42 protein-coding genes and 1 pseudogene (1 of these 43 running past the window's edge) are annotated in these 57671 nt (G+C 70.6%); 28 read left to right on the top strand and 15 right to left on the bottom strand.

From position 1 onward, the window contains the following. A protein-coding gene (locus H5411_RS20605) for a polysaccharide lyase 8 family protein (protein WP_183124702.1) crosses the window boundary here: on the top strand, nucleotides 1-1067 show its 3' end. Its footprint begins 1252 nt before the window's first position; 1067 of the gene's 2319 nt are visible here — the last part of the coding sequence; its start codon lies off the left edge, out of view; it ends in the stop codon at nucleotides 1065-1067. 106 nt (nucleotides 1068-1173) lie between these two features. Beyond that, nucleotides 1174-2643: a flavin-containing monooxygenase gene (locus tag H5411_RS20600; protein ID WP_183124736.1), complete on the top strand. Its 1470-nt coding sequence runs from the start codon at nucleotides 1174-1176 to the stop codon at nucleotides 2641-2643. Between the two features lie 215 nt (nucleotides 2644-2858). On the opposite strand, the gene H5411_RS20595 is transcribed toward H5411_RS20600, so the two are convergent. From H5411_RS20595 to H5411_RS20570, 6 genes are all read right to left on the bottom strand, one after another. Further along, nucleotides 2859-4019, bottom strand: coding sequence for a VWA domain-containing protein (locus H5411_RS20595; RefSeq protein WP_183124701.1), 1161 nt, complete (start codon nucleotides 4017-4019; stop codon nucleotides 2859-2861). Next, a complete protein-coding gene (locus tag H5411_RS20590; protein ID WP_183124700.1) occupies nucleotides 4016-6196 on the bottom strand; it encodes a DUF5682 family protein in 2181 nt (726 codons plus the stop codon). Before H5411_RS20590 ends, H5411_RS20595 begins: the two co-directional genes overlap by 4 nt. Next, nucleotides 6193-7278, bottom strand: a complete 1086-nt coding sequence (locus H5411_RS20585; RefSeq protein ID WP_101439432.1) for an ATP-binding protein — start codon at nucleotides 7276-7278, stop codon at nucleotides 6193-6195. Before H5411_RS20585 ends, H5411_RS20590 begins: the two co-directional genes overlap by 4 nt. Then, nucleotides 7275-8717, bottom strand: a complete 1443-nt coding sequence (locus H5411_RS20580; protein WP_183124699.1) for a DUF5691 domain-containing protein — start codon at nucleotides 8715-8717, stop codon at nucleotides 7275-7277. The genes H5411_RS20585 and H5411_RS20580 overlap by 4 nt, the downstream gene beginning before the upstream one ends. 157 nt (nucleotides 8718-8874) lie before the next feature. After that, nucleotides 8875-10188: an SWIM zinc finger family protein gene (locus H5411_RS20575; protein WP_312878481.1), complete on the bottom strand. Its 1314-nt coding sequence runs from the start codon at nucleotides 10186-10188 to the stop codon at nucleotides 8875-8877. Between the two features lie 171 nt (nucleotides 10189-10359). Then, entirely contained in the window at nucleotides 10360-11517 is a 1158-nt protein-coding gene (locus H5411_RS20570) for an NAD-dependent epimerase/dehydratase family protein (RefSeq protein WP_101439434.1), read from the bottom strand. 186 nt (nucleotides 11518-11703) lie between these two features. Between H5411_RS20570 and H5411_RS20565 the strand changes: the two genes are divergently transcribed. Further along, nucleotides 11704-12210: a GtrA family protein gene (locus H5411_RS20565; protein WP_101439435.1), complete on the top strand. Its 507-nt coding sequence runs from the start codon at nucleotides 11704-11706 to the stop codon at nucleotides 12208-12210. Here H5411_RS20565 and H5411_RS20560 read toward each other — a convergent pair. Then, complete coding sequence (locus tag H5411_RS20560) at nucleotides 12140-14314, bottom strand: glycosyltransferase family 2 protein (RefSeq protein WP_183124698.1); 2175 nt, start codon at nucleotides 14312-14314, stop codon at nucleotides 12140-12142. The two genes, H5411_RS20565 and H5411_RS20560, sit on opposite strands and share 71 nt — an antisense overlap. Further along, nucleotides 14311-15255 (bottom strand): NAD-dependent epimerase/dehydratase family protein, encoded by a 945-nt coding sequence (locus H5411_RS20555; protein ID WP_101439437.1) that lies wholly within the window; start codon nucleotides 15253-15255, stop codon nucleotides 14311-14313. The genes H5411_RS20560 and H5411_RS20555 overlap by 4 nt, the downstream gene beginning before the upstream one ends. A 256-nt stretch (nucleotides 15256-15511) precedes the next feature. Between H5411_RS20555 and H5411_RS20550 the strand changes: the two genes are divergently transcribed. From H5411_RS20550 to H5411_RS20540, 3 genes are read left to right on the top strand one after another with little or no spacing between them, the layout of a single operon-like run. Next, nucleotides 15512-15955: an XRE family transcriptional regulator gene (locus H5411_RS20550; RefSeq protein ID WP_183124697.1), complete on the top strand. Its 444-nt coding sequence runs from the start codon at nucleotides 15512-15514 to the stop codon at nucleotides 15953-15955. 11 nt (nucleotides 15956-15966) lie between these two features. After that, complete coding sequence (locus tag H5411_RS20545) at nucleotides 15967-16560, top strand: hypothetical protein (RefSeq protein ID WP_246369099.1); 594 nt, start codon at nucleotides 15967-15969, stop codon at nucleotides 16558-16560. A 7-nt stretch (nucleotides 16561-16567) separates the two neighbouring features. Continuing rightward, entirely contained in the window at nucleotides 16568-17653 is a 1086-nt protein-coding gene (locus tag H5411_RS20540; RefSeq protein ID WP_183124696.1) for an MAB_1171c family putative transporter, read from the top strand. Here H5411_RS20540 and H5411_RS20535 read toward each other — a convergent pair. After that, nucleotides 17595-18116, bottom strand: coding sequence for a 2'-5' RNA ligase family protein (locus H5411_RS20535; RefSeq protein WP_183124695.1), 522 nt, complete (start codon nucleotides 18114-18116; stop codon nucleotides 17595-17597). The two genes, H5411_RS20540 and H5411_RS20535, sit on opposite strands and share 59 nt — an antisense overlap. 171 nt (nucleotides 18117-18287) lie before the next feature. On the opposite strand from H5411_RS20535, the gene H5411_RS20530 reads away from it, so the two are divergent. The 4 genes from H5411_RS20530 (at nucleotide 18288) to H5411_RS20515 (ending at nucleotide 22652) form a co-directional block, all read left to right on the top strand. Next, a complete protein-coding gene (locus H5411_RS20530) occupies nucleotides 18288-18449 on the top strand; it encodes a hypothetical protein (RefSeq protein ID WP_157905059.1) in 162 nt (53 codons plus the stop codon). A 122-nt stretch (nucleotides 18450-18571) separates the two neighbouring features. After that, nucleotides 18572-19372 carry an alpha/beta fold hydrolase gene (locus tag H5411_RS20525; protein WP_183124694.1) on the top strand — a complete coding sequence of 267 codons (801 nt, stop codon included), beginning with the start codon at nucleotides 18572-18574 and terminating at the stop codon, nucleotides 19370-19372. A gap of 843 nt (nucleotides 19373-20215) precedes the next feature. Continuing rightward, nucleotides 20216-21742: a CehA/McbA family metallohydrolase gene (locus H5411_RS20520; RefSeq protein WP_183124693.1), complete on the top strand. Its 1527-nt coding sequence runs from the start codon at nucleotides 20216-20218 to the stop codon at nucleotides 21740-21742. A 94-nt stretch (nucleotides 21743-21836) separates the two neighbouring features. Next, nucleotides 21837-22652, top strand: coding sequence for a hypothetical protein (locus tag H5411_RS20515; protein ID WP_183124692.1), 816 nt, complete (start codon nucleotides 21837-21839; stop codon nucleotides 22650-22652). Between the two features lie 127 nt (nucleotides 22653-22779). Here H5411_RS20515 and H5411_RS20510 read toward each other — a convergent pair whose 3' ends face one another. The 3 genes from H5411_RS20510 to H5411_RS20500 form a co-directional block, all read right to left on the bottom strand. After that, nucleotides 22780-23544, bottom strand: a complete 765-nt coding sequence (locus H5411_RS20510) for a class I SAM-dependent methyltransferase (RefSeq protein WP_183124691.1) — start codon at nucleotides 23542-23544, stop codon at nucleotides 22780-22782. Between the two features lie 121 nt (nucleotides 23545-23665). Then, nucleotides 23666-24487, bottom strand: coding sequence for a trypsin-like serine peptidase (locus tag H5411_RS20505; protein WP_312878478.1), 822 nt, complete (start codon nucleotides 24485-24487; stop codon nucleotides 23666-23668). A gap of 1075 nt (nucleotides 24488-25562) precedes the next feature. Next, a complete protein-coding gene (locus H5411_RS20500; protein WP_220817204.1) occupies nucleotides 25563-26027 on the bottom strand; it encodes a hypothetical protein in 465 nt (154 codons plus the stop codon). Between the two features lie 180 nt (nucleotides 26028-26207). Here H5411_RS20500 and H5411_RS20495 point away from each other — a divergent pair, with 180 nt between their 5' ends. The 3 genes from H5411_RS20495 to H5411_RS20485 all read left to right on the top strand — a co-directional run bounded on the left by H5411_RS20495 (nucleotide 26208) and on the right by H5411_RS20485 (nucleotide 29460). Continuing rightward, nucleotides 26208-26879: a GntR family transcriptional regulator gene (locus tag H5411_RS20495; protein WP_183124689.1), complete on the top strand. Its 672-nt coding sequence runs from the start codon at nucleotides 26208-26210 to the stop codon at nucleotides 26877-26879. A gap of 62 nt (nucleotides 26880-26941) precedes the next feature. After that, on the top strand, nucleotides 26942-28354 hold the full coding sequence (locus H5411_RS20490; RefSeq protein WP_183124688.1) for an aldehyde dehydrogenase family protein: 1413 nt from the start codon (nucleotides 26942-26944) through the stop codon (nucleotides 28352-28354). Between the two features lie 23 nt (nucleotides 28355-28377). Next, nucleotides 28378-29460, top strand: a complete 1083-nt coding sequence (locus tag H5411_RS20485) for an alcohol dehydrogenase catalytic domain-containing protein (protein WP_183124687.1) — start codon at nucleotides 28378-28380, stop codon at nucleotides 29458-29460. A 35-nt stretch (nucleotides 29461-29495) separates the two neighbouring features. Here the strand turns inward: H5411_RS20485 and H5411_RS20480 are convergent, their stop codons facing one another. Beyond that, a complete protein-coding gene (locus H5411_RS20480; RefSeq protein ID WP_183124686.1) occupies nucleotides 29496-31811 on the bottom strand; it encodes a transketolase-like TK C-terminal-containing protein in 2316 nt (771 codons plus the stop codon). 133 nt (nucleotides 31812-31944) lie between these two features. Between H5411_RS20480 and H5411_RS20475 the strand changes: the two genes are divergently transcribed. Further along, nucleotides 31945-32424, top strand: a complete 480-nt coding sequence (locus H5411_RS20475; RefSeq protein WP_101439450.1) for an Lrp/AsnC family transcriptional regulator — start codon at nucleotides 31945-31947, stop codon at nucleotides 32422-32424. 3 nt (nucleotides 32425-32427) lie between these two features. Here H5411_RS20475 and H5411_RS20470 read toward each other — a convergent pair whose 3' ends face one another. Continuing rightward, a complete protein-coding gene (locus tag H5411_RS20470) occupies nucleotides 32428-32721 on the bottom strand; it encodes a DUF3040 domain-containing protein (protein WP_101439451.1) in 294 nt (97 codons plus the stop codon). Between the two features lie 150 nt (nucleotides 32722-32871). Here H5411_RS20470 and H5411_RS20465 point away from each other — a divergent pair, with 150 nt between their 5' ends. The 12 genes and pseudogenes from H5411_RS20465 to H5411_RS20410 all read left to right on the top strand — a co-directional run bounded on the left by H5411_RS20465 (nucleotide 32872) and on the right by H5411_RS20410 (nucleotide 54962). Beyond that, on the top strand, nucleotides 32872-33726 hold the full coding sequence (locus tag H5411_RS20465) for an LLM class F420-dependent oxidoreductase (protein WP_101439452.1): 855 nt from the start codon (nucleotides 32872-32874) through the stop codon (nucleotides 33724-33726). Between the two features lie 265 nt (nucleotides 33727-33991). Further along, nucleotides 33992-35932 (top strand): 4-alpha-glucanotransferase, encoded by a 1941-nt coding sequence (gene malQ, locus H5411_RS20460; RefSeq protein ID WP_101439453.1) that lies wholly within the window; start codon nucleotides 33992-33994, stop codon nucleotides 35930-35932. Between the two features lie 53 nt (nucleotides 35933-35985). Then, complete coding sequence (glgX, locus tag H5411_RS20455) at nucleotides 35986-38112, top strand: glycogen debranching protein GlgX (RefSeq protein ID WP_183124685.1); 2127 nt, start codon at nucleotides 35986-35988, stop codon at nucleotides 38110-38112. Continuing rightward, nucleotides 38109-40385, top strand: coding sequence for a malto-oligosyltrehalose synthase (gene treY / locus H5411_RS20450; protein WP_183124684.1), 2277 nt, complete (start codon nucleotides 38109-38111; stop codon nucleotides 40383-40385). The genes glgX (H5411_RS20455) and treY overlap by 4 nt, the downstream gene beginning before the upstream one ends. Beyond that, nucleotides 40382-42091 (top strand): malto-oligosyltrehalose trehalohydrolase, encoded by a 1710-nt coding sequence (gene treZ / locus H5411_RS20445; protein WP_183124732.1) that lies wholly within the window; start codon nucleotides 40382-40384, stop codon nucleotides 42089-42091. The genes treY and treZ overlap by 4 nt, the downstream gene beginning before the upstream one ends. A 185-nt stretch (nucleotides 42092-42276) precedes the next feature. Beyond that, entirely contained in the window at nucleotides 42277-44421 is a 2145-nt protein-coding gene (glgX, locus tag H5411_RS20440) for a glycogen debranching protein GlgX (protein WP_183124683.1), read from the top strand. A 344-nt stretch (nucleotides 44422-44765) separates the two neighbouring features. Then, nucleotides 44766-46745 (top strand): alpha-1,4-glucan--maltose-1-phosphate maltosyltransferase, encoded by a 1980-nt coding sequence (locus H5411_RS20435; RefSeq protein ID WP_101439457.1) that lies wholly within the window; start codon nucleotides 44766-44768, stop codon nucleotides 46743-46745. An 85-nt stretch (nucleotides 46746-46830) separates the two neighbouring features. Next, nucleotides 46831-48624, top strand: a complete 1794-nt coding sequence (gene treS / locus H5411_RS20430) for a maltose alpha-D-glucosyltransferase (RefSeq protein ID WP_183124682.1) — start codon at nucleotides 46831-46833, stop codon at nucleotides 48622-48624. 10 nt (nucleotides 48625-48634) lie between these two features. Beyond that, on the top strand, nucleotides 48635-50020 hold the full coding sequence (locus H5411_RS20425; protein ID WP_460431771.1) for a maltokinase N-terminal cap-like domain-containing protein: 1386 nt from the start codon (nucleotides 48635-48637) through the stop codon (nucleotides 50018-50020). 5 nt (nucleotides 50021-50025) lie between these two features. Continuing rightward, on the top strand, nucleotides 50026-52224 hold the full coding sequence (gene glgB / locus H5411_RS20420) for a 1,4-alpha-glucan branching protein GlgB (protein WP_183124730.1): 2199 nt from the start codon (nucleotides 50026-50028) through the stop codon (nucleotides 52222-52224). Nucleotides 52225-52489: 265 nt separating this feature from the next. Further along, a pseudogene (locus tag H5411_RS20415) lies at nucleotides 52490-53314 on the top strand (glycoside hydrolase family 16 protein); the annotation flags it as partial. Between the two features lie 202 nt (nucleotides 53315-53516). Further along, complete coding sequence (locus H5411_RS20410) at nucleotides 53517-54962, top strand: S1C family serine protease (protein ID WP_183124680.1); 1446 nt, start codon at nucleotides 53517-53519, stop codon at nucleotides 54960-54962. A 29-nt stretch (nucleotides 54963-54991) separates the two neighbouring features. Here the strand turns inward: H5411_RS20410 and H5411_RS20405 are convergent, their stop codons facing one another. Further along, nucleotides 54992-55813 (bottom strand): oxidoreductase, encoded by an 822-nt coding sequence (locus H5411_RS20405; protein WP_183124679.1) that lies wholly within the window; start codon nucleotides 55811-55813, stop codon nucleotides 54992-54994. Nucleotides 55814-55892: 79 nt separating this feature from the next. On the opposite strand from H5411_RS20405, the gene H5411_RS20400 reads away from it, so the two are divergent. Continuing rightward, on the top strand, nucleotides 55893-56417 hold the full coding sequence (locus H5411_RS20400) for a MarR family winged helix-turn-helix transcriptional regulator (protein ID WP_312878488.1): 525 nt from the start codon (nucleotides 55893-55895) through the stop codon (nucleotides 56415-56417). Nucleotides 56418-56479: 62 nt separating this feature from the next. Continuing rightward, nucleotides 56480-57040, top strand: a complete 561-nt coding sequence (locus tag H5411_RS20395; protein WP_183124678.1) for a cysteine hydrolase family protein — start codon at nucleotides 56480-56482, stop codon at nucleotides 57038-57040. Nucleotides 57041-57671 lie beyond the last annotated feature (631 nt).

The following is a 57671-nucleotide window of genomic DNA, read 5'->3' as shown; positions in this document are numbered from 1 at the left end:
TCGCGACGCACCGGATCTTCGGCCAGCAGGACCGGATGGTGCACGTGACCGAGGGCTGGTCCGCGTCGCTCGGCGTCGGCTCCACGCGGATTTCGCGCTACGAGTCGATCAACGGGATGAACCTGCACGGCTGGCACGTCGGCGACGGAGTGCTGTATCTGTTCCTTCCCAACGCGAAAGGTCACTACTCCGACGCCTATTGGCCGACTGTCGATCCGGCTCTGCTGCCCGGCACCACCGCGAAGGCCGGTCCGCCCGGACCGCTGGCGGCGACGCCGTTGACGACGAAAGCGCACGTCGGCGGCGTGCGCTGGGACGCCCGGCATGGTGCGTACGCGATGGATTTCGTCTCGGAGGGCGGTTCTTTAGCCGCGAAGAAGTCGTGGTTCTTCACGCCGGCGGGCATCGTCTGCCTCGGCGCGGGAATCACCGACACGTCCGGGCAGGCGGTCCGGACGACGATCGAAAACCGCAACCTCGGCGAAAACGGACGCGGCACGCTGCTGGCCGACGCGCGCGTGGTCGGCGATTCGAGCACGCTGCACCGGCCGCGCTGGCTGCACCTCGACCAGGTCGGCGGGTACGTCCTGCTCGACAACGCCGAGGTCACCGCACTGCGCGAAGACCGGACCGGCGCGTGGCGCGACATCGACACCGGTGCCAACACGAAGGGCACGACGACGCCGAACACGCGGCGGTACCAGAAGCTCATTATCGAGCACGGCGCGAAGCCGGTGGACGCGACGTACGCGTACGCGGTCCTGCCGGCCGCGTCAGTGGTGGCGACGGTCGCGTCGGTGCTCGCGTGGCGCGTTCGGGCCAATACGCCCGTTGTCCAGGCCTTGCGACTGTGGGATAACACACTGCTCGCAAACTTCTACAGTGCGGGTACCGTAGACGAAGTATCAGTCTCAGGACCCGCTTCGGTGGCGCTCGGCCGGAACACTCTCGCTGTTTCCGACCCGACGCAGCTGCAGGACAGCGTCCGCGTGACGGTGCGGCGGCGCACGGTGGAAGTCCCGCTCAAGGACTCCTTCGGCGCCACCAAGGTGATTTCCCTGCGGTGAACCCGGTTTTCCCCGCCGGGCCGGTGGTTCCCGGCCCGGTCCGGCGGGGCCCCACCTGGAGCGGCCTCGGCCTTATGGTGGGCGGAGTCGTTTCGCGCGGGGAGGAATCGTGGCGCATTTCGATGTCCTGATCGTCGGAGCCGGGCTGTCCGGCGTCGGCGCGGCCTGTCGGCTGCAGCAGCAGACGCCGGACCGGACGTACGCCGTCCTCGAAGCACGAGACACGATCGGCGGAACCTGGGACCTCTTCCGGTACCCGGGCGTGCGCTCGGACTCGGACATGTTCACGCTCGGCTACCCGTTCCGGCCGTGGCCCAAGGAACAGGCGATCGCGTCCGGCCCCGAGATCCTGTCGTACATTCGCGAGACCGCCGCGCACTACGGGATTTCCCGGCACATCCGGTTCGGGCACCGGGTGATCCGGGCGAGCTGGTCCTCAGCCTCGGCCCGCTGGACAGTGGAAGCCGCGCGGGACGGCGAGACCGTCACCTTCACCTGTTCTTTCCTGTACTTGTGCAGCGGCTACTACAGCTACGAGAACGGCCACGTCGTCGATTTCCCCGGCTGCGACTCGTTCTCCGGCGAGATCGTGCACCCGCAGTTCTGGCCCGACGACCTGGACCTGTCCGGCAAACGAGTCGTCGTGATCGGCAGCGGCGCCACTGCGGTCACCCTGGTGCCGGAACTGGCTTCCGTCGCGGAGTCGGTGACCATGCTGCAACGCTCGCCGAGCTACGTCCTGTCCCGTCCGTGGACGGATTCGCTCGCCCGCCGGCTGCGCCGAATCCTGCCTTCCCGGCTCGCCTACCACGTGGTGCGGGCGAAGAACGTCCTGCTGACCACGCTGCTCTACCAGTTCTCGCGACGACAGCCCGACCGCGCGGCGGCGTTCCTGCGGGACGCGGCCGCGAAGCAATTGCCCGCCTCGATTCCGGTCGATCCGCATTTCTCGCCGCGGTACCGGCCGTGGGATCAGCGCCTGTGCCTGACGCCCGGGGCGGATTTCTTCCGGGCGCTCCGCAGCGGGAAAGCGGACATCGTCACCGACCGGATCGACCGCTTCACGCCCGACGGCATCACGCTGGAATCGGGCGAGCAGCTGCCCGCGGACGTGGTCGTCACCGCGACCGGCCTGCGGGTGATCGCGTTCGGCGGAATCGAGCTGAGCGTGGACGGCGAGGTGATCGAGCCGTCGGAACAACTGGTGTACAAGGGAATGATGCTCGGCGGGGTGCCGAACCTCGCGTGGTGCGTCGGGTACGTGAACGCTTCCTGGACTCTCCGGTCGGACCTCGTCTCCCGCTATGTCTGCCGGTTGCTGAACCATCTGTCCCGCAACGGTTTCGACCTGTGCGTGCCCCGCCCGGCCCCGATCCCGGCGGCCCGGCGCCGGCCGATCATGAACCTGACGTCGGGCTACCTGACCCGCGCCGCCTCAGTGCTCCCGAGGCAGGGAGACCGGCGGCCGTGGCTGATGCGGCAGAACTACCTGCTGGACGTGGCAGACCTGCGCCTGGGCCGAGTGGACGACGGAGTGCTGCGGTTCGGGAGAGCGGACTCGCGGCGCAGCGCTTGAGCTGCTGTCTTGTGCCTCGGCTCGGCTTCCGCAGCGGCAAGGAGGGAGCCGTCATGGTCCGGTTGACACTCGTCGGGCTAGCTTGATCGGCTTCCTCGCTCCCTGAAAGGGAACGCTGGAGAGTCGCCGAACGCCGCGCCGCTCCACTTCCGCGCGGCTCGCCCGGCCCGGTCCGAGCCGCGTTCTCCCGCCGGGCGGGGTTCAGCGGCGGGCAGTCACTGCGCCGTGGCCGAGGCGGCCCAGCGGCTCAAGTCCTCCCTTCGGAGCGCGGCGGCCATCAGGTCCGGGAAAAGGTCCGGCGTGCAGGCGAAAGCGGGCACCCCCAGTTCGCTCAGCGCGGCGGCGTTCTCGTGGTCGTAGAACGGCGCCCCGGAGTCGGACAGCGCCAGCAGCGTGACCACTTGCACCCCGGACCCCACCAAGTCCGCCACGCGGCGCAGGAGGTCGTCTCGCACTCCGCCTTCGTACAGATCGCTGATCAGCACCAAGAGGGTCTGCTCCGGGCGCTCCACCAGTCCTTGGCAGTAGGCCAATGCACGGTTGATGTCGGTGCCGCCGCCGAGTTGGGTGCCGAACAGGACGTCGACGGGGTCGTCCAGGTGGTCCGACAAATCAGCGACCGCGGTGTCGAACGCGACGAATTTCGTGCTCAGCGCGCGCATCGAGGCGAGGGCCGCACCGAAAACGCCCGAGTACACCACGGATTCTGCCATCGAGCCGGACTGGTCGACAGCCAGGATCACGTCCCTTCGGACGCTCTGTTCCCGGCGGCCGAAGCCGAATAGCTGTTCGGGCACAACGGTTTTCAGCTCGGGGGAGTAGTGCTTCAGATTCCGGCGGACCGTGCGGTTCCAGTCGATGTCCGCGCCCCGGGGACGTTGGGTGCGGGCCGCGCGGTCCAGTGCGCCGCGCACCGCCGCTCGGGTGCGTTCGGTCAGGCGTTCTTCCAGCTCGGTGACCACCTTGCGCACGACGGCGCGGGCGGTTTCCTTCGTCTCTTCGGGCAGGACGTTGTTGAGGGACAACAGGGTGCCGACCAGGTGGACATCCGGCTCCACGGCGCTGAGCAGCTCCGGTTCCAGCAGCATCCGGGTGATGCCCAGCCGGTCCACGGCGTCGCGCTGCATGACCTGGACGACCGAGCCGGGGAAGTACTTCCGGATGTCGCCCAGCCAGCGCGCGACCCTCGGCGCGGAGGCTTGCAGGCCGCCGCTGCGCTCACCGCTGCCGCGCGGGTTCTTGGGCCGCTCGTCGTAGAGGGCGGCCAGCACGTTGTCGACGCCGGCGTCCCCTTCGGACAGTGCGTGGCCGGTACCGTCGGAATCGCCGCCCAGCACGAGGCGCCAGCGGCGGAGGCGTTCGGGATCGGTGGTCACGGGGCGGCTCCGAGGAGGGTGGCGAAAACCGGCAAGGCGGCCGCGGCGCGGATCTCGTCCAGGTCTTCGGCGAGCGTCGGTTCGGCCCGGCGGGTGCCGGACAGGGTGGCGGCGCGTTCGCCGATGGCGCGTTTCTCGGGACCGGCGAAGGCACCGAAAGTACGGCGCAGCAAGGGAAGCACCTCGGTGAAGACTTCCGGCGGGATCGAGGCCAGCCAAGTGTCGACGACGCGCAGCATGCGTTCGTCGTGGACCAGGAGGAGGGCGCCGCCGGAGAAGAAGCCTTCGACGTAACTCGCGCCGTCCGTCGGTGCGATGCCGGGCGTGAGCGCGCGGCCCAGCCGCAGTTCGACCTCTGCGGCGTCGAGCAGGTCGGCATCGTGCAGGAGACGCACGATGCGGCCCGCGAGCAGCGGCGGAAGCGTGTCGCGGGTCGACAGGCGGGCCAGGGCGGTGAACCAGCGGTCGCGCGCGGCGTCGCCCAGCAGATCGGTGGCTTCGTGGACGTTGTCGATCAGTTCGCAGAACTGTGCGGCGGCTTCTTCGTCGATGCCGTGCACAGCGGGCGGCAGCCCGGCACAGACCCGGGTGAGGATCCGGTCGGCGACTTCCTGCAGCTGCGCGGTGTCGGTGCCGCGGACGTCGCCGTACCGGGTCGCCCGGGCCAGCGGAGGCAGAGCGGTCATGAGGTGCGCGATGTCCGCGTCGGCGGCGGCGCGGGTGTCCAGGGCGGCGAGGGTTTCCGGCAGGGCGTCGCCCAGGTCGGCCAGGAGACAGCGTTCTACCGCGGCGGTGATGTCGGCGAGCGGGGGAGAGCCGGCGACGGTTTCGCGCACGACCGCGGTGGCGGCGGCGGGCACGGTGGTTCCGCGTACCGAGGCCGCGACCAGGTCGACTTCGAAACCCGGTTCCCAGCACAGGGTCCAGGTTTCGCGGAAGGTGCCTTTGGTGCGCACCGAGGACAGTTCCGGCTCGCCCCAGGGGATGCCGAGGATCTGCAGGCGGTGCAGCAAACGGGATCGGTCCAGGCCGCTGGGGGTGCGCAGGTCCAGATCCAGTTCCCGCGCTTGCGGCTCGCGTTTGAGCCGGAGCCGCCGGGCGGTGGCGACCAGGTCGGCGGCCAGCGGCGCCTGCGGAACGGTGTCCGGGACCTCGCCGAGCAGTTCGCCGACCACCAGCCGTCGCGTGACCAGGTCGGCCTGCACGTCGTCGCCTCCGCACAGGACCGCGCGAGTGGCGGCGTCGACCTCGGCCAGCCCGGCGGACGACCGGCCGCGCAGCGCGGCGAGCGTGTCGGCCAGCCGTACTGCCTCGATCACGTGTGCAGTGGAAACCGGCAGGTCTTCCTCTCTCAGCACTCCCGCGACGGCGGTGAGCCAGCGCGTGGTGACGTCGCCGGAGGTGCTGAACAGGTGGTGGTACCAGCCGGGGGAGCGGACGCCCGCGCCGTAGCCGGTGACCGACGCGAGCCTGCCGTGCGTCCACGGCACCCACGTGCACACGACCTTCCGCTTCGGGAGTCCTTTGAGGACAGCCTGGTCCCGGGACGCGGGCGGCAGCGGATCGGCCAGCGCGGGCACGTGCCAGGCCCCGCACACCACGGCGATCCGCTCGTAGCCTTCCTTCCGCGTCTTGCGCAGCACGTTCCGCATGTACGCCTCGCGCCGCTGCTCGTGCGGATCGTCCGGCCGCTCGCCCTCGCGCAGCGCGGTCATCGCGTCGGCGATCACCTCGAACGGCGATTCCTCGCCGCGGCGGGACTCGACGAAGTCGTCCCACCAGCGTTCCGGATCGTCGTATCCGCCCGCCGCGGCCAGTTCCGCGAGCGGGTCGGCGCGGGGCGCGGTCCGTTCCTCGCCGAGCGCGAACTGGTGCGCTGCCGGGAGATCGCAGAACTTCACCGGAACGCCGGCCGCGGCGGCGTACCGCAGGGCCTGCCATTCCGGGCTGAACACCGCGAACGGCCAGAACGCCGCGCGCGACACGTCGTCGGACGCGTATGCCAGCAGCGCCACCGGCGGCCGCATGTCGTCGTCCGTGGCGAGGTCGACGAGCTGGTCCGCTTCCGGCGGTCCCTCGATCAGCACCACGTCCGGTTCCAGCTCGGCGAGCCGGGCGGCGACCGCCCGCGCCGAACCGGGACCGTGGTGCCGGATCCCGAGGAGATGAGTGGTCATCCGGCGATCTCCTGGCCTGCCCGGTAGAAGTCGGCCCAGCCTTCCCGCTCGCGCACCACGGTCTCCAGGTACTCGGTCCAGATCGCGCTGTCAGCCACCGGATCCTTCACGACCGCGCCGTGAATTCCGGCCGCGACGTCCTGCGCGCGCAAGACGCCGTCGCCGAAGTGCGCCGCCAGCGCGAGGCCGCCGGTGAGCACGCTGATCGCTTCGGCCGTGGACAGCGTCCCCGACGGGGTCTTCACCGCGGTGCGGCCGTCTTCGGTGCGGCCGGCCCGCAACTCGCGGAAAACCGTGACCACGCGGCGGATTTCGGCGAGATCAGCGGCTTCGGCCGGCAGCGAAAGCGCGGCGCCCAGCTGACCGACCCGCCGCCGGACGATGTCCACCTCGGCTTCGGCGGTGTCCGGCAGCGGCAGCACTACGGTGTTGAACCGCCGCCGCAGCGCGCTCGACAGCTCGTTGACGCCCTTGTCCCGGTTGTTCGCCGTGGCCACCATCGTGAACCCGGGCCGCGCTTGCACTTCGGTGCCCAGTTCGGGGATCGGCAGCGTCTTCTCGGACAGGATGGTGATCAGAGAATCCTGGACCTCCGCCGGGATGCGGGTGAGCTCCTCGAGCCGGGCGACCTTGCCGTCGCGCATCGCGCGCAGGATGGGGCTTTCGACCAGTGCCTGGTCGCTCGGCCCTTCGGCGATGAGGCGCGCGTAGTTCCAGCCGTAGCGGATCTGCTCCTCGGCGGTGCCCGCGGTGCCTTGGACGAGCAGCGTGGAGTCCCCGCTGATCGCCGCCGCGAGGTGCTCGGACACCCAGGTCTTCGCCGTGCCCGGGACGCCGAGCAGCAGCAGCGCGCGGTCGGTGGCGAGGGTGGCGACCGCGACTTCGATCAACCGGCGCGGTCCGACGTACTTCGGGCTGATCTCGGTGCCGTCGTCGAGTGTCCCGCCGAGCAGGTAGGTGACCACCGCCCACGGGGAAAGCCGCCACGACGGCGGTTTCGCCCGGTCGTCGGCCGCGGCGAGAGCGGCCAGTTCGCCGGCGTATTCCTGTTCGGCGTGCGGCCGGAGGACGGGGGACGTCATGCGAGCTCCTTGTGCATTTCACGGCGGAAGGACAGGGTTTCGGCGACTGCGCGCCGCCACGGGGCGGCTTCGCCGGGAAGCGGGATTTCGGCCAGCGGGTGGCCGAGGCAGGCGACGGGCACGGCTTTCGCGATCAGCGCGGCCGCGTGCGCGACCAGCCGGTGGTCGCGCTGCCCGGCGACCCAGTCGAGCAGCACCGTGCCGAGCTCGGCGGGCCACGGCTGCGGCAGGTCGAGGATGAGCCTGGTGAGGGCTTCGATCGGCAGCCCGCGAGTCAGCTTCGCGACCGTGGCGGCCTGCTGTTCGGGCGACAGCACACCGATGAGCGCCGCGGTACTGCGTCCGCCCGGTTCGGCTTCCACGAGTGCTTGGGCCCACTGTTCGTTGCCCTGCCGAAGCGCGGCGGTAGCCCAGCTTTCGCGCACCACGTTCAGCGGCGGGCCTTCGACGAGCATCCCGGCCAGCTCGCCCGGGGTGCCGAGTTCGGCCCAGAACCGCAGGGGAGTGGCGGCGATGATCGCCCGCAGCCGGGCCGTGCCCTGTCCGGGCCCGGGCGGGACGCGGATGCCGTCTCGGATCAGGCTGTCGTCCGGTTCCGGCGGGGTGAATTCGAGGACGTCGGCCCGGAGCGCGCGGCTGCGGACAGTGACGCAGGCGCGCAGCCGTTCGATCATCCGCTCGCCGGAGGCCGAATCGGGGTACCGGCCGATCAGCCGCAGGGCGACCTCGCGCACCCCGGCCGCCCGGTCGCCGAGCGCGGCTTCGACGAACGGCTCGTCCTCGGCGGTGAGATGCTCGCCGAGCAGGGCCAGGAACGTCGCGCGGACGTCGGCCGGCTCGGTGCTCCAGGCCGCGGCGAGCGCTTCCCGCGCTCGGGCGGGATCGGCGACGAGCACGCGTTCCAGCCAGGCCTGCCGACGCGCGGCGGTGCCGAACTGCCAGGCGTCGTCGCTGGTGTCGTCCGCGGCGGCGACCAGGAACGCCCAGTCCGGGTTCCGTTCGCCGAGCCAGGCCCCGACCGGCCCGGCGACGGCGGCGAGCGGCGCCCGCAGCGACACGCGGGTCCGTGCCGCGTCGGCCAGCGCGGGGAGCCGCTCGGCGGGGACGCGGAATCCCTTGTCCGCCACCGTGGCGAGCCATTCCTCGACCAGTTCCGGACGGTTGGCGGAGAGCAGGTGCACGAGCCGCGCCCGCGCCACGGCCGGGATGAGCGGCCGGTTGTCCTCCGCCGCGGCAGGTTCGGGATCGACGCCGGTGAGCGGTCGCTGCCCGGCGCGCCGGTAGCCGGTGTACGCTGCCGCGGCGACGAGCGCTTGTTCGGCGGGTTCGGCGCGTTGTTCGGCGATTTCCCTTACCCCCGGCGGTAAACCGGCGGGGTCGAGGGTCCTGCGGCGGGTGCCGAGCAGGACGGTGCTGACCAGGTCGTTCCAGGCGGTCACGGCCGCACCGTCCGGTCGTGGAGCAGTTCGGCACACACCGCTGGGGAAGCGAAGGGGTGAAGGTCTGCGGTGGCGAGGGTTGGCGAGGCGACTTTCCTTGCTTCAGAAAGGAAACCGGCGCTCCCTTGGCAGCCGTGGACGAAGTTGTTCAACGCAGTCACAGCCGCACCATCCCGTCGCGATGCCAGCAGCTCAGCGGACGCAACCCCGCCGTCGTCCACTCCGCGGCCACCGTCACCGGGCGCTCGGCCGCGAGAGCCAGCAGCGGCCACGGATCCACCGCCGGCACCAGCGGCAGCGCCGCACCGTCCACATCAGACAGTGCCCAGCCGTCCCCGTGCCGGGCCGGGCGGAGGCCGGACAGCAACACGGGCCATCGGTCCAGCCACGGATCGGCCGCGAGCGCGGCAGCATGGTCGGCGAGCGCCGAAGCGAACGTGCTGCCCACCGGTCCGCTTTCCGGGGCCACCGGTTCCTCGCGATGATCGAACACCGCGCGCAGCGGCACCGCTCCCGGGTAGAACACCAGCTCTCCCGCTACGACGAACCCCGGCGGCAGCGAACTGTCCAGCGGACGTCCGGGCGGTGCGAACGACAGCACCAGTGCGTCCCGGCCGCTGCGTTTGCCCCGCAGCCAGGTGCGCCTGCTGCGCAGCGAGTCCTGCTCCTCGTCGATCGCGCCGGTGACCAGCCATTGGTCCGGCACCCGCTCGCCGGACTCCAGCACCTGCGCGTTGCTCACCGAGAATCCGAGCCGAGTCCGGACGGTGTCCGCGAGCGCGGCCGGCAGCGACTCCAGCCTGTTCGCCGCGTCCGCGAGCACGTAGACCAGCGACAACTCGGCCAGCAGCCGATCCGGCCAGTCGCGGCCGCGGCCGACCAATGCCGCCGCTCGGCGGAGGCCGTTCGCCAACCCGGGAGCTTGCGCGTCGACCATGCGCGAGGCGACCGTGTACAGCTCGTCGGCACCGCCGCGCTCGAACGTCGCGAACCCGGCGGACACCCGGTCGGCGAGCCATCCGCGCAGCTCAGCAGCCCCGGCGGTGACGCGCGCGAGCCGTTCCTGCGCCCGCTTCGCCGCCGCTTCGAGATCCTTTGGCGCGTCCGTCTTCTTCTCGGCTCGCTCCGTCCGCGCGGCCCGCTCGTCCAGCCACGCCCGCACCCATCCGGGCTCCTCCTCGCGGGGGAGCTGCCCTTCCGACCAGAGCAGCAGCAATCCCAGCGCGTGCTTGCACGGGAACTTCCGGCTCGGGCAGGTGCACCGGAACGCGGGCCCGGCCGTTTCCACGGCCGTCTGGTACGGCCGCTTCCCGCTGCCCTGGCACGCACCCCAGACGGCACGGCCCGACGCGCCCGCGCCCGACCATTTGGCCGGTGCGGCCTGCCCGCGCCCGGCCTTCGCCGACGCGGCGTCCGGCGCGAGTTCGAGCACCCGTTCCGGGCTCCACCGCGCCGCTGCTTCGTCCCCCACGTTTCCCTTGCCGCTCTTCCAGTTCCGTCCCCTTCAGGGGCTGACTCGAAGAGCATCCCACCCGCCACCGACAATTTCCGCGACGGAGGCGGAACGGAGCGCTGCTTTCCGCGCCGCGCCGACGCGTGCCGCGCTGGTCCCGACGTGCCTTCGGCGGGCAGCGCAGCGGAATCAGGAGGTTTCGACCGCTCCGCGCCAGCGCACCGTCGGGCGCAGCCGCTCGTCGTTCACCCGGTGCTTGTTAGCGCCCACGATGTCGAACATCGACTCGATCAGCGTGTCCGACAGCAGGTGCGGCTTCAGCCCCAGCCCGACGAGCCCGGTGTGCTTGACGTTGTAGTAGTGCTCCGGCTGCTCGACCCGCGGATTGTCGAGGTTCTCGATCTGCACCGGCCCGGGGAAGCGGTCGGCGACGAGTTCGGCGATCTCCCGCACCGACATGCTCTCGGTCATCTGGTTGAACACCCGGAACTCGCCGCGCCCGGCCGGATTCTCCACGGCCAGCCGGATGCACTCGACGGTGTCGCGGATGTCGATCAGGCCGCGCGTCTGCCCGCCCTTGCCGTACACCGTGAGCGGCTGCCCCAGCACGGCCTGGATGACGAACCGGTTGAGCACCGTGCCGAACACCGCGTCGTAGTCGAACCGGGTGGCCAGGCGCGGGTCGAGCGCGGTCTGCGGCGTCTGCTGGCCGTACACGACGCCCTGGTTGAGGTCGGTCGCGCGCAGGTCCCAGATCCGGCAGGCGAACTCGATGTTGTGCGAATCGTGCACCTTCGACAGGTGGTAGAACGAGCCCGGCTTCTTCGGGTACAGCATCCGGTCGCGGCGGCCGTTGTGCTCGACCTCGAGCCAGCCTTCCTCGATGTCGATGTTCGGGGTCCCGTACTCGCCCATCGTGCCCAGTTTGACCAGGTGGATGTCGGGGTCGATCTCGGCGATCGCGTACAGCAGGTTGAGGTTGCCGACCACGTTGTTGTGCTGCGTGTAGACCGCGTGCTCGCGGTCGATCATTGAGTACGGCGCGGACCGCTGCTCGGCGAAGTGCACGATCGCCGACGGCCGGAAATCCCGCACCGCGCCGAACAGGAATTCCGCGTCGAGCAGGTCGCCTTCGTAGCGCGCGATGCGCTTTCCGGACACCTCGTGCCACGCGTCGGTCCGGGTGCTCAGGTCTTCGATCGGGACGAGGCTCTCGGCTCCGAGCTCGACGTCGTACTGCCGCCGCGCGAAGTTGTCCAGAACAGCCACTTCGTGGCCTTTGTCCGACAGGTGGAGCGCGGTGGGCCAGCCCAGGTAGCCGTCACCGCCGAGAACCAGCACTCGCATCCGAGCACCCTTTCCTTTCGTTTTCGCGACAGGCACGGCCTTTCGTTGTACACGACGCCCGGTGTCGCGGTGGCAGATCCGAACCTAATCGCCCGCCGCTGATGTTCGGCTGGCAGTCAGCTGTGAATCCGCTGTGGGCCGGGGGGTCGCGCGGCGGAGCCGGCGGCCCGAGGGGAGACTGGGGACATGACGACGGTAACCAACCCGGCGAACCCGCGCACGACGGAAGAATCGCCCAAGCCGCGCCGCCGCGGCCTGGTCCGGTTCGTCCGCGCGGCCGCCAGTTCGGTGGCCGCGACGCTGCTCAGCCAGGCCACGCTGATCGCGGTGCTCGCCGCGGACGGGGCTCCGTGGCTGGCCAGCACCTGCGCGTTCGCGGCCGGGGCGGTGCTGAACTTCTTCCTCACCCGGCGCTGGGTGTGGGGCCGCCGCGGCCGTCCCGAACTGGGCCGCGAGCTGCTGCCCTACGTGCTCGTCATCTCGCTCGGCGGCCTCGCCTCCGTCGGGCTGACCACGCTCGCCGGCCACCTGCTCGCGCCGCTGCACCTGCCGCACTTCTGGTGGGTCGTGCTGCTTGACGCGGCGTACGTGCTCAGCTACGCGCTGGTGTTCGTCGCCAAGTTCACGATGCTCGACCGGTTCGTTTTCGGCCGCGACGCAGCACGTACCCCCGCCACCACGTCCCCGTCATGACCCGCGCGTAGTTCGCGCCGTACACGACGCTGCCGCCCTTTTTGCTCTTGCCCGCCTTGCGCAGCCGCATGCTCATCGGCCGTTCGAGCACGCGCGCCCCTTGCGCGGTCGCGCCCAGCAGCAGTTCCGATGACTGGTACTGCGGTTCGTTCAGCGGGATCGCGCACGCGAGTTCCGCGCGCAGCGAACGGAATCCGAACGACGTGTCGGTGATCCGCCGCCAGGTGAGCACCGACGCGAGCCACGCGAACACGCGCACGCCGACCCAGCGCATCCGGCTGTCGGCCTCTTCGTGGCCCAACCGCCGCGAGCCGGTCACGAAATCCGCGGTGCCGTCCAGCAACGGCGCGACGAGTTCGGCCATTTCGCTGTTGTCGTACTGGCCGTCGCCGTCGGTCGTGACGATGTACTTCGCGCCGTTCTCGGCAGCGAGGTGATAACCGAGGCGCAGCGCGGCGCCCTGGCCGCGGTTAGTCGGCGCGACGCACACGTACGCGCCATGGTCCTCCGCGATGGCCGCAGTGTTGTCCGTACCGCCGTCTACGACCACCAGGACGTCCACTGGCAGCCCGAGACATTCGTCCGGCATCTTCTCCAGCACCTGGCCGATTCCGCCGGCTTCGTTGTACGCGGCGATCACCACGGTCAGCTCGGACAGCTTCGCGCCGGGATGCCGGTCGCGGAAGTCCGCGATCGCGCCTTCGTCGACAGCGTCCGGATAACTGCCGAGACGACGATGGCTGGCGACGGTGAGCGTGGTGAACCCGAGCGCTCCGGCGACCGGCAACAGCACGAGTGCGGGAAGCTGGTAGCGCCAGGAAAACTCGAACACCGCGGAGGCGAACAGCAGGAGCAATCCGGTGCCCGCGGCGAACAACGCGCCGCTTCGAGCCGGGTGGCGCGGTTTCTTGCGCCGCAGCACGGTGAGCAGGCCGAGCAGCGCGAAGAACCCGAGCACCGCGCCGGGCACGAACCCGCCGTTGATCTGGTAGTCGCGCAGGAACACCGCGATCGGCTCGTCGACCTGCGGATCCGTGCCGTCGTACTGCTGCGTGACCGCTTTGAGCGCGGCGGGCTCGGCGAACTCCGGATAGGTCAGCTGGAACTGCCACCGGTCGATCGGCACGTCGGTGGGCGCGGTGTAGCGGGTGAACTGGAAGCTCTTGCCGAAGTCGCCGAGGATCGCCGTCGCGACGTCCCACCACTGCGCTTTCAGCGCGGTCACCGCGAATTCGTGCGCCAGCGCGCCCTTGTCCGCGCCGGGCGGCAGCGGTCCGGGCCACGCCGGGTCGAGATCGGCGTGCGTGTAGTTGTCGACCAGCCGGTTATCGACCGGTTCGGTGGGGCAGAACTGCCGTACGACCGGGTCCAGCTGCAGTTTCGCGCAATCCGCGACCGCGGCGGTGCGGCCGTAGAGCATGCTGCCGGACGGCCCGCTCAGCCCCCAGTTTCCGGTCTCCGCCTTGACTTGCGCCGCGTACGGGACCACGACGACGAGGATCCCGAGCAGCCCGATCCCGGCGTCGCGCCAGCCGCGCCACGAACGCCACGCGCTGCCCGCGGCGAGCACGTACAGCAGGAACGGCGCGGCGATCGCTACGCCGATCAACCGCACCAGCACGCCGAACCCGACCACGAGCCCGGCCAGCGCGATCCGCCGCCAGTTCGGTTTTCCCTTGGCCAGCACCAGCCACAGCAGGCCGAACAGCAGCGCTTCGAACAGCACCTCGGCCATGATGTTCTGCTCGATCTGCACCTGGTAGGCGTCGAGCAGCAGCGGTGCGGCGGCCAGCGCGCCCACCCAATTTCGCGCGCCGAGCCGCCGGGCGAGCGCGTAGATCCCGACCGCGATCGCCAGTCCGCCCAGATGCTGCACCGCGGCGACGAACGACAGTCCGCCGACCGCGAGCAGCGGCCGCAGCAGCAGGTCGTAGCCGACCGGGTTGATCCCGTCGGCGCGCAGGCCGTGCAGATTGTCCAGGTACCGGAAGGAATCGATGTACAGCAGCGCGGGCCGGTAGGCGATCCACGACAGCACCCGCAGCGTGGTTCCCGCGGCGAGGAGCACCAGGAGGAACGCGTGGCGGCGGAGGAATCCGGTCACGGCGCCTCGGCCCGGTCCAGTCCGGAGAAGTACTTCCAGGCCGTGGCGAGTCCGTCGGCGAGGGCGATTTCCGGGCGGTAGCCGATGGTTTCCGCGCTCGCCGAGACGTCCACGACCACCGCGGGCATCTCGCCGGCCGGCGCGGGCACGTGCTCGACCGGCAGCTCGGCCCCGGTCACCGCGCGCACGGTCTCGACCATTTCCAGCACTGACACCGAATGTCCGGCACCGACGATCGCGCGGCCGGTGTAGCCGCTCTCGTACGCGAGCGCGATCGCGCGCACGACGTCGTCTACGTGCACGAGGTCGCGCCGCTGCTCGCCGGTGCCATAGACCCGCACGCCTTCATTATTCAACGCGGCGCGCATCATTCGCGGGACGAAGCTGTCTTTGTGCGACATGCCAGGCCCGTACACGTTGGTGAACCGCAGCGCGCACGTTGTGATGCCGTACGCGCCCGCGTAGCCCGACAGCAGCATCTCGCAAGCGGCTTTCGTGGCACCGTACGGCGTAAGCGGCTTCGTGGGCAGGTCGACGGTGATGGTGTTAGTGCCGACATCGCCGATCACTGCGTTCGTGGACGCGAGAATGAAGCGCGGCACCTCGCGTACGCGACACAGTTCGAGAAGTTCTTGTGTCACCGCCACGTTCTCCGCGTACGTGTCGCGCGGCAGCTCTACGGACTTCAACACAGACGTCAGCGCGGCGAGGTGCACGATCCCGCCGACACCTGCTTCGACAGCTGCTTCGCGGGTTTCGGCGTCGCGCAGATCGCCGACGACGACGCGCACTCCCTCGTCCGTCGTCTCGTAGCGCACGCGGTCCACGACAGTGACCGGATAACCGCGCTCACGGAACGCGCGCACGACAGCGCGGCCGATGAAGCCGCTGCCGCCGGTGACGACGACGGGTGTCCTTTCGGGACTATGGGGGAGCGTCATGGCGCACAACCTACCGTCGCAGTCTGTGCGCCACTTGTGCGTCCCTCGCTCGTCTCGGACGGGCACGTCTTTCGGACAGGCACCGACGAGCGCGGGACCGCGTGCGGGCACCCCCAGCGACCGCACGCGGATCCCGGTGTTTAGTTTTCTAAACGGTGCGCGGGGCGAGTGTATCCGGAACGGGACGGCTGGTGTCAAGTTTTCGGGACGGTTATGCTGGGCGCTGTTACGGAGACGGAACGGTGGTGGGGGCGGCATGGCCGAGCAGGAACAGGAGCGCAGCTTCGCGGAGAGGCTGGCGCACCTGATCGCGACCGTGCATCCGCCGGACCGCAAGCCCTACTCCTACCGCGAGATCGCCCAGGGCGTCGCCGACGTCACCGGCGTGAGCATGTCGGCCACGCATGTCCAGCAGCTGGCCGTCGGCGCGCGGCGCGACCCGAAGCGGTCGCACATCCAGGCTCTCGCGCGGTTCTTCGGCGTGCCGGTCACCTACTTCTTCGACGACGAGGTGGCCGGCCGGGTCGACGCGCAGGTCGCCGACGTCGTCGCCTGGCGCGACACCCAGGCCCGCGAGCTGGCGCAGCGCGCGATGCGGCTGTCCGAGCGCGACCGGCAGACCGTATCCGCGCTGATGGACCAGCTCGGCAGCTACGCCGAGGACCGGGATCGGACCCGGCGCGGGCGCAAGCCCGAGTGATCAGGGCGGCTATGCTGGCGACGGCCGGAGCGCCGGGGGCCCCCTGGTGCACCCGGCTGGTCCAGCCGCCGATCGCCTCGGGAGGGGACATCGACCCGACCGTGCGAGCGCGCGCCCGCGACCGGGTGCGCGACCTGCTGGCGCACGTGCCCGCCCCGCGGCCGTGGTCGATGAACGCGTGGATCGACCGGCTGGAACGGCACCGCGGCCGCGACATCGACCTGGTCGCGGTCGACTACGCGCCCGGCCAGCCCTCCGGCGCGTGGCAGCGGCACGACGACTTCGACCTCATCGCCTACGCGGCGGGCACGTCGTCGCTGCACCAGGACCACATCATCGCCCACGAAATCGCGCACCTGCTGTGCGAGCACCGCGGCGAGTGCGTGCTCAGCGACGCCGAAGCGGCGACGCTCGCGCCGGATCTCAGCGCGCACCTGCTGTCGCATCTGCTCACTCGCGTCACCACGAATTCCGACGAGTACGAAGCCGAGCTCATCGCCGTGTTCCTGATGAGCGCCGCCACGGCGGACAGCGCCCAGCTGCGGCCGGGCGCGTCCGGACGGGCAGCCGACCGCGCGCGGCGCTTCGCGTCACTGCTGGGGTAGCGCGCGGATGATCGACGCTCTTTTCTTCGGGGTCGGCCTGCTCGCACTCGCGGCCGGGATCTGGCGCGCGGTGCGAGCGCGGCGGACTGGCGCTGGGGCGGGGCTCGCGACCAGCCTGATCGCGCTCGGCGTCGCGTTGTGCTTGCTCGCCGACAGTGCGCAGGCGATCGAGAGCCAGCTGTACCCGAGCCTTGGGCGGCTGCTGTCGAACCTCGCGACCATGGTGGCTGCGTACGGCATCGAAGTGACTGTCGCGGAGATCGGTGGCGTGGCAGAGCGTCGACGGCGCGCGCGGCTCGGCGCGTTGATTGTCGCGCTGGTCGTGCTCACCGCGTCGTTCTTCGCGACGAGCGGGCTTCATACGGGCGTTGGACTCTTCGACGAGCTGTACCGGTCGAATCCGACACTGGTTGTGTACATCGCCGTCTACACGCTGTACCTGGGCTTGGCCGTGGTGGACATCGCCGTGGTGTCGGCCGGAGCGGTGCGCGCGGGCAAGGGTGCGCTGCGGGCCGGTCTCGGCATCATGCTCGTGGCCTGTGTCTTCGCTTTCGCTTATTTGATCGGCAAGATCGTCGATCTGCTCAGCGATCTGACCGCCGAGCATCCGGTCACGAAGCTGTGCCGCGGTGCGTTTTCGACGGTTCGGTGCACGCTCGCGGTCGGCTTCCCGGCGATTTCGGTGCTGCTGATCGTGGTGGGGCTGACGGTGCCGGCGTTGCCCGCGCTGGGACGGGCGGTGCGCGACGCGCGGACGCGGGCGGTGCTGCGGCCACTGCGGCAGCACCTGGCTTCGCGGTACCCGGACGTCGTCCGTCTCGACGACGCGTCGGGAACCGGACGGGAGCGGTTGCTGACGATGATGAGCGAGATCAATGACGGGCTGCTGCTGTCCGGCGTCGGTCCCGAGCTGTCGCCGAGCGCGGCGGCGCGGGTGCTGCGCAGCTCGGCCGCGACGGTGCCGGACGAGCCCGCGGAACCGTCGGCGCTGCCCCAAGAGACCGCCTTCGCGGCCGATGTGGCCCGGCTGCGGGCTATCGCGCAGGCGTTCCGAGCGGAGCCGACAGCCGGAGCCGCCAACCCTGCTCCGTGAGGACGACGAGGTGCAGCGTTTCCGCGCGGGCGGTGACCGGCAGCGCTGCCCTCGCTCGTTCGGCGACCTCGGCGCGCTGGTCGTCGGTGCCGCCGAGGGCGATCGTCAGGTGCGCTGGCGGGTGCGCCCCGAAGCGGCCGCCGTACGGGGGCGTGTCGGGCCAGTGATCGCACACGGCGTCGGCGAGGGGCTGGAGGGCGGGTGCGGCCGCGGCGACGAATCCGGGCGCGAGGACCAGGTCGGTCAGCTGCACTTCCGTCGTCGGGAAGTTCGCGGCGAGCTGGCTGACGTCGGCGTCGGTCCAATCGGTGAGCCGGTCGGCGGGCAGGAACGGGTACAGCGCCGTGACGTGCGGCGGAAGGCCGGGACGGACGAGTCCGGGGTCGACGGCCGCGGCGGCTTCGAGCAGGACGGCGGCGGACGGGAGCGTGACGACGAGCGCGCTGGTTCCGGGCGTGGGCACGGCCCCGATCCTGCCGGACCGCCCTCGCCGCCGCACCGGAAGGGGCCTCTCGCACCGGAAAGGAAAGGCAACCCTTTCCCTTCTGCTTCTTTCGGGGAATTCCGCCTGACCGAACCCTAAGTCTTCCCCAAGTCCGCCGACGGCGATTCTTCGCGGTCCTACACTCGGTGGATGAAGATCGTCCTATGGACCGCATTGTGCGGATTGTGCGCCGTCACCGGCCACGTGCTCCTGGGCGTCGTGGCGGGTTTCCTTCTGCTGGCTTGCGTTCCGCGCCGTCCCGCCGCGGGGCGGCCGGCGCCCGAAAGAGAATTGATCAGTTCCCGCGGCTGACTTTCCGGGAATTCTCCCGGAAATTGCCGCCCCTGCGCCCGGCTGCCCTCCTCCCGGCCGCCGGGTTCCGGAATTGTCGGCACCGTGCGGTACAACGGTGGCCGGCGAACAGGGAGGGAACGATGCATTACGTCGAGCACGGTTCGGGCACGCCGGTGCTGGCCGTCCACGGCTGGATGCCGGACCACCGCCTGATGACCGGCTGTCTCGAACCGGTCTTCGCGCGGCGGCCCGGATTCCGGCGGATCTATCCGGATCTGCCCGGAATGGGCGAGTCGCCGGCCGGGTCCGCGCGCGGGTCGGACGACCTCCTCGCGGCGCTGGAGGACCTGGTCGACGACCTGATCGGCGACGAGCCGTTCCTGCTGGTCGGCGAGTCGTACGGCGGTTATCTGGCGCGCGGGCTGACGCGCGCGCGACCCGCGCAGGTCGCCGGGCTGGCGCTGGTGTGCCCGGTCGGCCGTCCGGTGCCGGTGCTGGAGCGGGACGTGCCGGACCACCAGGTGCTGCGCGCCGACCCGGACCTGATGGCGGGTCTCGATCCGGCGGAGGCGGAGGAGTACGGGGAGGTGGCGGTGGTCCAGTCCGCGGAGACGCTGGCGCGTTTCCGGGCGGACGTCGCGCCGGGCCTGGCGGTCGCCGACCGGGCCGCGCTGCAGCGGATGCTGGCGGGGTGGACCCTTTCGGTCGATCCGGAAAGCGGTCCGGTGTACCGGAAACCGGCGCTGATCGTGTGCGGCCGGCAGGACGCGTCGACGGGATTCGCGGAGCTGTACGGATTGCTGGGGCACTATCCGCGGGCGAGCTACGCGGTGCTCGACCGGGCGGGGCACAACCTGCAGTTCGAACAGCCGGTGTTGTTCGAGGCGCTGATGGAGGAATGGCTGGACCGGGTCGCGGAGGCGAGTGATGCGGTGGGGTGAGGTTGCCGGGTGCCGGACGCTTTGTGCGGGCAGCGGGTGGACTCTTGGTTTATGTAGTGCCGTGCGCCGGTTGGTCTGGGCAGATCTTCGCGGCTCGGTGGTGCGAGAGCGATGGGGCTTCGGCGGTGAGTGCCTGATGCTGCTCGATCTGCGAGGCGGCGATAGGCCGTGCCCGGCGCTTGGCTCGTGCGCGGAGCCCGGGCTCGCAGGCGTCGGCGGTCGGGCTCTGGCGGTGGGCGATCGGTGAGCGGGTGAGATGCGATCGCAGGCGCCGGACCTGGGCAGCCGCGGTTCTCGACCGGAGTGTCGCGGCAGTTCGCTGGCGTTGCTTGCCTTGCGAGCCACGAGAATCCGCGCCCGGGAGCTGGACCCGCGCGGGCTGACTTCGGCCTGAGCGACTGGGTTCATGCTCGGTGAGCTGAGGCGTCGCGCGATCGGTGTGGCGGCGCGAGTTCGTGCCTGGCAGCCGATTCGCGTGCCTCGCGACCGGCCGGGGTCGGCGCGGGCGAGTGCCTGGCATCGCTGTCGTCCGCTCGGCGGCCAGGAGTCGCTGCATGGCACCCGATTGGCGGCGTCGTCCGACTGGAGCGTCGCAGCCGAGCATGCCCGCCGATCATGGCTCGCTGTCCGATGACGGCAGGGGGCTGGCTCCCATGCCGTGATTCCGTGCGGAGCAGGCGAGCGCGGTCTCGGGTGCCTGCTGAACCGCAGAGGGCCCGGTGCTGGGCAAGCAGAGGGCCCGGTGCTGGGCAAGGCGAGTCGCCGAGTGTTCACCGCAGCGTCGTTGAAGGGGGTGGGCCCGGCGGTTAGCGTCGGCGCGACTTCTTTGCTGCGGAGGTAGGCATGTCCACTGGGGAACTCAACCGGCGCAACCTGTTCCGGGCCGGAGGCGTCGTGGCGGCGGGGGCGGCGATGAGCATGCTGCCGGGCGTCTCGTTCGCGGAGTCCGCGCCCGGCACCGGGCAGCAGACGAAGACCGTCACCGGCACTTTCCGTCCGGACGTGCCCGACTGGTACTACCTCCCGGTCGATGTGCCGCCCGGCGTGAAGCAGATCGACGTCGTCTATTCCTACGACCGCCCGTCGGTGCCGTCCGGGACTCGCGGAAATGCTTGCGACATCGGGATGTTCGGCCCGGAAGGGCACGAACTGGGCACCCGGCGCGGCTTCCGCGGCTGGTCCGGCGGTTTCCGCGACCGGTTCTCGATCAGCGCTTCCGAAGCGACGCCCGGTTACCTCGCCGGACCGATCACGCCCGGCCGCTGGCACGTCATCCTCGGCCCGTACACGGTCGCGCCGCAGGGCTTGAACTACCGCGTCGACATCACGCTGACGTTCGGCCAGGACATCTTGAAGCCGTTCCGGCCGAACCCGGCCCCGGAGACCGCACCCGCGCGCGACCGCGGCCGGTCCTGGTACCGCGGCGACTCCCACCTGCACACCGTCCACTCCGACGGCAAGCGCACGCCAGAGCAGCTGGTGGCGGACGCCCGGGCAGCTGGTCTGGACTTCATCGTGTCCACCGACCACAACACGTCCAGTTCGCAGCTGGTGTGGGGCAACTACGCCACCGACGACCTGCTGATCCTGAACGGCGAGGAGGTCACCACGCGGTCCGGGCACTGGCCCGCGATCGGCGTCCCGGCCGGCACGTGGATCGACTGGCGCTACCGCGCTTCCGACCCGCGCGACTTCCGGCGGTTCACCGACCAGGTGCACCGCGCGGGCGGCTTGGTCACCGCGGCGCACCCGTTCGCGAACTGCTTCGGCTGCACCTATGAGTTCGCGTACGAGATCGCCGATCTCGTCGAGGTCTGGAACGGCCCGTGGACCGCCGACGACGAAGCGAGCGTCACGCACTGGGACGGCCTGCTGCGCGGCGGCCGGTGGATCCCGGCGATCGGCGATTCCGATGCGCACAACCCGGACCACACCGTGGCGCTCCCGCACACGGTCGTCCAAGCGGACCGGCTCGGCCGGGCGGAACTGCTCGCCGGGCTCAAAGCGGGCCGGTCGTGGCTCGCGGAATCGAAGGACGTGCAGCTCGACTTCTCCGTCTCCGGCGCGGGCCGCACCGCGGGCATCGGCGGACGGCTCGTCGCGGACACCGGCACGCCGATCGAGGTGCGCGCGGTCGTTCGCGGAGTGCCGGGCACGACAGTGACGTTCCTCGACCAGCTCGGCCCGGAGCACAGCGAAACCGTTCCGGAGTCCGGCACCGCGACCGTGACGTGGACGACCTACCCGCGATACAGCCGCTGGGTCCGGGTCGAGGTGCGGCGTCCGTCGGGCGGCCCGAAGACGACGACGCCGAACGCCATGGTCGCCATGTCGAACCCGATCTTCCTGGGCGCTCCGGACGCCGGCTGACCCGACCCGACCGTCTCGCGGCCGGGACGCCCGGGCAGACTGTGCACTTGAAGTGGGCAGTGGGGAAGGGCGGGCACGGGTGCGCGGGTGTGGCGTGCGGGCGGCGATCCTGGCGGTCGTCGTGGCCCTCGCGGCGGTGGTCGTCGTGGTGGTCATGTTCTCGAGCAACAACGAGGTGAAGACCCCCGGCTGCACGGTCGCGCTGCCGAAAGGCCCGAACGACGCCTCCGCGCCGCAGTACACGCTGCAGCCGGAACCCATGAACAACGCCGCGATCATCGCTGCCGTCGGCGTCAAGCAGGGCCTGCCCTCGCACGCCGTCACGGTCGCCCTCGCGACCGCCCTGCAGGAGTCGAAACTCCGCAACCTGAGCGGCGGCGACCGGGATTCGATCGGCCTGTTCCAGCAGCGCCCGAGTCAAGGCTGGGGCACTCCCGACCAGCTCCAGGACCCGGTGTATTCGGCGACGGAGTTCTACAAGAAGCTCGTGAAACTCGACAACTGGCAGACGATTCCCGTCACCGAGGCCGCGCAGGCGGTGCAGCGCTCCGGCGCCCCCGAGGCGTACGCCCAGTGGGAAGACGAAGCCACCGCGCTGACCGGCGCGCTGACCGGCCAGTACCCCGCGGCGCTGACCTGCCGGAACCTGACGCTGAACCCGCCGGCGAACCTGGTGACCGTCGCGAACGCCGAACTGGGCACCGTGCGCTTGAGCGGCGCCCATCCGGCCGCGGAAGGCTGGCGGATCGCGAGCTGGCTGGTGGCTCGCGCGGCGAAGCTGGGCGTGGACCGGGTGAGCTTCGCGGGCCAGACGTGGACGGCGGAGTCGGGTGCGTGGGCCGCGGATGAGCAGGCGGGACAGAATCTCTCGCTGCATCAGGCACCGGTCGCGCCGCCCAGTTCCGGCTGACTAGTGCTGGGGCCGGGCAGTTCGATGCTCCGGCGCTGAGGTTGTCGCCGAGCCGCGCCGGTGTGTTCTGGGGATGGCCAAGGCTTGATCGCTCAGGGGTCGATCGCCGCGTCGCGCCCTACGAGTCTCAGTTGCCTGCGGTCGCCGTGGCGAGGACTCTGCGCGTCAGATCGAAGGCCGACAGCACATGGACGCCTTCGTCGTGAAGGGACCGCAGAGCGGGATCCTCGCCCGGGTCGAGCGCCGCGGCTTCCTCCCACATCGCACGCTCCGCAGCCCGCCACTGCGGACGCTCCCGGACGACCACGTTCGAGAATCCCGCGCCGGTGAGGCCGGTTTCGGCGTCGACTGCCCGGATTCGCGCCGGGACGCGCTCGTCCGCAGGAGCAACGGCTTCCCAGGTCGTCAGTGCCACGCGTCCGCCCGGACGGAGCACGCGCCGTATCTCCCCGAACGACGCGGCCGTCGCCTTGAACTGGATCGCATCGACGCATACGACCGCGTCGACCGACCCCTCCGGCAAGGTCGTGTCGGCGAGGTCGCCCAGACGGAATTCGGCGTTCACGGAATCGAACTGCTGAGCCAGGATCCGGGCTTGATCGAGTGCCGCCCGTGCGAAATCGACACCGATCAACCGCGCGCCGGTTCGTGAAGCGATCTCTAGGCCATACCCGCCGCGCCCGCACGCCAGATCCAGCAGCCGGTGCCCGGGCTCAAGCCGCAGAGCCTCGACGACTTCCGCGATGCCGTCCCACGTAAGCAGGCTGCTCGACAGCAGCCGCGGCGGCAGTCCCAGATGTCGCTGGTGGATTTCCTTGTGGGCGACGCTGTCTCGCATGTTCGAGTACCACTCGTCGAAGTCTTCCGCCGACGGCGCTGATCCGGAACTCACCGCAGCCCTCCCCGGTCCAGTCCACAGTTCCCGTCGCTGAAAACTACGCCGGAACAGCGAGATGCGGCGACAGCTGACGCTGATCGATCGTGATCGTCGCCGCATTCGTGCCCGGTGCGGTTCAGCTGATCGCCGAGTTGTAGAGCTGTGTGATGTCGTCGTCGAAGTAGGCGCTGTAGGAGACGTCGGGGGTGTCGCCGCCGGTTTGGTAGCCGCCGATGGTGCCGATGACGGTGCCGGTTCCGGTGTTCGGGTCCTGGTTGATCACCCACGGGCCGCCGCTGGTGCCGTCGGGGAAGCCGGGGCAGGCGACGCGTTGCTGGTAGGTGTCGGACTGGGTCGTGACGCCCGTGCAGACGACGGGTTGTTCGGTGCCGTCGGGGTATCCGGTGAGGGTGATCGTGTGCGAGAAGCCTTGGTTCGTGCCGAGCTGGTTGGCTCCGGTGATGCTTTCGAGGCTCGCGGAACCGGGCTGGGCGACCTTGAGGAACGCGAAGTCGAGGTCCTGATCGGACGAGGACTTCCAGCCGTCGGCGACCGTCGCGGCGGTGACCTGCCAGGTGCCGTACGGGGCGATGCCGTCGTGGTAGCCGGGCTTGAAGGTGATGCCGGAGACGTCGCCGCTGACGCAGTGCGCGGCGGTGAGGAGCAGGTCGCCGGTCGGGCTGTGCACCACGCTGGCCGAGCAGAAGTGGTTGCCGCCGGAGAACAACGCGCCGACGGTGGGGCTTGCCGTCCCGGTCGTTGGGGTGCTGGAGGAGTTTGTCGTCCCGGTGCTGCGGGAATCACCGCCGGTCGAGACAGCCGGGGTGCCCGCGCCGCTCGGCTGGCTGGCCGCGCCGGCGACGTCAGCGGTGTCGACGACGGCGTTGGCGCCGCCGGTCGCGACGATCGCCGCCGCCGCGCAGACGACCAGCGCTGTCCGGGAAACGTTGACTCTCACACTTCAAGATGACCATGCCGACGCCCGCGAGGCACCCCATACGGCCGGATGCACAGCAACCTCACAGCGCTTGCACATCGGCTCACAGCAGGAGATCTGGACCCGGTGCACCCGAGATTTTCCACCCGCGCGGGGGTGAGTGCGCGCCTCGTCGGCGGGTGCGCCGGGAGGTGTCGTTCGCCTCCCGGCGCGCCGCCTCCGCATCAGGCGGCGGGGGCGTGACCGGCCAGCCTGGGGGACTGGCCGGTCAGCTGCCTGCTGTGCGGGCAGCCTGCGGGACGCCGTCGGCCGCACCTGCGACCCGGCAGCGGTGGCGGACATTCCCGTGGGACCGGCTTGGGCTGTTTGCCGCGCGGTCAGCCCGAGCGACGTCTCCGATCCCGAGGTGACGACGGTGTGCGTCGGCAGGCGTGGCGGCGGGCGGTCTTGCGGGATGGGCGTGGGCGTTTTGTTGTGCGGCGAGCCGAATAAGGTCTCCGATCCCGAGGTGACGATGGTCCGTGTTTGGGCTGCTTGCTGTGCGGCGGGCCGGGCGAGGTCTTCGAGCCCGAGGTGGCGACGGTTCGTGTCGGTGGGTGTGGTGGCGGGCGGTCTTGCGGGACGGGCGTGGGCTGTTTGTTGCGCTGCCAGCCGAGCGACGTCTCCGAGCCTGAGGCGGCGACGGTGCGTGTTGGCGGGCGTCGGGGTGGCCAGCCCGGGTGACGTCTCCGAGCTCGAGGTGACGATGGTCCGTGTTAGCGGGCGCGGCGACGGTCAGTCCTGCGGGACTGACTTGGCTCTTTGTTGCGCGACCATCCGAGCTACCTCCCCTGAGCCACAGCGACGTGTCTCGGCGTTGGCGGAGCAGGTTGCACAGCCGACGAGGTCGTGTCCCGGATGGAGGCGGCGGGAGGTCTGAGTGGCCATCGACGTCGCCGGGGTGAGTCGGCGGCTGCCGTCGGTCCGGCCGGTGGGATCCGACCGGACCGACGGCAGCGGACCGACGGCTCCGAGCAAGCGTCAGAGCATCCCTACCTGGCCGACGCCACCTCCGAACCGAGGCGGGTCACCCGGGTGCCGCGGATCTTCGTCATCGTTACCCGCCCGCCGGCGGGGTGTGGGTCACCAGCAGGGTGACGCCTGCTTCTCCGTCGCAGTCGACCATCACCGGGCCTACTCCGTCGCCGATCTTCGTCGTCAACTTCGCTGTCGCCTTGAAGGCCTCCGGGTTCGCGTCGACGATCTTGACGTCCTTGAGAATCTGATGACCCGGGTATCCGCCGATCACCTTCTTCAGGCCCTTCCCTCCGCCGCAGTTGCCGGTGATCGTGACCTCTCCGCCGGGGGCGGCCGGGTTCGGGTCGACCTTCACGACGGCTCGGGCGCCTTCCGGGGGCTGTTCGGAGGCGGGCGGCTGAGCGGCAGCGGCGGCAGGTGCCGCCGGATGATCGCCGGTGGCCGCCGCCGCGACTCCGATCGTTCCGCCCGCGATGGCGGCCGCGGCGAGTGCCGTGCCCGCGGCAAGGCGGCCGTGGCGCAGAAGCGAAGACTTCACTGACATTCCGTTTCCCTCCCTCGAAGTGTCCATTGAGGACACTCTGCGGTTCACCCGTGCTCGGGTTCGTCCGGGTAGTCGAGGCGACCCCCGCCTCGGGTTCTCTCCCGCGCGAAAAGTGACAGGGGTCACGTAACCGAAGAGCGGCTACGATGGCGGGAAATCCAACGCTGGCGGGGAGTTTTCGTGACAGTGGCCGGAGAAGCACGCGAACGGCTGAGTCCGCGGGTCGCGAAGCAGGTGCGCGATCTGATCCTGACCGGCGCGGTGCGCGGCGGCGAGCGGCTGCGCACCGAGCATCTGGCCGAGCGGCTCGGCGTCAGCGCGACCCCGGTCCGCGAGGCGTTGATGGCGCTCGCGGGCGAGGGCATGGTGGATTTCCGTCCAGGGCGCGGATTCCGGGTGATCCCGGTGACGCGCCGGGACGTCGTGGACGTCTACGCGATGCAGGCCTACGTCTCCGGCGAACTGGCCGCGCGGGCGGCGGAAGCCTTCGATCCGGCGGGGCTGGCGCGGCTGGACGACCTCCAGCGCGAGATCGAGAAGACGGTCCGCGACGGCGATCTCGACGCGACCGAGCAGGCCGATTTCGCGTTGCACCGCATGGTCAATCACGCTGCCGCCGCGCCGAAGTTCACCTGGATGCTGTCGTTGACGCTCCGGTACGTGCCCTTCTCCGCGTACGCCGACATCCCCGGCTGGCCGATCCTCGCCCGCGACGACCACGATCGGGTGCTTGCCGCGCTGAACGAGCGCAAACCGGAAGCGGCGCGGGAAGCGATGGCGGCGCACATCCGCGAGGCGGGGGACCTGCTGGTCGACTTCCTCGCGGCGCAGGGCGTGCTCGCGGAGCACTAGACAGCTGCCACGTTTTCTATAGAATCCGCCGCGAGGAGTGAACCCAGGTCGAAGGAGACTCGGTGGCTGAGCGCGACGTGCTGTACATCGGCGGCGAATGGGTCCGTTCGGACGGCGGAGCCGCGATCCCGGTGGAAAATCCGGCTACCGAGCAGGTCCAGGCGCACATCCCGGAGGGCACGGCCAGCGACGTCGACCGGGCGGTCCGGGCGGCGCGCGAGGCGTTTCCCGCGTGGGCCGAAACCACGCGGGCGGAACGCGCTGAGCTGCTGCGCAAACTCGTCGACGGGCTGGCGAAGCGAGCCGACGAGATCGGCGAGACGATCGCGAAGGACGTCGGCACGCCGCTGCGGATCGCGACGCGGATCCAGGCCGCGCTGCCGCAGACCGACGTGCGGACGTACATCGATCTGCTCGGCCAAGACGAACCCGAGGAGAAGGTCGGCAACTCGCTGATCGTGCGGGAACCGGCGGGGGTGGTCGCGGCGATCACGCCGTGGAACTACCCGCTGCACCAGATCACCTGCAAGATCGCGCCCGCGCTGGCAGCGGGGTGCACGGTCGTGGTGAAACCGAGCGAGGTCGCGCCGTTGAGCGCCTACCAGCTGTTCGACGCGATCCACGAGGCCGGTTTTCCGCCTGGCGTGGTCAACCTGGTCACCGGGTTCGGGCCGGAGGTCGGCGAGGCGCTGGCGACGCATCCGGAGGTCGACGTCGTGTCGTTCACCGGGTCAGTGCGGGCCGGAACCCGGGTCGCGGAGCTGGCGGCGCGCACGGTCAAGCGCGTCACGCTGGAGCTGGGCGGCAAGTCCGCCAACGTGATCCTCGACGACGCGGATCTGGCGACGGCCGTCAAGGTCGGTGTCTCCAACGCGTTCCTCAACGGCGGCCAGACCTGCACGGCGTGGACGCGCATGCTTGTCCCGCGCGAAAAGCACGACGAAGCGGTGGCGCTCGCGAAAACGCTCGCCGAAGGGTTCACGACGGGCGATCCGTTGGACCCCAAGACGAAACTCGGCCCGCTCGTCTCGGCGGCGCAGCGCGACCGGGTGCGCGGCTACATCGAAAAGGGCATCGCCGAAGGCGCGACTCTGGTGACTGGCGGCGTCGAAGCTCCTGCTGACACAGGGTACTTCGTCGCACCGACAGTTTTCGCGGGCGTCGACCCGGATTCGACGATCGCGCAGGAGGAGATCTTCGGCCCGGTCCTGTCGATCATCCCGTTCGACGACGAGGAGGACGCGCTGCGGATCGCGAACAACTCCCGCTACGGCCTGCACGGCGCGGTGTGGTCGGCCGACCGGGACCGCGCGCTGGCTTTCGCGCGCAAGGTCCGGTCCGGGCAGATCGACGTGAACGGCGGGGCTTTCAACCCGCTGGCCCCGTTCGGCGGCTACAAGCAGTCCGGTGTCGGCCGCGAGATGGGCCGGGCCGCGCTCGACGAGTTCACCGAACTCAAATCCATCCAGCTCTAGCCCGGCATCGAGGAGAAGACATCGTGGTCAAAGCCGTGGTCGTGCGCGAGCAGGGCGGGCGTCCGGAAGTCCGCGACATCGTGCTGCCGCCGGTCGGGCCGGAGGACGTGCGGGTGCGGGTCGCGGCCGCCGGGGTGTGCCATTCCGATCTGTCCATGGTGGACGGAACGCTGCGCCCGCAGTACCCGTTCGTGCCGGGCCACGAGGCGTCCGGCGTGGTGGCGGAGGTCGGCAGCGAAGTCGCGCACGTGCGGCCGGGGGACCGGGTGGTCCTGAACTGGGCCGCCGCGTGCCGGGAATGCTGGTTCTGCCTGGCCGGGGAGCCGTGGCTGTGTTCGGCGATCGAGGGCGTGACCACGCTGCCGCGCGGGGAGCTGGACGGGCAGCCGCTCAATGTGCTGCTGGGCGTCGGCGGATTCGCCGAGGAAACCGTGCTGCCCGGGCGATCCGTCGTGCCGCTGCCGGACGGCGTGCCGCTCGATCTGGCCGCGTTGATGGGCTGCGCGGTGCTCACCGGGGTCGGCGCGGTGCGCAACACCGCGAAGGTCCGAAAAGGACAGAGCGTGCTCGTGCTCGGTCTCGGCGGGATCGGGTTGTGCGTGGTGCTCGGAGCGAAACTGGCGGGTGCCGGGCAGATCATCGCGGCCGATCTGTCACCGGAGAAGGAAGCGCTCGCCCGCGCGGCCGGTGCGACGGATTTCCTGGTGAGCAACGACAAACTCGCCAAGCAGGTGCGCGGGCTGACCGAGGGGCGCGGCGCGGACCACGCCTTCGAATGCGCGGGTGCGGCGGCGACGATCCGCGCCGCGTGGAGTTCGGTGCGCCGCGGCGGGCAGTGCACGGTGGTCGGCGTCGGGCGGAAGGACCAGCAGGTCGTGCTGAACCCGCTGGAGATCTTCCACTTCGCCCGCACGCTCACCAGCACCGTCTACGGCGCGTCCGACCCGGATCTCGACATCCCGGTTCTCGCCGACGAGGTCCGTTCGGGCGCGTTGGATTTGGAAACCTTGGTGACGCACCGGATTTCGCTCGACGAGGTCGGCGAGGCGTTCGACCGGATGCGGCGCGGCGAAGGCGCTCGTTCGCTGATCCGGATCGGCGATTGAGAAACGGCCGGGACCCGGAGTCCCGGCCGCTTCGATCAGTCCGCCACGTCCAGCGCGGCCTGGATGATGCTGTCCGCGTCGATCCCGTGGTGCCGGTACACGCTCTCCAGATCGCCTGACTGCCCGAACCGCGTCACGCCCAGGTGGGCTGCCCGCACGCGGTGGACGTTCGCCAGGAAGGCCAGCGTGTGCGGGTGCCCGTCGAGGACCGTCACCATCGGCGCGGACCGTTCGGACGGCAATGCCGATTCCAGGATCCACGTGTCGGCGGTGTCCTGACCCGCTCGCGCCTGCACGGCGCGGAACAGCAGGCCGGGGCTCGTCACGCACACGACGTCGGCGTGCTTGCCCAGCGCGTCCAGCCGGTCGGCGGCTTCCAGCGCCTCGGTGACCATCGCGCCCATCGTCACCAGCGTGACGTCCGGACGCGCCACCGCGGCGGTGCGGATCGGGTACGCGCCCGCCACGACCTGACGGCGGCGGCGTTCTCGCGCGGCCGGATCAGAAGGCACCGCGGCCAGGCTCTGGTCCACCGGACGGGTCGACAGGCGCAGGTACGCGGAAGTCCCATCGGGGCGACCGAGCCGGGCCAGCGACGCGAGCAGGGTCCACTCGACGTCCAACGCGAACGCGGGTTCGTACGTCACGCAACCCGGCTGTTCCAGCCCGACCGACGGCGTGGTCACCGACTGGTGCGCACCGCCCTCGGGCGCGAGCGTGACGCCCGACGGCGTGCCGACCAAAATGGACTGTCCGCCGCCGTAGATGCCGAACGACCACGGTTCCAGCGCGCGCTCCACGAACGGGTCGTAAAGCACCCCGATCGGCAGCAGGGGACGGCCCCAGCGCGACCACGTCGTGCCCAGTTCGCCGAGCGCGCTCACCAGGTTCACCTCGGCGATGCCCAGTTCCAGATGCTGTCCGCTGGGCCGCTCGCGCCAGTGCAGGATCGTCTCCGGGTCGTCGGCGAACCAGTCGACGCGCTCCTGCGGCGACCACACGCCGACCTTGTTGACCCAGCCGCCGAGGTTAGTGCTGGACGAGACGTCCGGGCACAACGTCACCACGAGTTCCGCGGCTTCGGGCGCTTCGCGGGTCAGGTCGAGCAGCGCGCGGCCGAGCGCGGCCTGCGTCGTGGTGCGGCCGGACGGCGTGCGGCCGATGTCGGACGGCAGTGCCGGAACCGGTTGCAGCTCAACGGGTTCTCGTTCCAAGCGGGCGGCGGTCGAAGCGCACAGCTGGGCAGCGGCAGAGCCTTCGGGGAACTTCTGCCACGGGTTGTCCGGCGAGATCCCGACGCGTTCGGCCAGCGCACCCAGCTGCTCGGCGGTCAGCAGCGACGAGTGGTTCTGCGGATGACCTTCGCTGGCGAGGCCGAATCCCTTGACGGTGTAGGCGAAAACGACAGTCGGCCGGTGGTCGTCGATGGCGTCGAACGTGTCCAGCAGCGCGGACAGGTCGTGGCCGCCGAGGTTGCGGATGGCGGCGTGCAGCGTTTCGTCGTCAAGCGTGTCCAGCAGCGGAGCCAGTTCCGGCGTCGTCAGGCGTTCGCGCAGCTGGGCTGGGGTGCAGCGGAGCAGCCGCTGGTACTCCGGGTTCGGCATTTCGTCGATGCGCCCGCGCAGCGCCGAGCCGCCCGGCCGTTCGAACAGTTCCTGCAGCAGCCGTCCGTACTTCACGGTCAGCACCTGCCAGCCGGCCGCCTCGAACATGCCCCGCAGCCGGGTCGCGCCGATGTTCGGGACCACGCGGTCGAGCGACTGCCGGTTCAGGTCGACGATCCACACGACCTCGCCCAGTTCGGCCACGTTCGGGTCGAGAATCGCTTCCCAGCACGCGCCCTCGTCCAGTTCCGCGTCGCCGACCAGGGAGTACTGCCGTCCGGTGCCCGCGCCGCCGCCGTGCGATTCGACGTAGCGCCGCGCCAGCGCGCCCCAGATCGGCGCGGTCGCGCCGATGCCGACCGAACCGGTCGAGTAGTCGACCTGGTCCGGGTCCTTCGAGCGCGACGGGTAGCTCTGCAGGCCGCCGAACTCGCGCAGCGTCGTCAGGTACTTCTCGTCGAGGTCGCCGAGCAAGTAGTTGATCGCGTGCAGCACGGGGGAGGCGTGCGGCTTCACCGAAACCCGGTCCTGCGCGCGCAGCCGGGCGAACCACAGCGCGGTCATGATCGACACCATCGAGGCGCTGGAGGCCTGGTGCCCGCCGACCTTGAGCCCGGTCGGATTGGGCCGCACCCGGTTCGCGTGGTCGATGATCGCGGTCGACAGCCACAGCACCCGGTCCTGCACCTCGCGCAGGACGGTCACCGTGTCGTTGTCCGGAAGGCGTTCGGGGGCGGCGCTGCTCACGAAGGATCGGACCTTTCTTGGGCGGAAAGTTCAGGCCAGTCCAGCAGAGCTGGGTAGAGTGCACAACAAGCGCGTTCGACATTGCGCAGAACGCCCAAGTCAGCACCGCGCGGTGCGGAGAGGATTGCGCAGCATGCCCAGCACTCAGCGGCTCGACGCCACCGACGCCCGGATCCTGCTCGCGCTCGGCCGTGCCCCGCGCGCCACCGCGGTCGCGCTCGCCGACGAACTCGGCCTGTCCCGCAACACCGTGCAGAGCCGGCTCGCCCGCCTCGAACAGGGCGACGCGCTGCGCTCGCCCGAACACCGGATCGACCCGGCCGCGCTCGGCTACCCGCTCACCGCGTTCGTGACGGTGCAGGCACGGCAGCGGTTGCTGGACGAAGTCGGCCGCGCGCTCGCCGCGGTGCCGGAGGTGCTGCAGGTGCGCGGATTGACCGGCGCGCAGGACCTTCTGGTGCACGTGGTGGCGACCGACGCCGACGACCTGTACCGGATCGCCGGGGAAATCCTGGAAATCCCCGGCGTCGAGCGCACCAACAACGCGCTCGTCATGCGCGAAATGGTGCCGTACCGGCTCACTCCGCTGCTCGAGCGCGCTGCCGGGCGCTGAGCGTCACGGCTGGTCGTCAGCCGCGCCCTCGCGACGGCTCCGCAGCATGGTCCGGTGCGTCCAGACCAGCAGCGGCGCGGCGAGCAGGCCCCACAGGAACCAGCCCGTCTCGCCGCCCATCAGGCCGAACACCAGCATCAGCGCGACGGTGACCTCGGCGAGGACGAGGATCTTCTGCCACCGCCGGGATTCCGCGGGCGGCACGCCTTGGCTCAGCGTCGCGGCGAACACGGGGTCGCTCGCGGCGAGTTCCTCTTCGATCTTCCGCAGGGCGCTGCGGTCGCGATAGGGCAGCATGATCCCCTCCTCGGGCAGGACGGGCCGGTGATCGCAAGTACCAGTGGAGTACCCGGCCAGGGGCGCCGTCAAGCCCGGGTTTTCCCAGGATTAATCGCCCGCGCGCGGCGGCCGTTGCAAACTGAAACACGTTCTAATAATGTCGCCCGGGTGAGATACGGGATCGTGCTGTTCACCAGCGACCGGGGCATCTCCCCGGCGGCGGCCGCGCAGGCCGCGGAAGAGGCCGGATTCGCGACGTTCTACGTGCCCGAACACACCCACATCCCGGTCCGGCGCGACGCCCCGCATCCGCGGACCGGCGACTCTTCGCTGCCGGACGACCGCTATCTGCGCACGCTCGACCCGTGGGTCGCGCTGGCCAGCGCGGTGCCGGTGACCTCGACGATCCGGCTGGCGACCGCGGTGGCGCTGCCGGTGGAAAGCGACCCGATCACGCTCGCCAAGACCGTCGCGACGCTGGACCACCTGTCCGGCGGCCGGGTCACGCTCGGCGTCGGCTTCGGCTGGAACACCGACGAACTCGCCGACCACGGCGTGCCGGGGAAGCGGCGGCGGACGGCCCTGCGCGAGTACCTCGAGGCGATGCGCGCGCTGTGGACCGAGGAAGAGGCGAGCTACGCGGGCGAGTTCGTGGAGTTCGGGCCGAGCTGGGCGTGGCCGAAACCGGTGCAGGCCAAGGTGCCGGTGGTCGTCGGCGCGGGCGGCACGGAGCGCACGTTCCGCTGGATCGCGCGCCACGGCGACGGCTGGCTCACCACGCCGGCCGAAGGCGACATCGCCGCGAAAGTCGCGCAGCTGCGCGAGATCTGGCGCGAGGAAGGCCGCGAGGGCGAGCCGGAGGTGATCGCGCTCGGCCCGCGCCCGGATCCGGAAGGGCTGGCCCGGCTCGAGGAGGCGGGCGTGACCGAGGTCGTGTTCGGCCTGCCGGACCGCTCCCCGAGCGAGGTCGAAGCGTGGCTGGACCGGCTCGCCGGGAAGCTCGGGCAGCTGGCCGGGACCTGAGCGGCGTCCACTTCGGACAGCGCTACCTCCTTCCGGCGGGGACCGCGCGCTGAAAGAGCGAAGAGCGCCTGAACGGGTGAACTCGGCCGTCGCGCGTCATTCCGGCGAACGCCTTCCCTCTTGTTTCGTGTGGCGGTGACCGGCCGGCACGCCCCCCGACCGGCCGGTCACCGCTTCGCCCGTCTGCGGCGGCGAGGCGAATGGCGCCGCGCGGCACCGCCCGGGACACTGGTCCGGTGCGCATTCCCGTTCCCCGGACCGAAGCGTGACCCCGGAGCTGGCCGAACTGGCCGCCGCCCACGGAGTCGCCACCCGCTACGAAAACGCCGACCACGTCGAAGTGCAGGTCGATCCTGACGTCGTGATCGCGGTATTGGCGCAGCTCGACGTCGACGCCAGTACTCCGCAAGCAATTCAGCGCGAATTGGCCGCGGTGCGAGAAGCCCGCGCGTCGCAAGCGCTCCCGCCGACTGTCGTGGTGCGTGCCGGGCAAGAGCGCGAACTCGGCCGAGCCGCCACCGTCGAACTCGAAGACGGCACCGTGCGTGACGTCGGCACCACACTTCCGGCTGACCTTCCGCTGGGCTGGCACCGGATCGTGACCGCTGAGCAACAGGTCACGCTGGCTGTTGTCCCGGAGCGGCTGCCCGCGGTGCCGCCCGCGTGGGGCTGGATGCTGCAGCTCTACGCGCTGCACTCCGGCGAGTCGTGGGGGATGGGCGATTTCGGCGATCTCGCCGAAATGGCGTCCCGGTCGGCCGCCGAACTGGGCGCGGGCGTGCTGCTCGTCAACCCGGTGCAAGCGATCAGCCCGGCGCATCCGGTCGAGCGGTCGCCGTATTCGCCGTCCAGCCGCCGGTTCGCGAACCCGCTGTACCTGCGGGTGACCGACACCGAAGCGTTCGCCCGCGCCGACGAAGACACCCAGCGGCGGGTGCGGGCGCTCGCGCCGGATCCGATCGGCGAGCTGATCGACTACGACGCCGTGTGGACCGCCAAACGCGCCGCGCTCGACCTGCTGCGCCCGCACCATCCGCGCCCGGTCGAACTGGACGACGACCTTCGCGATTTCGCCGCGTTCGGCGCGCTCGCCGAGGTGCACGGCAGCGACTGGCGCGAGTGGCCCGAGCCGTTGCGCGATCCCGGCAGCGCCGAGGTGGCCGCCGCTCGCGAGGAGCTGGCCGAGCGGATCGAGTTCCACGGCTGGCTGCAGCAGCTCTGTCACGAGCAGCTCGACAACGTCCGCCGCGCCGCGCGCGAAGCGGGCATGCCGGTCGGTGTCGTGCACGATCTGCCGGTCGGGGTGCATCCCGGCGGCGCGGACACCTGGGCGCTGCGGGACGTGTTCGCCGCGCAGGTGCGGGTCGGCGCGCCGCCGGACGCGTTCAACCAGCAGGGCCAGGACTGGAATCTGCCGCCGTGGCGGCCGGACCGGCTCGCCGAAGCCGGGTACGCGCCGTTCCGCGACGTCGTGCGCGGAGTGGTGAAGCACGCCGACGGCATCCGGGTGGACCACGTCGCCGGGATGTGGCGATTGTGGTGGATTCCGCCGGGCGAACCGGCTGGTCGCGGCACGTACGTGCACTACGACGCCGAAGCGATGCTCGGCGTGCTCGCGCTGGAAGCGCACCGCGCGGGCGCGGTCGTGGTGGGGGAGGACCTCGGCACCGTCGAGGACACCGTCACCGAAACCATGCACGAACGCGGCCTGCTCAGCTCCGCGGTGCTGTGGTTCCAGCGCGACTGGGACGCGCCCGGCACGCCGTTCGTCCGCCCGGACCGCTGGGATCCGGACGCGATGGCCAGCATTTCGACGCACGACCTGCCGACCGTCTCCGGCTGGCTCGAGGCCGAGCACGTCCGGGTCCGCGCCGAGCTCGGCCAGCTCGACCGTCCGGCGGAGCAGGAGTACGCCGAGGCGGCGGCGGAGCGGAAGGCGCTGCTCGAACTGGTTGCCGGCGAAGGAATTCCGGACGACGACTTGGTGGTCGCCTTGCACGCGCTGCTCGCCTCGGCGGCGTCGCGGCTCGTGCTCACCGCCCCCGCGGACGTCGTCGGCGAACGGCGCCAGCCGAACCTGCCGGGCACGGTGGATGAGTACCCTAACTGGCGCATCCCCCTTCCCGTCACCGTCGACGGGTTCTTCGCCGACCCGCGGGTGCGGGCGGCGATCGCCCCGCTCGCCGCCGCGCGCCCGCTGCGCTGAACGCTCGAAAAGCCCGTCCGGACAACGAAAACCGATGCCCAAGGAGAAGCCCTGTGCGGCCCTGGCCCGGAAAGCCCTACCCGCTCGGCGCGACCTACGACGGCGTGGGGACGAACTTCGCGCTGTTCTCCGAGGTCGCCGAGCACGTCGATCTCTGCCTGTTCGACGAGGAGGGCAACGAGACCCGCTCGCGGCTGGAGGAAGTCGACGGCTTCGTCCACCACGGCTACCTGCTCGGCGTCGGCCCCGGACAGCGGTACGGATTCCGCGTGCACGGACCGTACGACCCGAGCCGCGGCCAGCGCTGCAATCCGAGCAAGCTGCTGATCGACCCGTACGCCAAGGCGCTGTCCCGCGGCGTCGACTGGTCCGAGGCGCTGTTCAGCTACCGCTTCGACGACCCGGAGCAGTTCAACGAGGACGATTCGGCGGGCCACGTTCCGTATTCGCTCGTGGTGAGCCCGTTCTTCGACTGGGCCAACGACCGGGCTCCCGGGGTGCCGTACCACGAAACGGTCATTTACGAAACGCACGTGCGCGGCATGACGATGACGCATCCGTTCGTGCCCGAGCGGCTGCGCGGCACGTACGCCGGGCTGGCGCACCCGGCGATCGTCGAGCACCTGCAGAAGCTCGGCGTGACCACGGTGGAGCTGATGCCGGTGCACCAGTTCGTCACCGACCACGGCCTCGACGAAAAGGGCCTGCGCAACTACTGGGGCTACAACACGATCGGCTACTTCGCGCCGCACGACGCGTACGCCGCGATGCAGGGCCAGGGCGGGCAGGTCCAGGAGTTCAAGGGCATGGTCCGTGCCCTGCACGAGGCCGGCATCGAGGTGATCCTCGACGTGGTCTACAACCACACCGCCGAGGGCAACCACCTCGGCCCGACGCTGTCCATGCGCGGCATCGACAACGAGGCGTACTACCGCCTGGTCGAGGACGATCCGCAGTACTACATGGACTACACCGGCACCGGGAACTCGCTCAACGTGCGCAGCCCGCACACGCTGCAGCTGATCATGGACTCGCTGCGGTACTGGGTGACCGAAATGCACGTGGACGGCTTCCGGTTCGACCTCGCCTCGGCGCTGGCCCGCGAGTTCTACGACGTCGACCGGCTGTCGACGTTCTTCGACCTCGTGCAGCAGGACCCGATCGTGAGCCAGGTCAAGCTGATCGCCGAACCGTGGGACGTCGGGCCCGGCGGCTACCAGGTCGGCAACTTCCCTCCGCTGTGGACCGAATGGAACGGGCAGTACCGCGACACGGTGCGCGATTTCTGGCGCGGCGAACCGTCCACGCTGGGCGAGTTCGCGTCGCGGATCACCGGTTCGTCGGATCTGTACCAGGACGACGGCCGCCGCCCGTTCGCGTCGATCAACTTCGTCACCGCGCACGACGGTTTCACGCTCACCGACCTGGTGTCCTACAACGAAAAGCACAACGAGGCCAACGGCGAGGACAACCGCGACGGCGCGGACGACAACCGGTCGTGGAACTGCGGCGTCGAAGGCCCGACCGACGACAAAGAGGTCCTCGCGCTGCGCGCACGGCAGCGCCGGAACCTGCTCGCCACGCTGCTGCTGTCGCAAGGCGTGCCGATGCTGCTGCACGGCGATGAACTCGGCCGCACGCAGCAGGGCAACAACAACGCCTACTGCCAGGACACCGAACTGTCCTGGATGGACTGGGAACTCGCCGCGGAGAACTCGGATCTGGTCGAGTTCACCGCCGCGCTGACCGCGTTCCGCAAGGCGCATCCGGTGTTCCGCCGCCGCCGGTTCTTCCAGGGCAAACCGGTGCGCAAGGGGGAGGAGCTGGGCGACATCGCCTGGTTCACCCCGGCCGGCGAGGAGATGACCGAGCAGAACTGGGACGACGCGTTCGGCAAGTCCGTGGTGATTTTCCTGAACGGGGAAGGGATTCCGGACCTCGACCCGCGCGGGATGCCGGTGGAGGACGATTCGTTCCTGCTCGCGTTCAACGCGCACTGGGAGGACATCGCGATGACCCTGCCCGGCAACGGCTACGGTCGCGAATGGACAGTCGTCGTCGACACGGCGACCGGCACGGTCGGGCACGGCGACGTCGAGCCGGTCGAAGGCGGCGGCAAGTTCACGCTCGCCGCGCGTTCCCTCGTGGTGCTCCAGCGCACCGCCAAGGAGGGCGAATGAGCACGCCGTCCTCGACCTATCGCGTACAGCTGCGGCCGGAGTTCGGTTTCGCCGACGCCGCCGCGATCGTGGACTACTTGCACGAGCTGGGCATCGGCGCGTTGTACGGCTCGCCGATGCTCGACGCGACGCCCGGGTCCACGCACGGTTACGACGTCACCGACCCGACGCGCGCCCGGGGCGAACTGGGCGGCGAGGAAGCGCGAAAGGCGTTGTCGGCGCGGCTGAAAGACGCCGGGCTCGGGTTTGTGGTGGACATCGTGCCGAACCACATGTCGGTCGAGGCGCCGAAGGCGAACCGGTGGTGGTGGGACGTGCTGCGGAACGGCCAGGATTCGCCGTACGCGCCGTTTTTCGACATCGACTGGAGCCGGGGAAGGCTGCTGCTGCCGGTACTCGGCGACGACAACGACGAGGTGACTGTCGAAGGGGACGAACTGGTCTACTACGACCACCGGTTCCCGATCGCGCCCGGCACCGGCGAGGGCACGCCGCGGGAAGTGCACGCGCGCCAGCATTACGAGCTCGTCGGCTGGCGGCGCGGCAACCGGGAGCTGAACTACCGGCGGTTCTTCGACATCACGAACCTGGCCGCGGTCACCGTGGAGCGGCCGGAGGTGTTCGCCGAAACGCACGGCGAGGTGCTGCGCTGGGTGTCCGACGGCGACGTCACCGGCCTGCGCGTGGACCATCCGGACGGGCTCGCGGACCCGGGCGGCTACTTCCGGCGGCTCCGCGAGGGCGCGCCGGGGGCGTGGCTGGTGGCGGAGAAGATCCTGCACCCGGGCGAGGCGCTGCCGCAGAGCTGGCCGGTCGACGGGACCACCGGATACGACGCGCTGCGCGAGATCACGGGCGTTTTCGTGGACCCGGCCGCCGCGCCGGTCTTCACCCGGCTCGCCGCCGAACAAGGCGTGCGCACCGACTACCACGCGGTCGAAGAAGGCGCGCGGAGGTTGGTGACCGACGGCATCCTGGTCGCCGAGGTGCACCGGATCGCCGCGCTGCTCCAGGGCGTGGACGCCGACGCGGCCCGCGCCGCCGTGGCCGAGGTGATGATCGCGTTCCCGGTCTACCGCTCGTACCTCCCTGAGGGGTCCGGACACTGGGCGACCGCCGTCGCGCGGGCGCGCAAGCGGCGGCCCGAGCTGGCCCCCGCGCTCGACGCGCTGGACAGCCAGGTGCGCGGCGAGCCGGACGGCGAGCTGGCGACGCGGATCCAGCAGACGTCCGGCATGGTCGTCGCGAAGGGCACCGAGGACACGACGTTCTACCGGTTCACCCGGTTCGCCGCGCTGAACGAGGTCGGCGGCAATCCGGACCGTTTCGGGCTGAGCGCCGGGGAATTCCACACCCTGGCCGCGGGCCGGGCGGCCGCGGCCCCGGCCACGATGACCACGCTGACCACTCACGACACGAAGCGGTCCGAGGACACCCGGGCCCGGATGGCCGCGCTGTCGGAGGTCGCGGACGAGTTCGCCGTAGCGGTCCGCCGCTGGACCGCCGCGCGCGGCATCGACGAGCCCGCGCTGAATCTCCTGGCGTGGCAGACGCTCGTGGGCGCGTGGCCGATCTCGCCGGAGCGGCTCCGCGACTACCTCGACAAAGCCGCGAAGGAAGCGAAACTCCGCACCTCCTGGACGGACCACGACGAGGACTTCGAACGTGCCGTCGCCGAGTGGCCGTCCGCGGTGCTGGGCGACGCTTCGCTGGCGGCGGACGTCGAGGCGTTCGTCAACCGGGTGCGCGGCGCGGGCTGGGCGAATTCGCTCGGCCAGAAGCTGGTGCAGCTGGCCGGACCCGGCGTCCCGGACGTCTACCAGGGCACCGAGCTGTGGGACTACTCGCTGGTCGACCCGGACAACCGCCGCGAGGTCGACTACGACGTCCGGCGCGCCCTGCTCGAACGCGTCCAAGCGGGCGAACAGCCGGAGATCGACGAGACCGGCGCGGCGAAACTCCTGGTGGTCCACCACGCGCTGACCCTGCGCCGAGACCGGCCGGAGCTCTTCACCGGATACCGGCCGTTGCACGCCGAAGGCGTTGCGGCGGAACACCTTCTGGCCTTCGAACGCGGTGCCGGACTGACCGTGGCGGTCACGCGGCTGCCGCTGGGACTGGAGCGCGCGGGCGGCTGGCGCGACACCGTTCTGCCGCTGCGCGCCGGCGAATGGACCGACGTGCTGACCGGCCGCGGAGTAGGCGACGCCCCGCGGGCGTCCGCGTTGTTCGACCAGTACCCGGTCGCGCTGCTGGTGCGGGAGGACTCCTGATGTTCCGCGTATGGGCCCCGTCCGCCGAGCGCGTCCGCGTCCGCGTTGACGGCACCGATCACGAGATGACCGCCGCCGGCAACGGCTGGTGGCAGGCCGACGTCACCGGCACGGACTACGCGTTCCTGCTCGGCGACGACGACCGCCCGCTGCCGGACCCGCGCTCGCTGCGCCAGCCGAACGGCGTGCACGACGCCTCGCGCGTCTACGACCATTCCGCCTTCGCCTGGACCGACCAGGCGTGGACCGGACGGCAGCTGCCCGGCGGGGTGGTCTACGAACTGCATGTCGGCACCTTCACCGAGGCAGGCACGTTCGACGCGGTCATTGACCGGCTCGGGCACCTGGTCGACCTCGGCATCACGCACGTCGAACTGCTGCCGGTGAACTCCTTCGACGGCACCGCTGGCTGGGGCTACGACGGCGTCCTCTGGGGCGCGGCGCACGAACCCTACGGCGGCCCGGACGGGCTGAAACGCCTGGTCGACGCCTGTCACGCGCGCGGGCTCGCGGTCGTGCTCGACGTGGTCTACAACCACCTCGGCCCATCCGGCGCCTACCTCGACCGGTTCGGCCCGTACTTCGCCGGCCGCACGGACTGGGGCGCCGGCCTGAACCTCGACGGTCCCGGTTCCGACGAAGTCCGCCGCTACGTCATCGACAACGCCCTCGGCTGGCTGCGCGACTTCCACGTCGACGGCCTGCGCCTCGACGCCGTGCACGCGCTGGTCGACAAACGCGCCGTGCACCTGCTGGAGGAGCTGTCCGCCGAGGTCGACGCACTGTCAGCCGCGCTGAACCGCCCGCTGACGTTGATCGCGGAGTCCGACCAGAACGACCCGAAGCTCGTCACCGCCCGCGACGCCGGCGGCTACGGCCTGCACGCGCAGTGGTCCGACGACCTGCACCATGCGCTGCACGTCCGGCTCACCGGCGAGACCACCGGTTACTACACCGATTTCGCCGAGCCTGGCGCGCTGGCCAAAACCCTCCGGGAGGCGTTCTTCCACGCCGGCACGTGGTCGTCGTTCCGCGAGCGCACGCACGGCCGCCCGCTCGACCGGCGCGTCGCCCCCGGCCACCGGTTCCTGGCCTACCTGCAGGATCACGACCAGATCGGGAACCGCGCGACCGGCGACCGGCTGTCCGCGACCGTTTCGCCCGGCCTGCTGGCCTGCGGCGCCGCGGTGGTGTTCTGCTCGCCGTTCACGCCGATGCTGTTCATGGGCGAGGAGTGGGCCGCGGAGACGCCGTGGCAGTTCTTCGCGTCGTTCCCGGACCCGGAGCTGGCCGAGGCCGTCCGCACCGGCCGCCGCCGCGAATTCGCCCGGCACGGCTGGGGCGAAACGGACGTCCCGGACCCGATGGACCCGGCCACCGTCGCCCGCTCGCGGCTCGACTGGACCGAACCGGCCAAACCGGGCCACCGGGAGATCCTCGGCCTGTACCGGACGCTGATCCGGCTCCGCCGCGAGCACCCGGACCTCACCGACCCGCGGCTGGACCGGGTCGTCGTGGACACCGCGCCGGACGACGCGTGGCTGGTCCTGCACCGGGGCGCGCTGCGGCTGGCGTGCAACTTCGGGCCGGAGCCGGTCGAGCTTCCGGTGGCGGGGGAGGTGCTGGCTTCGTGGGGGAATCCCGAAGTCGGCGGTGCTGCGACGGCGTTGCCCGCTGAGTCGTTCGTCCTGGTCGCTACCGGGTGACCTCGGGGTAGCGGCGGAGAGCGACTGTCCCGAAACCCTCAACCCGAGGTCGCGGGTCGCTTCGGGGCACGCCCGGGTCGGAACCCCTGCCGGCGGCGTCGTCGGCCCAGGTCATCACCCCTGCCTGGGCAAGTTCAGCCAAGAGCCGGAGCCCGCCGCCGCCCCGGGTTTGAAAAGATCGGCGCATGGCACAACGACCCGCATCCGACAACCAGGTTCTCGCCGGACGCCCGTTCCCGCTCGGCGCCCACCCGGAGGCGGGCGGCGTCCGGTTCGCGGTGACGTCCGCCGTCGCCGACGCGGTCGAGGTGTGCCTCATCGGAGACGACGGGTCCGAGCGGCGGATCGAACTGACCGAACGCACGTTCGGCGTCTGGCACGGCCTCGTCCCGGGCGTCACGGTCGGGCAGCGCTACGGCTACCGCGTGCACGGTCCGTACGACCCGGCGCACGGCTACCGGTGCAACCCGGCCAAGCTCCTCGTCGACCCGTACGCGCGCCGGATCGACGGGAAGCTCGTCAGCCTGCACGCCGCACAGGGCTTCACCGGCGACCCGGAGCGCGGTCCGATGTCCACTGTGGACTCATTGGGCGCCGTGCCGCTGTCGGTCGTCACCTCGCCGGGCGGACAGGACACCGGGATCAAGCCCGAGGTCCCGTTCGAGGAGTCGGTGATCTGCGAGCTGCACGTGAAGGGGTTCACCCAGCAGCATCCGTTCATCCCGGAGGCGCTGCGCGGCACGTACCTCGGCCTCGCGCACCCGGTCGCGATCGAGCATCTGACCCGGCTCGGCGTGACGACCGTCGAACTGCTGCCGGTGCACTCGTTCGCCGACGAGCCCGCGCTGATCCGCTCGGGCCGGCACAACTACTGGGGCTACTCGCCGCTGGGCTACTTCGCGCCGCACGCCGGGTACGCGAGCGAGCCGGGCCGCGAGGTCGAGGAGTTCCGCACGATGGTGGCGGCACTGCACGCGGCCGGCATCGAGGTGCTGCTCGACGTCGTCTTCAACCACACCTGCGAAGGCGGCCCGGACGGTCCGACGCTCTCGCTGCGCGGCCTCGACGCCCCGGCGTACTACCTGCACACCCGCCGCGGCCACATGGCCGACCTCACCGGCTGCGGCAACACCCTCGACGCCGGTTCGCCGACGGTCGTCCGGCTGGTCACCGACTCGCTGCGGTACTGGACGCAGGAGATGGGCGTCGACGGGTTCCGCTTCGACCTGGCGAGCACGCTCGGCCGCCCGCGCGGCGAGATGTTCGACCGCGAATCCACGATGCTCACCGCGATCACGACCGACCCGGTGCTGTCGCGCTGCAAGCTGATCGCCGAACCGTGGGACGCGACCGGCGAGGGCTACCGCGTCGGCGACTTCGGCGCGCAGTGGGCCGAGTGGAACGGCCGCTACCGCGACACCGTCCGCGACTTCTGGCGCGGCGCGACCGGCGTGCGGGACCTCGCGTACCGGTTGTCCGGCTCGTCGGATCTGTACGACCACAACCTGCGCCGTCCGTGGCAGTCGATCAACTTCGTCACCGCGCACGACGGCTTCACGTTGCGGGATCTGGTGTCCTACAACGAAAAGCACAACGAGGCCAACGGCGAGGACAACCGCGACGGCACGAACGACAACCGGTCGTGGAACCACGGCGCGGAGGGCGAGACCGACGACCCGGCGATCGTCGCGCTGCGCACCCGCCAGGCGCGCAACCTGTTCGCGACGCTCCTGCTGTCCACCGGCACGCCGATGTTCGCCGCGGGCGACGAGATGTGGCGGACCCAGTACGGCAACAACAACGCCTACTGCCTCGACGACGAGACGTCGTGGATCGACTGGACCCCGACCGAGGCCTCGGAGCCGATGCTCGACTTCGCCCGCCGAGTGATCCGGCTGCGCGCGCACAGCCCGGCGCTGCGGCAGCCGGAGTTCTTCGAGGGCCGCACGACGGTCACCGGCAAGCCCGACCTCGTCTGGTTCCGCCCGGACGGCGAGGAGTTCGACGAGATCGACTGGTTCGACGAGGACCGCCGCACGCTCTGCATGTGGATCGACGGGTCGAACAGCCAGGCGCGCAACCGCGAGGGCGAGCTCGTCACCGACCATTCGTGGCTGCTGGTGCTGCACGCGGGCGCGGAACCGGCCGAGATCGTCCTGCCCGGCCCGGAGTACGGCGAGACCTTCAAGCCCACTTTGGACACCAGCACCGCCGACGGCACCCCGGCCCATCCCGGCGTGCTCGAGCCGAAGGCGCGGATCACGGTCGAGGCGCGGTCGCTGCTGTTGCTGCGCGCGCCGCGGGACACGGTCGAGATCCCGCAGCTGTAACTCGCTCCGCAGAGGTCCGTGAAGGACTCCTTGCCGGAATCGGATTCCCCCAAGGAGTCCTTCACGGACGGCAACGCACGCTCCGGACTTCCGCCCCGATACTCACGGGTAATCACCGGAACGCGCCGCCGATTGTTAACGCAATTCGGCGCGCGTGTTGCGGACGGGGGTCCGGAATGCGTCCGGGAGTTCCGCCGAATGGGCGCGTTTCGCCCGACCGGGTGGCGGGAATTGCAGAAAAAGGCCCCGCTGTCAACGGCTTTGGAGGAATCAGGCACACTGACCGTGCTCGCGAAAGCACACTCCGACCACCCTCCCACCCACCGTGAAAAAGGGGCATTGCCATGACCGGCAGGCTCGGGATCGACGACGTCGCACCCATTGTCAGCTGCGGCCGGCATCCGGCCAAAGCCGTTGCAGGCGAACATTTCCCCGTCACCGCCACGGTCTGGCGGGAGGGTCACGACGCGGTGGCCGCGACGGTCGCCTGGCGCGGTCCCGGCGACCGCGCCGCGCGCCAGACCCGGATGGCCGAACAGGGCCGCGGGCTCGACCGGTTCGGCGCGGTGATCGTGCCCGACGCCGAGGGCATGTGGACCTATCGCGTGGACGCGTGGAGCGATCCGTGGGCCACCTGGGAGCACGCGGTCGAGGTGAAGATCGCCGCCGGGCAGGGGCCGGGGGAGCTGGCCAACGACCTGGAGAGCGGGGCGCGGCTGCTCGACCGCGTGTCGCGCCGCCCGGAGCGGCGGGCCGAGCGCCCGCTGCTCGCCGGGGCCGCGGCCGCGCTGCGCGACGAGGAGCGCGATCTCGCCGAGCGCGTCGGACCGGCGCTCTCGCCCGAGGTCCGCCAGCTCATGCACGACTTCCCGGTGCGCGAGCTGATCACCAAGGGCCGCACGCTGAAGCTGTGGGTCGACCGCAAGCGCGCGGCTTTCGGTTCCTGGTACGAATTCTTCCCCCGCTCCACCGGCGGGGTCGACGCGCAGGGCCGCGCGGTGCACGGCACCTTCGCCACCGCCGAGCGCGAGCTGGACCGCATCGCGGGCATGGGCTTCGACGTCGTCTACCTGCCGCCGGTGCACCCCATCGGGCGGGTGAACCGCAAGGGCCCCAACAACACTCTGGACGCGACGCCGGACGACGTCGGCTCGCCGTGGGCGATCGGAGCCGACGAGGGCGGGCACGACGCGATCCACCCGCAGCTGGGCACGATCGAGGATTTCGACTCGTTCGTGGCGCGCGCGGAGGAACTCGGCCTCGAGGTCGCGCTCGACCTCGCGCTGCAGGCCGCGCCGGACCACCCGTGGGTGGTCAAATACCCGGAGTTCTTCACCACCCGCCCGGACGGCACCATCGCGTACGCGGAGAACCCGCCGAAGAAGTACCAGGACATCTACCCGGTCAACTTCGACAACGACCCGCGCGGCATCTACGACGAGGTGCTGCGCGTCGTGCTGCACTGGGTGTCGCACGGGGTGCGGATCTTCCGGGTCGACAACCCGCACACCAAGCCGCCGGACTTCTGGGCGTGGCTGATCCAGTCGGTGAAGGACGCGCATCCGGACGTGCTGTTCCTCGCCGAGGCGTTCACCCGTCCGGCCCGGCTGTGGGGGCTGGCGAAACTCGGCTTCACGCAGAGCTACACGTACTTCACCTGGCGCACGACGAAAGAAGAGCTGATCGAGTTCGGCACGGACCTCGTCGCGCACTGGGACCACGGACGGCCGAACCTGTTCGTCAACACTCCGGACATCCTGCACGAATCGCTGCAGCACGGCGGTCCGGGCATGTTCGCGCTGCGCGCCGCGCTCGCCGCGACGATGTCGCCGACCTGGGGCGTGTACTCCGGCTACGAACTGTTCGAATCCGAGGCGGTGCGGCCGGGCAGCGAGGAGTACCTCGACTCGGAGAAGTACCAGCTGCGCCCGCGCGATTTCGCCCGCGCGCTCGCCGAGGGCCGTTCGCTGGAACCGTGGCTGACCCGGCTCAACGCCGTCCGCCGCGCGCACCCGGCGCTGCAGGGCATGCGGTCGCTGCGCTTCCACCACATCGACAACGACGCGCTGCTCGCCTACTCCAAACAGGACCCGGCGACCGGGGACACGGTCGTCGCGGTGGTGAACCTCGACCCGCACAACGCGCAGGAGGGCACGCTCTGGCTCGACCTGCCGTCGCTCGGCTTCGACTGGTCCGAACGGCTCATCGCGCACGACGAGGTCACCGGCGAGACGTGGGACTGGGGCCAGGCGAACTTCGTCCGGCTCGAACCGTGGCGGGCGGTCGCGCACATCGTGGCGCTGCGCCGCAGGCTCGCGGCCTGACGGCTTCTTCGACACGAGTGGTTATCCCGGAGCGGATCGGGATAACCGTATTCAGCACCGGCAAACTCACGACAAGGTGGAACGGATGGACGAGGAGAGCCGGCCCGGCGCCGCGGCGGGACTGGCGGACGTGCCGCACACCGGGGAGGCGATGACCGCCGACGGCATGCTGGTCGAGCCGCAGGCGGACGACTTCACGCACGCGCACGCGGCGCCGAAGGACCCGGAATGGTTCAAGAGCGCGGTGTTCTACGAGGTGCTGGTGCGCGCGTTCGCCGATTCGAACGGCGACGGCACCGGCGACCTGCGCGGGCTGGCCGGCCGGCTCGACTACCTCGCCTGGCTCGGCGTGGACTGCCTGTGGCTGCCGCCGTTCTACGCCTCGCCGCTGCGCGACGGCGGGTACGACATCAGCGATTTCCGTGCCGTGCTGCCGGAATTCGGCAGCGTCGAGGACTTCGTGTACCTGCTCGACGAGGCGCACCGGCGCGGCATCCGGGTGATCACCGACCTGGTGCTGAACCACACGTCGGACGCGCATCCGTGGTTCCAGCAGTCGCGCTCGGACCCGGACGGCCCGTACGGCGACTACTACGTGTGGAGCGACGACGATTCCCGCTACGCCGACGCGCGGATCATCTTCGTCGACACCGAAACGTCGAACTGGACCTACGACCCGGTGCGCGGCCAGTTCTACTGGCACCGGTTCTTCTCCCACCAGCCGGACCTGAACTACGAGAACCCGGCCGTGCAGGACGCGATGATCGACGTGCTGCGATTCTGGCTGGACATCGGCATCGACGGCTTCCGCCTGGACGCGGTGCCCTACCTGTTCGAACAGGAGGGCACCAACTGCGAGAACCTGCCGCGCACGCACGATTTCCTCAAGCGCTGCCGGAAAGTGGTCGACGACGAGTACCCCGGCCGGATCCTGCTGGCCGAGGCGAACCAGTGGCCGACCGACGTGGTCGAGTACTTCGGCGACGCGGAGTCCGGCGGCGACGAATGCCACATGGCGTTCCACTTCCCGCTGATGCCGCGGATCTTCATGGCCGTGCGCCGGGAGTCGCGGTTCCCGATCTCGGAGATCCTGCTGCAGACGCCGCAGATCCCGTCCGGCACGCAGTGGGGCATCTTCCTGCGCAACCACGACGAGCTGACGCTCGAGATGGTCAGCGACGAAGAGCGCGACTACATGTACTCCGAGTACGCCAAGGACCCGCGGATGAAGGCCAACATCGGCATCCGCCGGCGGCTGGCCCCGCTGCTGGACAACGACCGCAACCAGCAGGAGCTGTTCACCGCGCTGCTGCTGTCGCTGCCCGGGTCGCCGGTGCTGTACTACGGCGACGAGATCGGCATGGGCGACAACATCTGGCTCGGCGACCGCGACGCCGTCCGCACGCCGATGCAGTGGACGCCCGACCGCAACGCCGGGTTCTCGACCTGCGACCCCGGCCGGATCTACCTGCCGGTGATCATGGACCCGGTGTACGGGCACCAGGCGCTGAACGTCGAGGCGCAGGCCGACAACGCGGCGTCGCTGCTGAACTGGACGCGCCGGATGATCGAGGTCCGCAAGCAGCACCACGCGTTCGGCCAGGGCGATTTCACCGACCTCGGCGGCTCGAACCCGAGCGTGCTCGCCTACCAGCGCCGGTGGCTGCGCCCGGACGGCCGCGAGGACGTCGTGCTGTGCGTCAACAACCTGTCCCGTTTCCCGCAGCCGGTGGAACTGGACCTGTCCGCGCACCAGGGCGCGACGCCGGTCGAGCTGACCGGCGGCGTGCGCTTCCCGGACATCGGCGAGCTGCCGTACCTGCTCACGCTGCCCGGGCACGGGTTCTACTGGTTCCAGCTGCTCGAGCCGGAAGAATGAGGTGAGTCCGCTGTCGCACCACGGTCCCCCGCCCGAACTGTCCGAGGTGTCCGGGGCGCTGGCCGCCCTCCTGCCGGACTGGCTGCCCGCGCAGCGCTGGTTCGCGGGCAAGGACCGGCCCGTCGACGAGGTCCGCCCGGCCGGCCTCACCGTGCTGGACGGCCCGGATCCGCTGCTGGTGCACGCGGTCGTCGACGTGGTGCAGGGCGACCGCGCCGAGCCCTACCAGCTGCTGATCGGCCGCCGGTCCGGGATTCCCGAGGTCGCGTCGGCGGCGCTGCTCGGCGACCGGCTCTACGAGGCGAGCGGCGACGCGGACCTCGCCGCCGGGCTGCTCGACCGGATGGCGGCGGGCGAGTCCGTCGGGCCGCTGCGGTTCGCGGCGGAACCGGACGCGACGCTCGAGCCCGGGCTGCGTTCGCGGCCGATCACCGCGGAGCAGAGCAACACCTCGCTGGTGTACGGCGGGCAGTACATCCTCAAGCTGTTCCGCAAGCTCAGCCCGGGCATGAACAAAGACCTGCTGCTGCACCGCGCGCTGCAGAAAGCCGGGTGCAAGCACGTGGCGCGCGTCGTCGGCTCGATCTCCGGGGAACTGCACGGCGAACCCGCGACGATGGGGATGCTGCAGGAGTTCCTGCCGGACGCGGTCGACGGGTGGGCGATGGCGACCACGAGCGTGCGGGACCTGCTGGCCGAACCGGACCAGTCGGCGGAGGAAGCGGGCGGCGACTTCGCGGGCGAGGCCGAGCGGCTGGGCACCGCAGTGGCCGAGGTGCACGCGGACCTCGCGACCGCGCTCGGCACCGAGCCCGCAGACAGCGACGAGCTGGCCCGCACGGTGCGCGCGATGACCGAGCGTCTCGACCAGGTGTCCGAGGCCGTCCCGGAGCTGGCCGTGTACGCGCCCGCGCTGCGCGAAGTGTTCGAAGCGGTGCGCGCGCACGAGGCGCCGATCTCGCTGCAGTACATCCACGGCGATCTGCACTTGGGCCAGGTGCTGCGTACCGTCAACGGATGGCTGCTGCTGGACTTCGAAGGCGAACCGGCCGCCCCGGTCGCGGAACGGCACGCGCTGCGCTCGCCGCTGCGCGACGTCGCGGGCATGCTGCGGTCGTTCGACTACGCGGCGCACCAGCGGCTCGTCGGGCAGCCCGAGAACGCGGACGTGACCCGGCACGCGATGGAATGGGCCCGGCGCAACCGCGCCGCGTTCTGCACCGGGTACGCCCGCGCCGGCGGGCCGGTCGGCGACCCGCGGGAGCACGCGGACCTGCTCCGCGCCTTTGAACTGGACAAAGCGGTGTACGAGGTCGCCTACGAGCACGCGAACCGGCCGGACTGGCTGAGCGTGCCCCTGGCGGCGATCGCCCGCAGCACCGACGGAAGCGAGTGACCCCTGTGAACGCTGTCCCCGCGGATCTGCCCTCGGCGGCGCCGTCACCGATCGACATCGACCGGCTGCTGGCAGGCGAGCACCACGACCCGCATTCGGTGCTCGGCGTGCACACCGTCGGCAGCGACATCGTCGTGCGCGCGCTGCGCCCGGGCGCGACATCGGTGTCGGTCGTCGCCGGCGAGCGACGCGTCCCGCTGGATCGCGTGGCGGACGCGCTGTTCGCCGCGACGCTGCCGGAACACCCCGGCGACTACCGGATCGAAGTCGGCTACGACAACCGGACGGTCGTCACCGACGACCCGTACCGCTGGCTGCCGACGGTGGGGGAGCTGGACCAGCACCTCATCGGCGAAGGACGGCACGAGCGGCTGTGGGACGTCCTCGGCGCGCACGTGCGCCGGTACGACACCCCGAACGGAGTCGTCGAAGGCGTGTCCTTCGCGGTGTGGGCGCCGACCGCGCGCGGCGTCCGGGTGATCGGCGACTTCAACGCGTGGGAGGGCCGCGGCCATCCGATGCGCTCGCTCGGGTCGTCCGGCGTGTGGGAGCTGTTCGTGCCCGGCGTTTCCGTCGGCAGCTGCTACAAGTTCCGCATCCTCGGCGCGGACGGGCACTGGCACGAGAAGGCCGACCCGATGGCGTTCGCCACCGAGGTGCCGCCCGCGACCGCGTCGAAGGTGACCGAATCCGAGTACACCTGGGGCGACGGCGACTGGGTCGCCCGGCGCGAGGCGACCGACTGGGCGGACGCGCCGATGAGCGTGTACGAGGTGCACCTCGGCTCGTGGCGGCCCGGGCTCGGCTACCGCGAACTGGCCGACCAACTGGCCGACTACGTCGAGGAAACCGGCTTCACCCACGTCGAGTTCCTGCCGGTGGCCGAGCATCCGTTCGGCGGCTCGTGGGGCTACCAGGTCACCTCGTACTACGCGCCGACGTCGCGGTTCGGCTCGCCGGACGACTTCCGGTACCTGGTCGACCATCTGCACCAGCGCGGCATCGGCGTGCTCGTGGACTGGGTGCCCGCGCATTTCCCGCGCGACATCTGGGCGCTGGCGCGGTTCGACGGCAGCCCGCTGTACGAGCACGAGGACCCGCGCCGCGGCGAGCAGCCGGACTGGGGCACGCTCGTGTTCAACTTCGGTCGCAACGAGGTGCGCAACTTCCTCGTCGCGAACGCGCTGTTCTGGCTGGAGGAGTACCACCTCGACGGCCTGCGCGTGGACGCGGTCGCGTCGATGCTGTACCTCGACTACTCCCGCAAGGAAGGGGAGTGGCTGCCGAACGAGTACGGCGGCCGGGAAAACCTCGACGCCGTACGGTTTCTGCAGGAACTGAACGCGACTGTCTACAAGCGACACCCGGGCGTGGTGATGGTTGCCGAGGAGTCCACCGCGTGGCCCGGCGTCACCCGCCCGACGCATCTGGGCGGTCTCGGGTTCGGCTTCAAGTGGAACATGGGCTGGATGCACGACACGCTCCGCTACCTGTCGCACGAGCCGATCCACCGGGCGTACCACCACAACGAGATGACCTTCTCGCTCGTGTACGCGTGGAGCGAGAACTTCGTCCTGCCGCTGTCGCACGACGAAGTGGTGCACGGCAAGGGTTCGCTGTGGGAACGGATGCCGGGCGACGACTGGAACAAGGCGGCCGGGCTGCGCGCGCTGCTGGCGTTCATGTGGGCGCATCCGGGCAAGCAATTGCTGTTCATGGGCGGCGAATTCGGCCAGCCGCGCGAATGGTCGGAGTCGCGGCCGCTGGACTGGCATCTGCTGGAAACCCCGCTGCACCGCGGCGTGCGCGACCTGATCCGGCAGCTGAACGCGGTCTACCGGGACACCGCCGCGCTGTTCAGCGGCGACGTCCGGCCGGAAGGCTTCCGCTGGATCGACGCGAACGACTCCGCCGGGAACGTGCTGAGCTTCCTGCGCCTGGGCGCGGACGGTTCGCGGCTCGCCTGCATCGCGAACTTCGCCGGAGTCCCGCACCACGACTACCGGGTGGGGCTCCCGTCGGCCGGCCGGTGGACCGAGGTGCTGAACACGGACGCGGAAGCGTACGGCGGCTCGGGAGTCGGGAACCTGGGCGCGGTGGAGGCGACGGAGGAACCGTGGCACGGCCAGCCCGCGTCGGCGGTGCTGCAACTGCCGCCGAGCGGGGTGCTGTGGTTGCTGGAGGAACGCCCCGCCGAAGACTGACCTGTCCACCGCTTTCGCTTTCGAGGCCGTGAGGGGAACCCCGAGTCCGTCGGGGTTCCCCTCACGGCCTTCCTGCGGTGTTGCCCGTCCGGTCATCCGGTGTTGCCCGGAATTCCTCTCGCAGCCGTCGTCTCCCGACTCCGGTCGGAAAATGACCCACGGAGCGTCTTGCCGGTGGAGCCGCTGGTCGGCATACTTTGTTGCCATCCACAACAAACCCGGGGTGGCGCCGCCAGGCCGCCCCTCGAGTGATTGAGGGATGACAATGACGTCCACGCACACCCCCTCTCGCTGGCGGCTGCTCGCGATCCCCGCGGCGCTCGTCCTCGCCGGCGCGGTCGCGCTGACGCCCGCCGGGAACGCCGCGCCCGCCGCCGCTCCGGCCGCCGGGTTCTCCGACGATTTCGACGGCCCGGCCGGCTCTCCCGCCGACGGGAGCAAGTGGAACTACGAAACCGGCGACAACAACGGCAACAACCACGAACGGCAGTGGTACACCTCGGGCGCGGCGAACGCCGCGCTCGACGGCCAGGGCCACCTCGTGATCACCGCGAAGAAAGAGAACTCCGGCAACACCTGCTGGTACGGCGCGTGCCAGTACACGTCGGCGCGGCTGAACACGTCCGGCAAGTTCAGCCAGGCGTACGGGCACCTGGAAGTCCGGATGAAGCTGCCGCGCGGGCAAGGGATGTGGCCGGCGTTCTGGATGCTCGGCGGCGGGCAGTGGCCGGACGACGGCGAGATCGACGTGATGGAAAACATCGGCAAGGAGCCGAACACGGTGCACGGCACCATCCACGGCCCCGGCTACTCGGGAGCGGGCGGCATCGGCGCGGCGTTCACCGGCCCGAACTTCTCCGACGACTTCCACACCTACGCGGTCGACTGGTCGCCGGACAAGATCGTCTGGCTGGTCGACGGCCAGGCCTACGAAACCCGCACGCCGGCGGACCTCAACGGCAAGAAATGGGTGTACGACCACCCGTTTTACCTGATTTTGAACCTCGCGGTGGGCGGCGACTGGCCGGGCGACCCGGACGGCAGCACCCAGTTCCCGCAACAGCTGGTGGTCGACTACGTGCACGTGAGCTGACCACCCTCGCCGCCGGAACCCCGGCGGCGCGGAGAAGGCGCGGTCTCCGCGGGCCCCGTCCGGCTCTTTCCCGAGCCGGGCGGGGCTTTTCCGTGCCGCGGCCCGGGTACACAGGTTTCGCACGGACGACGTCAAGGAAAATCTCAGGTAGCAGGTGTTTCCTGAGCTGGCGGAGGGTCACGAGACGCAGGAGCGGACCATGAACGAGCAGGAGCGCAGCGGGCACGGCCAGGGACAGCCCGGTTACGGACAGGCGTACCCCTACTCGCCGGGAGCCGGACAGCAATCTCAGCACGGCTGGGGCCACTGGGGCACTCCGCCGCCGGGCGCGTACGGACCTCAGCCCGGCGGTCAGCCGTACCCGACCCAGCAGTTCCCCGCGCCGCACCACCAGCGGTCCCGCCATCCGTTGCGGACGGCGGCCCTGACCGCCGGCGCGGTCGCGCTGTCGGTCGCCGTCGGGCTCGGGGTCGGGCACTTCGTGTGGACGCCGTCCGCGCCGTCCGGCGTTTCCGGGAACCAGAACTTCGGTTCCATCGGCAACCAGACCAACCCGTCGAACACCGCGATCGACCCGCAGGCGATCGCGAAGAAGGCCAGCCCGGGCGTCGTCAACGTCAACACCGAGCTGGGCTATCAGGGCGCGGCCGCGGCGGGCACCGGCATCGTGCTCACCCCCGACGGCGAGGTGCTCACGAACAACCACGTCGTCGAGGGCGCGACCAGCATCAAGGTCACCGACATCGGCAACGGCCAGACGTACACCGCCTCGGTGCTCGGCTACGACCGCAGCCACGACGTCGCGGTGCTCAAGCTCGCGGACGCGTCCGGGCTGGCGACGGAGACGCTCGGCGATTCCTCGTCGGTCAAGGTCGGCGACGCGGTCGTCGGGCTCGGCAACGCGGGCGGAGCCGGGGGAGCGCCGATCCCGGCCGGCGGTCGGGTGACCGCGCTGAACCAGTCGATCACCGCGTCCGACGAATCGAACAGCTCGTCCGAGAAGCTCAAGGACCTGATCCAGGTCGACGCGAACATCCAGTCCGGCGATTCCGGCGGCCCGCTCGTGAACGGGCAGGGCCAGGTCGTCGGCATGGACACCGCGGCCTCGGCCGGGTACCAGTTCAACGGCGGCGGACGACGCGGCCACGGCGGGCTCGGCAACGGCTTCCCCGGCGACAACTCCCCGGGCGACTCGCAAGGCGACGGCTCGCAGGGCAATGGCTCGCAGGGTGACGGCTCGCAGGGTTCCAGCGGGAACGAGGGCTACGCGATCCCGATCAACCAGGCGATCTCCATCGCGCACCAGATCGTCGGCGGCACCGGCTCCGACACGGTTCACATCGGGAAGAGCGCGTTCCTGGGCGTGACCGTCAGCGATGCCGGACAGCAGCAGCAACAGCAGAGCGGAACCGGCACGGGCGCCGCTATCCAAGAGGTCGTCCCCGACGGCGCGGCGGCCAAAGCGGGTCTCGTCGCTGGAGACGTGATCACCGCGGTGGACGGCAAACCGGTCGACTCGCCCACCGCGCTGACCACCCTGATGGACCAGCATCACCCCGGCGACAAGCTCACCGTGACCGTCGTCGACCAGACCGGTCAGCAGCAGAACGTCACGGTCGTGCCCGCCGAAGGCCCCGTGGGCTGACTCTCCGCGTCATCCGGGCGGCTGAGCGTTCAGTCGTCCGGATAACGCGTGTCCAGCGAGACCTCCTCCCACGCCGCGAGATCGGCGAGCTGCTGCTCGAGCTTCGCCCGGATCCGGGTCACCGCCTCGGGCCCGAGCGGCAGCCGCAGCGGCGCGTCCGGAGTGTCGACGAGTTTGACGATGGCCTCCGCGGCCTTCGCCGGATCGTTCGGCTGCACGCCGTCCTGCGCGGAAAACCGTTGGCGCATAACGCCCGCCGGGGTGTCGCGGTAGTCGTCGATAGGTTCGGAAAACGTCATCGACCTCCCGGCGAAGTCCGTCCGGAACGGCCCTGGTTCCACCAGGCTCACCCGGATCCCCAGCGGCGCGACCTCCCCGGCGAGCGCCTCGGACATCCCTTCCAGCGCGAACTTCGACGTCGCGTACAACGCGTGCCCGGGATTCCCGACCACCCCGCCGACCGACGACAACTGCACGATGTGCCCGCTGCGCTGCGCCCGCAGATGCGGCAGCACCGCGCGCGTGACGTTCAGGACGCCGAACACGTTGGTCTCGAGCACTTGCCGAGCCTGTTCGTCGGTCAGTTCTTCGAGCGCGCCGACCAGCCCGCGCCCGGCGTTGTTGACCAGGACGTCGATCCGCCCGTACTCAGCGATCGCCGCGCTCACCGCGGCTTCCACCGACGCCGGATCCGTGACGTCCAGCCGGGCGGTGAACGTCTTCAAGCCTTCGAGCGCACTCGTGTCGCGAGCCGTGGCCACGACCTTTTCTCCCCGCGCCAGCACAGTTTCGGCGAGCACGCGGCCGAACCCGCTGCTCGCTCCCGTGATGAACCAGACGCGTCCGGACATGCGGACCTCCCCAGGACCAGGTACCTTGATACTCAAACCAAACTACCTTGAGCTTCGAGGGAGTGTCCAGTTGGACTCAGTGGGGGCGGGCCTGGCCGCGTGGCTGGCCGTGATGCCGGACGGCGTGGACGAGCAGGTCGAAGCGGCCCGGCAGCGGATCGGCCGGCTGTCGCGGCAGTTCGAGCAGGTGCTGCGCGGAGTCGCGGAGGAATACGGCTTCAGCACGGGGGACTGGCAAGCGCTGTCGGCGTTGCACCGCTCGGGCCGCGCGGCGGTGCTCACCCCGAAAGAGCTGGGCGACCGGCTGGGCGTCACCTCCGGCACCGTCACCGTACGGATCGACCGCCTGGAACGAGCGGGTTTGGTGGAACGCGTCGCCGCGTCCTCGGACGGCCGGAGCCGCCCGATCCGCCTGACCCGCAAGGGTCGCGCCCGCTGGGCCGCCGCGACTCGGAAACGCACCGAACGAGAGCAGGCGCTGTTCCGGTCCGTGCTGGGTGAGGATGAGCTGGATGGCTTGAACGGTCTCCTGTCCCGCCTGCTGACCCGCTTCGAGGCCGAGTTCGGCCCGTCCTCCCCGCACGACGCCCTCCGCCCGGAGTGACTTCGCCGGTTTTTGTCGGTGGTCGGCGCTAGCGTGGGCGGTATCAGACTGGAGGGAAGATCATGACCACTCTCAAAGACCGGCCGAACACCGCACTGCTGGTCGTCGACGTGCAGAACGGCGTCGTCGCGGACGCGCACGAGCGGGACAGCGTCGTGGCGAACGTGGCCGCGCTGGTGGACAAAGCCCGGGAGGCCGGGGTCCCCGTCGTGTGGGTCCAGCACAACGACGAGGGTTTGGAAAAGGGCAGCTCCGAATGGGAACTGGTCCCGGAGCTGAAGCCCGCGCCGTCGGAACCGCTGGTGGAGAAGTCCTACGGCGACTCCTTCGAAGACACCACCCTGGAGTCAGTCCTCGCCGACCGGGGAGTGGGGCACCTGGTGGTGAGCGGAGCCGAGACGGACGCCTGCATCCGCTCCACCCTGCACGGCGCCTTCGCGCGAGGCTACGACGCGACCCTGGTGAGCGACGCCCACACGACGGGAGACCGCACTACGTGGGGCGCGCCGCCGCCCGCGCAGGTCATCGCGCACACGAACCTGTACTGGACCCACCAGGCCGCACCAGGTCGGACCGCGGGCACGGTCACCACGAAGGAGGTCGCCTTCAAACCGGGTGCGTGAGAGGGGCCGCTCCCGCGTGTGCGACGTCTCGCGGCTGCAGGGGGGATGCCTCGCCCGGCGCGTGAGACCGTCGCCTGGAGCCTGGAGCCTGGAGCCTGGAGCCTGGAGCCTGGAGCCTGGAGCCTGGAGCCTGGAGCCTGGAGCCTGGAGCCTGGAGCCTGGAGCCGGGAGCCGGGAGCCGGGAGCCGGGAGCCGGGAGCCGGGAGCCGGGAGCCGGGAGCCGGGCTGGGCCAGCGCGGTCGGGCTGCGTTCCGGAATCAGGCGGAGCTGGAGCGGTCGGGCTGCATTCCGGAGCGGGGCCGGGCTCGAGCGGCGGTGTCGAGCGAGGCCGAGCCGTGGGCTGGAAAGCTGCATGAGGCGAGCGAGGCCCGCTGCGCATTCTCGACCTCGCGTCCACGCGCAGCCTCCGCCACCGCTCCTGCCCTGCCCGGGACCCGCCGGGTCGCTCCGCAGCACGTCGGCGATCGGCCGGGGAAGGTTCAGCGAGCAGGAGAGGCGTCGTCGGGCACGAGTCCGCCGGGACCCGAGTCGGAGCCCCTCGCGGCGATTCCGGATGGCGACGCCGCGCCTTCCCAGCAACGCCTCCACGCACTGGGCCGCCCGGGCCCCAACCGTCGTGCGCCCACGGCCC

It is taken from the genome of Amycolatopsis echigonensis (assembly GCF_014174495.1).
GTDB classification, from domain to species: domain Bacteria; phylum Actinomycetota; class Actinomycetes; order Mycobacteriales; family Pseudonocardiaceae; genus Amycolatopsis; species Amycolatopsis echigonensis.
The sequence above is the reverse complement of the archived record's forward strand: the minus strand, read 5'-3'. Positions and strand labels throughout refer to the sequence as shown.

What these genes read in the sequence shown, in the direction of transcription:
- H5411_RS20475 (WP_101439450.1), top strand. Translation starts at nt 31,945, where the DNA reads ATGCCCAGCACTCAGCGGCTCGACGCCACCGACGCCCGGATCCTGCTC.
- H5411_RS20520 (WP_183124693.1), top strand. Translation starts at nt 20,216, where the DNA reads ATGTCCACTGGGGAACTCAACCGGCGCAACCTGTTCCGGGCCGGAGGC.
- glgX (WP_183124683.1), top strand. Translation starts at nt 42,277, where the DNA reads ATGGCACAACGACCCGCATCCGACAACCAGGTTCTCGCCGGACGCCCG.
- H5411_RS20525 (WP_183124694.1), top strand. Translation starts at nt 18,572, where the DNA reads ATGCATTACGTCGAGCACGGTTCGGGCACGCCGGTGCTGGCCGTCCAC.
- H5411_RS20530 (WP_157905059.1), top strand. Translation starts at nt 18,288, where the DNA reads ATGAAGATCGTCCTATGGACCGCATTGTGCGGATTGTGCGCCGTCACC.
- treS (WP_183124682.1), top strand. Translation starts at nt 46,831, where the DNA reads ATGGACGAGGAGAGCCGGCCCGGCGCCGCGGCGGGACTGGCGGACGTG.
- H5411_RS20555 (WP_101439437.1), bottom strand. Translation starts at nt 15,255, where the DNA reads ATGACGCTCCCCCATAGTCCCGAAAGGACACCCGTCGTCGTCACCGGC.
- H5411_RS20545 (WP_246369099.1), top strand. Translation starts at nt 15,967, where the DNA reads ATGCTGGCGACGGCCGGAGCGCCGGGGGCCCCCTGGTGCACCCGGCTG.
- H5411_RS20405 (WP_183124679.1), bottom strand. Translation starts at nt 55,813, where the DNA reads ATGTCCGGACGCGTCTGGTTCATCACGGGAGCGAGCAGCGGGTTCGGC.
- H5411_RS20540 (WP_183124696.1), top strand. Translation starts at nt 16,568, where the DNA reads ATGATCGACGCTCTTTTCTTCGGGGTCGGCCTGCTCGCACTCGCGGCC.
- H5411_RS20500 (WP_220817204.1), bottom strand. Translation starts at nt 26,027, where the DNA reads ATGTCAGTGAAGTCTTCGCTTCTGCGCCACGGCCGCCTTGCCGCGGGC.
- H5411_RS20410 (WP_183124680.1), top strand. Translation starts at nt 53,517, where the DNA reads ATGAACGAGCAGGAGCGCAGCGGGCACGGCCAGGGACAGCCCGGTTAC.
- H5411_RS20585 (WP_101439432.1), bottom strand. Translation starts at nt 7,278, where the DNA reads ATGACGTCCCCCGTCCTCCGGCCGCACGCCGAACAGGAATACGCCGGC.
- H5411_RS20550 (WP_183124697.1), top strand. Translation starts at nt 15,512, where the DNA reads ATGGCCGAGCAGGAACAGGAGCGCAGCTTCGCGGAGAGGCTGGCGCAC.
- H5411_RS20395 (WP_183124678.1), top strand. Translation starts at nt 56,480, where the DNA reads ATGACCACTCTCAAAGACCGGCCGAACACCGCACTGCTGGTCGTCGAC.
- H5411_RS20565 (WP_101439435.1), top strand. Translation starts at nt 11,704, where the DNA reads ATGACGACGGTAACCAACCCGGCGAACCCGCGCACGACGGAAGAATCG.
- treY (WP_183124684.1), top strand. Translation starts at nt 38,109, where the DNA reads ATGAGCACGCCGTCCTCGACCTATCGCGTACAGCTGCGGCCGGAGTTC.
- H5411_RS20470 (WP_101439451.1), bottom strand. Translation starts at nt 32,721, where the DNA reads ATGCTGCCCTATCGCGACCGCAGCGCCCTGCGGAAGATCGAAGAGGAA.
- H5411_RS20570 (WP_101439434.1), bottom strand. Translation starts at nt 11,517, where the DNA reads ATGCGAGTGCTGGTTCTCGGCGGTGACGGCTACCTGGGCTGGCCCACC.
- H5411_RS20590 (WP_183124700.1), bottom strand. Translation starts at nt 6,196, where the DNA reads ATGACCACTCATCTCCTCGGGATCCGGCACCACGGTCCCGGTTCGGCG.
- H5411_RS20435 (WP_101439457.1), top strand. Translation starts at nt 44,766, where the DNA reads ATGACCGGCAGGCTCGGGATCGACGACGTCGCACCCATTGTCAGCTGC.